The organism is Pelorhabdus rhamnosifermentans (genome assembly GCF_018835585.1).
Taxonomy (GTDB): domain Bacteria; phylum Bacillota; class Negativicutes; order UMGS1260; family UMGS1260; genus Pelorhabdus; species Pelorhabdus rhamnosifermentans.
The window spans coordinates 1-57,671 of record NZ_JAHGVE010000023.1 but is presented as its reverse complement, the minus strand read 5'-3'; the positions used below and the strand labels follow the sequence as shown (position 1 = coordinate 57,671).

General features: G+C 41.9%; 52 protein-coding genes, 2 pseudogenes and 3 riboswitches (1 of these 57 running past the window's edge). Of the genes and pseudogenes, 7 read left to right on the top strand and 47 right to left on the bottom strand.

The annotated features are described in order from the left end of the window. The 5 genes from fdhF to Ga0466249_RS20515 form a co-directional block, all read right to left on the bottom strand. Window positions 1-1,434, bottom strand: partial view of a formate dehydrogenase subunit alpha gene (fdhF, locus tag Ga0466249_RS20535; protein ID WP_215831364.1) — the 5' portion only. Its footprint begins 696 nt before the window's first position; the window shows 1,434 of its 2,130 coding nt (coding positions 1-1,434); it begins with the start codon at window positions 1,432-1,434; its stop codon lies beyond the left edge, outside the window. A gap of 25 nt (window positions 1,435-1,459) precedes the next feature. Further along, window positions 1,460-2,038: a 4Fe-4S dicluster domain-containing protein gene (locus Ga0466249_RS20530; protein ID WP_215831363.1), complete on the bottom strand. Its 579-nt coding sequence runs from the start codon at window positions 2,036-2,038 to the stop codon at window positions 1,460-1,462. 67 nt (window positions 2,039-2,105) lie between these two features. Then, the gene (gene fdhD / locus Ga0466249_RS20525; RefSeq protein ID WP_215831362.1) at window positions 2,106-2,909 is read right to left on the bottom strand and encodes a formate dehydrogenase accessory sulfurtransferase FdhD; all 804 of its coding nucleotides are present in this window, start codon (window positions 2,907-2,909) and stop codon (window positions 2,106-2,108) included. A 108-nt stretch (window positions 2,910-3,017) separates the two neighbouring features. Then, window positions 3,018-4,424, bottom strand: a complete 1,407-nt coding sequence (locus Ga0466249_RS20520; RefSeq protein WP_281422684.1) for a [FeFe] hydrogenase, group A — start codon at window positions 4,422-4,424, stop codon at window positions 3,018-3,020. A 38-nt stretch (window positions 4,425-4,462) separates the two neighbouring features. After that, on the bottom strand, window positions 4,463-5,050 hold the full coding sequence (locus tag Ga0466249_RS20515) for a 4Fe-4S dicluster domain-containing protein (protein ID WP_215831361.1): 588 nt from the start codon (window positions 5,048-5,050) through the stop codon (window positions 4,463-4,465). A 175-nt stretch (window positions 5,051-5,225) separates the two neighbouring features. Here Ga0466249_RS20515 and Ga0466249_RS27300 point away from each other — a divergent pair, with 175 nt between their 5' ends. Continuing rightward, window positions 5,226-5,462 (top strand): hypothetical protein, encoded by a 237-nt coding sequence (locus Ga0466249_RS27300; protein ID WP_215831360.1) that lies wholly within the window; start codon window positions 5,226-5,228, stop codon window positions 5,460-5,462. A 44-nt stretch (window positions 5,463-5,506) separates the two neighbouring features. Here Ga0466249_RS27300 and Ga0466249_RS20505 read toward each other — a convergent pair whose 3' ends face one another. From Ga0466249_RS20505 to Ga0466249_RS20420, 18 genes are all read right to left on the bottom strand, one after another. Beyond that, window positions 5,507-6,358: a bifunctional 5,10-methylenetetrahydrofolate dehydrogenase/5,10-methenyltetrahydrofolate cyclohydrolase gene (locus Ga0466249_RS20505; RefSeq protein ID WP_215831359.1), complete on the bottom strand. Its 852-nt coding sequence runs from the start codon at window positions 6,356-6,358 to the stop codon at window positions 5,507-5,509. Window positions 6,359-6,420: 62 nt separating this feature from the next. After that, window positions 6,421-7,047: a cyclodeaminase/cyclohydrolase family protein gene (locus Ga0466249_RS20500; protein WP_215831358.1), complete on the bottom strand. Its 627-nt coding sequence runs from the start codon at window positions 7,045-7,047 to the stop codon at window positions 6,421-6,423. Between the two features lie 67 nt (window positions 7,048-7,114). Then, on the bottom strand, window positions 7,115-8,224 hold the full coding sequence (locus Ga0466249_RS20495) for a uroporphyrinogen decarboxylase family protein (protein WP_215831357.1): 1,110 nt from the start codon (window positions 8,222-8,224) through the stop codon (window positions 7,115-7,117). Window positions 8,225-8,370: 146 nt separating this feature from the next. Continuing rightward, on the bottom strand, window positions 8,371-8,991 hold the full coding sequence (locus tag Ga0466249_RS20490) for a cobalamin B12-binding domain-containing protein (RefSeq protein ID WP_215831356.1): 621 nt from the start codon (window positions 8,989-8,991) through the stop codon (window positions 8,371-8,373). Window positions 8,992-9,207: 216 nt separating this feature from the next. Further along, entirely contained in the window at window positions 9,208-10,884 is a 1,677-nt protein-coding gene (locus tag Ga0466249_RS20485; RefSeq protein WP_215831355.1) for a formate--tetrahydrofolate ligase, read from the bottom strand. A 148-nt stretch (window positions 10,885-11,032) separates the two neighbouring features. Then, window positions 11,033-11,866, bottom strand: a complete 834-nt coding sequence (locus Ga0466249_RS20480; protein ID WP_215831354.1) for an FAD/NAD(P)-binding protein — start codon at window positions 11,864-11,866, stop codon at window positions 11,033-11,035. Continuing rightward, the gene (locus Ga0466249_RS20475) at window positions 11,867-12,862 is read right to left on the bottom strand and encodes a 4Fe-4S dicluster domain-containing protein (RefSeq protein WP_215831353.1); all 996 of its coding nucleotides are present in this window, start codon (window positions 12,860-12,862) and stop codon (window positions 11,867-11,869) included. Further along, window positions 12,859-13,713: an anaerobic carbon-monoxide dehydrogenase catalytic subunit gene (locus tag Ga0466249_RS20470; protein WP_215831352.1), complete on the bottom strand. Its 855-nt coding sequence runs from the start codon at window positions 13,711-13,713 to the stop codon at window positions 12,859-12,861. Before Ga0466249_RS20470 ends, Ga0466249_RS20475 begins: the two co-directional genes overlap by 4 nt. Beyond that, window positions 13,703-14,173 carry a hydrogenase iron-sulfur subunit gene (locus Ga0466249_RS20465; protein ID WP_215831351.1) on the bottom strand — a complete coding sequence of 157 codons (471 nt, stop codon included), beginning with the start codon at window positions 14,171-14,173 and terminating at the stop codon, window positions 13,703-13,705. Before Ga0466249_RS20465 ends, Ga0466249_RS20470 begins: the two co-directional genes overlap by 11 nt. Window positions 14,174-14,214: 41 nt before the next feature. Then, window positions 14,215-18,684 (bottom strand): FAD-dependent oxidoreductase, encoded by a 4,470-nt coding sequence (locus tag Ga0466249_RS20460; protein WP_215831350.1) that lies wholly within the window; start codon window positions 18,682-18,684, stop codon window positions 14,215-14,217. A 73-nt stretch (window positions 18,685-18,757) separates the two neighbouring features. Then, on the bottom strand, window positions 18,758-19,162 hold the full coding sequence (locus tag Ga0466249_RS20455) for a 4Fe-4S dicluster domain-containing protein (protein ID WP_215831349.1): 405 nt from the start codon (window positions 19,160-19,162) through the stop codon (window positions 18,758-18,760). Between the two features lie 58 nt (window positions 19,163-19,220). Next, window positions 19,221-20,135: a methylenetetrahydrofolate reductase gene (locus Ga0466249_RS20450; RefSeq protein ID WP_215831348.1), complete on the bottom strand. Its 915-nt coding sequence runs from the start codon at window positions 20,133-20,135 to the stop codon at window positions 19,221-19,223. Window positions 20,136-20,165: 30 nt separating this feature from the next. Then, on the bottom strand, window positions 20,166-20,834 hold the full coding sequence (locus Ga0466249_RS20445) for a methylenetetrahydrofolate reductase C-terminal domain-containing protein (RefSeq protein ID WP_215831347.1): 669 nt from the start codon (window positions 20,832-20,834) through the stop codon (window positions 20,166-20,168). Window positions 20,835-20,870: 36 nt separating this feature from the next. Next, window positions 20,871-22,277 (bottom strand): hydrogenase iron-sulfur subunit, encoded by a 1,407-nt coding sequence (locus Ga0466249_RS20440; RefSeq protein ID WP_215831346.1) that lies wholly within the window; start codon window positions 22,275-22,277, stop codon window positions 20,871-20,873. 58 nt (window positions 22,278-22,335) lie between these two features. Further along, complete coding sequence (locus Ga0466249_RS20435; RefSeq protein WP_215831345.1) at window positions 22,336-23,340, bottom strand: FAD-binding protein; 1,005 nt, start codon at window positions 23,338-23,340, stop codon at window positions 22,336-22,338. Window positions 23,341-24,041: 701 nt separating this feature from the next. Next, window positions 24,042-24,770: a GntR family transcriptional regulator gene (locus Ga0466249_RS20430; RefSeq protein ID WP_215831344.1), complete on the bottom strand. Its 729-nt coding sequence runs from the start codon at window positions 24,768-24,770 to the stop codon at window positions 24,042-24,044. Window positions 24,771-25,216: 446 nt separating this feature from the next. Further along, window positions 25,217-25,792 (bottom strand): DUF2284 domain-containing protein, encoded by a 576-nt coding sequence (locus tag Ga0466249_RS20425; protein ID WP_215831343.1) that lies wholly within the window; start codon window positions 25,790-25,792, stop codon window positions 25,217-25,219. A gap of 104 nt (window positions 25,793-25,896) precedes the next feature. After that, window positions 25,897-27,741: an ASKHA domain-containing protein gene (locus Ga0466249_RS20420; RefSeq protein WP_215831342.1), complete on the bottom strand. Its 1,845-nt coding sequence runs from the start codon at window positions 27,739-27,741 to the stop codon at window positions 25,897-25,899. A 316-nt stretch (window positions 27,742-28,057) separates the two neighbouring features. Here Ga0466249_RS20420 and Ga0466249_RS20415 point away from each other — a divergent pair, with 316 nt between their 5' ends. Together Ga0466249_RS20415 and Ga0466249_RS20410 are read left to right on the top strand one after the other, a co-directional pair. Continuing rightward, window positions 28,058-28,933, top strand: coding sequence for an SDR family oxidoreductase (locus Ga0466249_RS20415; RefSeq protein ID WP_215831341.1), 876 nt, complete (start codon window positions 28,058-28,060; stop codon window positions 28,931-28,933). A 236-nt stretch (window positions 28,934-29,169) separates the two neighbouring features. Then, window positions 29,170-29,367, top strand: coding sequence for a hypothetical protein (locus tag Ga0466249_RS20410; protein WP_215831340.1), 198 nt, complete (start codon window positions 29,170-29,172; stop codon window positions 29,365-29,367). Between the two features lie 83 nt (window positions 29,368-29,450). Here the strand turns inward: Ga0466249_RS20410 and Ga0466249_RS20405 are convergent, their stop codons facing one another. The 10 genes from Ga0466249_RS20405 to bioD all read right to left on the bottom strand — a co-directional run bounded on the left by Ga0466249_RS20405 (window position 29,451) and on the right by bioD (window position 40,342). Then, window positions 29,451-30,590, bottom strand: a complete 1,140-nt coding sequence (locus Ga0466249_RS20405; protein ID WP_215831339.1) for a serine hydrolase — start codon at window positions 30,588-30,590, stop codon at window positions 29,451-29,453. A 165-nt stretch (window positions 30,591-30,755) separates the two neighbouring features. Beyond that, entirely contained in the window at window positions 30,756-32,558 is a 1,803-nt protein-coding gene (locus Ga0466249_RS20400) for a BlaR1 family beta-lactam sensor/signal transducer (protein ID WP_215831338.1), read from the bottom strand. A 13-nt stretch (window positions 32,559-32,571) separates the two neighbouring features. Then, window positions 32,572-32,946 (bottom strand): BlaI/MecI/CopY family transcriptional regulator, encoded by a 375-nt coding sequence (locus Ga0466249_RS20395; protein WP_215831337.1) that lies wholly within the window; start codon window positions 32,944-32,946, stop codon window positions 32,572-32,574. A gap of 121 nt (window positions 32,947-33,067) precedes the next feature. Continuing rightward, entirely contained in the window at window positions 33,068-35,098 is a 2,031-nt protein-coding gene (locus Ga0466249_RS20390; protein WP_215831336.1) for a methyl-accepting chemotaxis protein, read from the bottom strand. Window positions 35,099-35,175: 77 nt separating this feature from the next. Continuing rightward, window positions 35,176-35,261, bottom strand: a riboswitch (cyclic di-GMP riboswitch). Window positions 35,262-35,539: 278 nt separating this feature from the next. Beyond that, window positions 35,540-36,157: a thiamine phosphate synthase gene (thiE, locus tag Ga0466249_RS20385; protein WP_215831335.1), complete on the bottom strand. Its 618-nt coding sequence runs from the start codon at window positions 36,155-36,157 to the stop codon at window positions 35,540-35,542. Beyond that, complete coding sequence (gene thiM, locus Ga0466249_RS20380) at window positions 36,138-36,962, bottom strand: hydroxyethylthiazole kinase (protein ID WP_215831334.1); 825 nt, start codon at window positions 36,960-36,962, stop codon at window positions 36,138-36,140. The genes thiE and thiM overlap by 20 nt, the downstream gene beginning before the upstream one ends. Window positions 36,963-36,988: 26 nt before the next feature. Beyond that, complete coding sequence (locus tag Ga0466249_RS20375) at window positions 36,989-37,282, bottom strand: hypothetical protein (RefSeq protein ID WP_215831333.1); 294 nt, start codon at window positions 37,280-37,282, stop codon at window positions 36,989-36,991. Between the two features lie 67 nt (window positions 37,283-37,349). Beyond that, window positions 37,350-38,183, bottom strand: a complete 834-nt coding sequence (locus Ga0466249_RS20370; RefSeq protein ID WP_215831332.1) for an MBL fold metallo-hydrolase — start codon at window positions 38,181-38,183, stop codon at window positions 37,350-37,352. A gap of 128 nt (window positions 38,184-38,311) precedes the next feature. After that, entirely contained in the window at window positions 38,312-39,652 is a 1,341-nt protein-coding gene (gene bioA / locus Ga0466249_RS20365; protein ID WP_215831331.1) for an adenosylmethionine--8-amino-7-oxononanoate transaminase, read from the bottom strand. A 3-nt stretch (window positions 39,653-39,655) separates the two neighbouring features. Next, window positions 39,656-40,342 (bottom strand): dethiobiotin synthase, encoded by a 687-nt coding sequence (bioD, locus tag Ga0466249_RS20360; protein ID WP_215831330.1) that lies wholly within the window; start codon window positions 40,340-40,342, stop codon window positions 39,656-39,658. 286 nt (window positions 40,343-40,628) lie between these two features. Between bioD and Ga0466249_RS20355 the strand changes: the two genes are divergently transcribed. From Ga0466249_RS20355 to Ga0466249_RS20340, 4 genes are all read left to right on the top strand, one after another. Next, complete coding sequence (locus tag Ga0466249_RS20355) at window positions 40,629-41,120, top strand: hypothetical protein (protein ID WP_215831329.1); 492 nt, start codon at window positions 40,629-40,631, stop codon at window positions 41,118-41,120. Then, the gene (locus Ga0466249_RS20350; protein ID WP_215831328.1) at window positions 41,104-41,889 is read left to right on the top strand and encodes a 6-carboxyhexanoate--CoA ligase; all 786 of its coding nucleotides are present in this window, start codon (window positions 41,104-41,106) and stop codon (window positions 41,887-41,889) included. Before Ga0466249_RS20355 ends, Ga0466249_RS20350 begins: the two co-directional genes overlap by 17 nt. After that, the gene (gene bioF / locus Ga0466249_RS20345; RefSeq protein ID WP_215831327.1) at window positions 41,877-43,052 is read left to right on the top strand and encodes an 8-amino-7-oxononanoate synthase; all 1,176 of its coding nucleotides are present in this window, start codon (window positions 41,877-41,879) and stop codon (window positions 43,050-43,052) included. Before Ga0466249_RS20350 ends, bioF begins: the two co-directional genes overlap by 13 nt. Window positions 43,053-43,219: 167 nt before the next feature. Next, complete coding sequence (locus tag Ga0466249_RS20340; protein WP_215831326.1) at window positions 43,220-44,182, top strand: AEC family transporter; 963 nt, start codon at window positions 43,220-43,222, stop codon at window positions 44,180-44,182. A 77-nt stretch (window positions 44,183-44,259) separates the two neighbouring features. Here the strand turns inward: Ga0466249_RS20340 and Ga0466249_RS20335 are convergent, their stop codons facing one another. The 14 genes and pseudogenes from Ga0466249_RS20335 to gcvT all read right to left on the bottom strand — a co-directional run bounded on the left by Ga0466249_RS20335 (window position 44,260) and on the right by gcvT (window position 57,001). Continuing rightward, window positions 44,260-44,862, bottom strand: coding sequence for a hypothetical protein (locus Ga0466249_RS20335; protein ID WP_215831325.1), 603 nt, complete (start codon window positions 44,860-44,862; stop codon window positions 44,260-44,262). After that, a complete protein-coding gene (locus tag Ga0466249_RS20330) occupies window positions 44,849-45,088 on the bottom strand; it encodes a helix-turn-helix transcriptional regulator (RefSeq protein WP_215831324.1) in 240 nt (79 codons plus the stop codon). Before Ga0466249_RS20330 ends, Ga0466249_RS20335 begins: the two co-directional genes overlap by 14 nt. Before the next feature lie 147 nt (window positions 45,089-45,235). Further along, the gene (locus Ga0466249_RS20325; RefSeq protein WP_215831323.1) at window positions 45,236-46,393 is read right to left on the bottom strand and encodes an iron-containing alcohol dehydrogenase family protein; all 1,158 of its coding nucleotides are present in this window, start codon (window positions 46,391-46,393) and stop codon (window positions 45,236-45,238) included. Between the two features lie 45 nt (window positions 46,394-46,438). Further along, window positions 46,439-47,395: pseudogene (locus tag Ga0466249_RS20320) on the bottom strand (ABC transporter substrate-binding protein); the annotation flags it as partial. 43 nt (window positions 47,396-47,438) lie between these two features. Next, window positions 47,439-47,486, bottom strand: a pseudogene (locus tag Ga0466249_RS27865) (helix-turn-helix domain-containing protein); the annotation flags it as partial. After that, window positions 47,487-48,419 (bottom strand): helix-turn-helix domain-containing protein, encoded by a 933-nt coding sequence (locus Ga0466249_RS20315; RefSeq protein WP_215831322.1) that lies wholly within the window; start codon window positions 48,417-48,419, stop codon window positions 47,487-47,489. A gap of 227 nt (window positions 48,420-48,646) precedes the next feature. Next, window positions 48,647-50,056: a dihydrolipoyl dehydrogenase gene (lpdA, locus tag Ga0466249_RS20310; RefSeq protein ID WP_215831321.1), complete on the bottom strand. Its 1,410-nt coding sequence runs from the start codon at window positions 50,054-50,056 to the stop codon at window positions 48,647-48,649. Between the two features lie 19 nt (window positions 50,057-50,075). Then, complete coding sequence (gene lipM / locus Ga0466249_RS20305) at window positions 50,076-50,906, bottom strand: octanoyltransferase LipM (protein ID WP_215831320.1); 831 nt, start codon at window positions 50,904-50,906, stop codon at window positions 50,076-50,078. Then, a complete protein-coding gene (gene lipS2, locus Ga0466249_RS20300) occupies window positions 50,887-51,858 on the bottom strand; it encodes a LipS2 family lipoyl synthase (protein WP_246588926.1) in 972 nt (323 codons plus the stop codon). The genes lipM and lipS2 overlap by 20 nt, the downstream gene beginning before the upstream one ends. Then, window positions 51,858-52,721: a LipS1 family lipoyl synthase gene (lipS1, locus tag Ga0466249_RS20295; protein WP_215831318.1), complete on the bottom strand. Its 864-nt coding sequence runs from the start codon at window positions 52,719-52,721 to the stop codon at window positions 51,858-51,860. Before lipS1 ends, lipS2 begins: the two co-directional genes overlap by 1 nt. Continuing rightward, entirely contained in the window at window positions 52,709-54,160 is a 1,452-nt protein-coding gene (gene gcvPB / locus Ga0466249_RS20290) for an aminomethyl-transferring glycine dehydrogenase subunit GcvPB (protein WP_215831317.1), read from the bottom strand. Before gcvPB ends, lipS1 begins: the two co-directional genes overlap by 13 nt. Continuing rightward, a complete protein-coding gene (gcvPA, locus tag Ga0466249_RS20285; RefSeq protein WP_215831316.1) occupies window positions 54,157-55,503 on the bottom strand; it encodes an aminomethyl-transferring glycine dehydrogenase subunit GcvPA in 1,347 nt (448 codons plus the stop codon). The genes gcvPB and gcvPA overlap by 4 nt, the downstream gene beginning before the upstream one ends. After that, complete coding sequence (gene gcvH / locus Ga0466249_RS20280) at window positions 55,503-55,898, bottom strand: glycine cleavage system protein GcvH (protein WP_215831315.1); 396 nt, start codon at window positions 55,896-55,898, stop codon at window positions 55,503-55,505. Before gcvH ends, gcvPA begins: the two co-directional genes overlap by 1 nt. A gap of 2 nt (window positions 55,899-55,900) precedes the next feature. Continuing rightward, the gene (gcvT, locus tag Ga0466249_RS20275; RefSeq protein WP_215831314.1) at window positions 55,901-57,001 is read right to left on the bottom strand and encodes a glycine cleavage system aminomethyltransferase GcvT; all 1,101 of its coding nucleotides are present in this window, start codon (window positions 56,999-57,001) and stop codon (window positions 55,901-55,903) included. 160 nt (window positions 57,002-57,161) lie between these two features. After that, window positions 57,162-57,249, bottom strand: a riboswitch (glycine riboswitch). A 184-nt stretch (window positions 57,250-57,433) separates the two neighbouring features. Continuing rightward, window positions 57,434-57,518, bottom strand: a riboswitch (glycine riboswitch). Window positions 57,519-57,671: the final 153 nt, after the last annotated feature.

Sequence of the window (57,671 nt, the reverse complement as noted above, 5' to 3'; positions counted from 1 at the left end):
CCAGTCAGTTTTGACATCGCCCTTGGGTTCTACTGCTTTGCGGAATTGCTGAAAACCGCGGTCAGCGGTAGAATACACTCCCTCATGCTCCCCCCAGGAAGTAGCCGGCAATATTACATCGGCGTGCAATGCAGTTTTATTCATAAAGATATCTTGAACTATAACCAGTTCCAGTTTGTCCAGAGCATGGCGCAGGTGAGCTACGTCTGGATCGCTTTGTGCCGGATCTTCTCCCATAATATAATAGGCTTTTATTTTTCCGGCATCTACCAACTCTGGTACTTGCGTTATATCATACCCTACATTGGCCGAAAGGGTTTCCACCTTCCAGGCTTTCTGGAATTTTTCTCTGGCTTGTGCATCTGTCACCGATTGATAACCAGGGAATAGATTGGGAAGCACCCCCATATCACAGGTACCCTGAACATTGTTTTGTCCTCGAACCGGGCCTACGCCGACATTGGGTCGACCATAATTGCCTGTCAGCAATGCTAGTCCAGACAGTCCCTTGACCACATCTACCGCTTGCCCAAACTGTGTTACACCCATACCCCAAAGAATGAAAGCACTCGGAGCAGCGGCGTACATGCGCATGGCCTCACGGACTTTCATCGCGGGGACACCGGTAATTTTCTCGGCATACTCAGGGGTGTACTTAGATACTAACACCTTATATTCCTCAAATCCTTCAGTATAATTGGCCACATAATGTTTATTGTACAGTCCTTCCATAATCAGAACATTCGCACATGCGTTTACCAGGGCCATATTGGTGCCATTGTTGATGGGCAACCACAAATCGGCAATTCGCGCCGCCTCGGTATATCGAGGATCGGTAACAATAATTCTGGCACCTTTTTCCTTGGCCTTGATAATCCGTCGGGCTACTACCGGATGTGATTCGGCTGCATTATAACCGAAAATAAATAGGCACTTGCTGTCTTCTATTTCCGGTATTGAATTGGACATGGCGCCATTGCCTAAAGTATAGGCAAGACCAGCCACTGATGGCGCATGGCAGAGGCGGGCACAATGATCAATATTATTCGTGCCCAGTACCGCTCTGGTGAATTTTTGCAACACGTAGTTGGCTTCGTTTCCCGGTCCACGAGCCGATCCGGCCACCATAATTGCATCCGGACCGTACTTATCCTTAATCGCCTGAAGTCGGTTCGCAGTAAAATGAATGGCTTCTTTCCACGAAACTGCCACGAATTCGCCCGACTTTTTTAGTAATGGCTTGGTTAAGCGCTTAGTTAGCCGCCGCGTATCATTTAGAAAATCCCATCCATAATAACCCTTTAAACATAGAGTCCCTTCATTCGTACGGCCATCAGCCGGTTCTGCACTGATAATCGCATGGTTTTCCACAATTAAATTAAGTTTACAGCCACCGCCGCAATATGGGCAAACCGTCAGTACTTTTTCAACCATCTTTATACCTCCCTGCCCCGATTGATTATTGTTTGAAAGAAATACGCGACAGTTCCTCGGCGCAAGCCAGCCTTCTTTTTTTGACATGTTTGGACATAGCCGTGCCTTCGATCGGCTTGAATGCCTGCATCGGGCAAACACCAGCACAAGCGGGACCTTCCTGCCGGTTAATACACAAATCGCATTTCAAAGCCACAATTCTTTCTTTTTCGCGTGCACCATTGCCATCAACAATTTTGAGGCCAGTTTGCTGAATTTTTTCGCCTTTTAAAACCTGTGGAACAAGCTCTATCACACCAAAGGGGCACGCTATTATGCAGTTTTTGCAGCCAATACACACTTCGGTATTTATTTGGATGGTATGATCCTTGTTTATAATCGCTTGAGATGGACAAACATTGGCGCAAGGTGCATCCTCACAATGATGACACTGGACCGGAACACTGACAGTGGCAGTCTTAACCACCCGCAGCCGCGGAGTAAAATCCCGGTCCAGCGAACCCGTTATCAGCGCGTCTGCCGGTGAGTGCGCCAACACGCAGGCAATTTCACAAGTACGACAACCAATGCATTTGTTCGGGTCTGCAACGATAAATTTGTTCATCAAAAATCGCTCCCTCATCATTCTGTAGTGCAAGATACGAGTCTAATGGAAAAATTTCCATCCCCTGTCAATCGTCCACAAGCACCCGTTCTGTATGCGTATAGACATGAAACCAGTCCCCTTTTGCTATGCAAATGAGGGTTATGCCCAATTTCAAAGCCATATCTATTGCTAGTGAAGTCGGAACTGACCGGGCTACCACCACTGGTACGCCCATCTTGCTTACTTTAAGAATGATTTCAGACGAAACACGACCGCTAAACACAATTATTTTGTCGGCAGGGCTTACCCCACATTCAAGACATTTGCCATACAGTTTATCAAACACATTATGCCGACCAATATCTTCAGCAAAGTACATCAGCGTTCCGTCGTCAGCAAGAGCTCCGCTGTGCACGCCATATGTGACCCTATGTGTTTCTGAAGCTTGCTCCAGCATGCGAACATAGCTGTTGATGTCTTGGACTCGGACACGAAGCTTACTTTCGATCAATTTGGATACACGCGCATCGTTTGCAAAATAAAACTCAGCCCGCCCCCGCCCGCAGCAAGCCGTTAGACAGCGTTTTAAATACATTTGCCCGGCATTGTGCGGTACTTTTTCTGCTTCGACCCAAATCAAACCACGTTCGCTATCCACCGTAAACTGAGTCAAATCCTGAATGCTGGCAATCATTCCTTCGGAAATCAGAAAGCCTAAAACTAAGTAGCGCTGATCTACTGGTGAGCACAGCATTGTCACCAATTCTTTGCCGTTCAAAAATAACGTCAACGGCTTTTCCTCAGACACCATATCTCGAACCGGAACCAATCTTTCATTCATCGCTTTTAGCGCAGGATAAGCTTGTACGCCGAATATTGTCGTCTGCATTTTAACACCCTCTATGATCGTATTTCGAATCCTGCTAAATTATTCTGGCGGACAACCAACTCCATGTCCGTGCCAAGGAAGCCCTCCACACAAACCAGCTCCTAACACTTATTTTCTCGACGTATATTGGGTATGTAACAAATGATGTGATTCATGTCCCAGCGGTTCTCCCAAAAAAAACTTATAAAGCTTTTGAACATCCGGATTATTATGAGATTCTCGTATTCGCAAATTTTCATCATGAGCATATGTATTCGCCGCTCTGCCAACATAAGCGCCGGGCCTGTCGGATGGCAGGAGAACCTTTGGTTGGCCGCCTCCGCTCACACAGCCAGCTGGACAACACATAACTTCCATAAACTGAAAATCAGCCTTACCTGCCTTAATTTGCTCCATAACCGTCTTCGCATTCTTAAGACCTGATACAACGACAACTTTCAATGTCCAGTTACCAACTTTTACACTGGCCTTACGTATCCCCGCGCCGCCACGGACAGAACGGATGCTGATCTCCGGTATCGATTCCCTGGTAATCAATTTATAACTGGTACGCAGCGCGGCCTCCATAACCCCACCAGACACACCGAAGAGGCTGGCCGCTCCGGTGTAAGTCCCCAGCGGTTTGTCGAATTCTTCCTCCGGTAAATGGAGAAAGTCGATTTCGGCATCTTTAATTAATTGCGCCAGTTCTCGCGTTGTAATGACCACGTCTACATCGCGATAACCACTATCATCCATTTCCGGTCGACCACATTCGAATTTTTTGCAAGTGCAGGGCATAACTGAAATGCTAAAAACCCGCTCCGCCTCTACCCTATCGACTTTCGTGCCATAAGTCTTGAATATCGCACCGGCCATTTGTTGCGGTGACTTGCAACTCGAAAGATGGGGAATTAATTCCGGATAGGTCTGCTCGACATACTTCACCCAGGCGGGACAGCAGGAAGTGAACATCGGCAACGTGCCACCAGCAGTCACTCGCTGAATGAGTTCGGAACCTTCTTCCATAATCGTCAGATCAGCGGCAAAATTTGTGTCGTAAACCCTGTTACAACCAAGTTTTCTTAACGCCGCCGCTATTTTCCCAGGTACTAGGCTACCCCAAGGTAGACCGAATTCTTCCGCAATTGCTACCCGAACGGCAGGAGCGCACTGTACCATTGTGAACAGTTGAGAATCAGCCAGAGCAGCTTTGACTTTTAGCGCATCGCCGCAGTTGTATGATGCGAATAACGGTTCTTTCACTGACGAAAGCAGCCCGCGTTCCGCAATTTTTTGTTCACGTGGCGCGATATCCTCGTCAAAGATAGAAGCATAGGCACTGCAAATTTGAACGCACTGACCACAGGCAACGCAGCGTTCTTGACAAATTGTCTGTGGCTGTCCTTTTTGACCTTTAATGGCATCGACTGGGCAAATTGCTACGCAGCGCTGACACCCTGTACACAGTTCCTGATCAATATGAATAATGCGAGCGACATCTGCCGTAGTCATACGGACAATATCTTCATCCATGCTAAGTCCTCCTGTTGTCATGAATCTGATCTCGTTCATTATTCAACAAATTTCTTTACATAGTTCAGCAAATTAACCGCCGCATCCACATTACGTTGTTTCTTTTCCTGTTTGGGTACGATCATTTCCAATGCTTTTTCCGGACATGCCGTGACACAGGCTGGACTAGTGCTCCTACCTGCGCACAAGTCGCATTTACTGGCCACAACCCGTTCTTTTTCCACAAAGCCTTCTGCAGTTTTCACCTTCAGCGTGCTTTGACTGACCATCTCGCCGTCTCTATACACCGGAACAATATCTATTGCTCCGAAAGGACAAACCATCAGACAAGTTTTACAGCCAATACAATCGGTTTCATCAATCACAATTCTGTCATTGATTTGGGTAATCGCCGCCACAGGGCATACTTGGGCACAAGGCGCATTTTCACACTGGCGGCATTGGACGGGCATCGTCACTGCCAGTGTCTTGACCAGATATAATTTGGCAATCAACGGAGTGTCGATCATCCCCGCAGTAACAAACTCCTTATCAGTGTGAGCCACGGAACAAGCCACTTCACAAACCTTACAGCCAATACACTTATTGGGATCGGCCACGACAAATGCATTCAGGTTAGTACTCATTATAGTTGCCTTCTTTCATTGAACAGCGGCATTCTGTACTCGCCCGCATTATGATCATGTGTTCTGATTCTGACTGTGGACACTTTGCTTAGGGTTTTATTTCATTTTTCTTTACTTTTAAATACAATCCATGCTAAATTATAGGTAAATTTATACATTTTAGGGAGATGGGAAAGTGGCATTATTACTAGAAGGTGCTCTAACAATGTTGTTGGAAAAAACTCAATTAGAAGATAAAAATCGTATTCATCTTGAAGAATGTTATCAGCGTGTTTTTGCTGAACCGATGGGATTTCAGGGAAATGGTATGTTATCAGGCATGCTATCTGCCAACGCCTTGCTTGATATTCCAGCAAACAGTGATCGTTTGTTGATCGGAGCAGAAGTAGATGTCAGGTTGTTGGTTAATTAATAACATGTATGCTTTCACTCTATTTTCAGCCTCTCGTAATTGTTTTACAATAACCCAGCGCTTGCTCCTCTAATTACATGCTTTGCAAGAACAGATGATGTTACAGTTCCAACACCGCCAGGTACAGGAGTTATATAAGATACATTGTTTACTGCACCTTCATAATCTACATCGCCGCACAGTTTCCCTACCTGATCCATGTTGATGCCTACATCAATAACAATACCTCCCTGTGATATAAAATCGGCAGTTATCATTTTTGCTTTTCCCGCCGCAGCAATGAGAATTTCTGCCTCTCTACACAGTTCTTTTAGATTACGCGTTCTAGTATGACAGATTGTAACCGTAGCATTTTTCTTTAAAAGCATCATGGCCAAAGGTTTTCCTACAACCAAGCTTCTCCCGATCACAACGACTTTTTTTCCTTCTACAGATATTTTATAATATTCCAGCAGTTCCATAACTGCTGTGGGCGTACAAGGCGCAAAACCACTTTCATCGCCCGAAAAAACCTTAGCAACATTTATTGGATTTAAGCAGTCAATGTCTTTTTCTGGACTTATTATATGCTTAATTATTCTCTCATCAATCTGTTTAGGTAATGGCCGAAACAGTAGTATTCCATGAATGGCTTTATCCGCATTTATTTTGCTAATTTCATGAATAAGCTCAGCCTGCGCTATTGTTTCAGGATATTCAAAAACTTTACAGTTAATGCCAACACTTTCCGCCCGTTTAATTGCACCTTTTTCATAGGCCAGATCAGGAGGCTTAACTCCAAGCCGAATAATACCGAGTCCGGGGATAACCCCTTTATTTTTAAGCTCCCCAACCTCAATGATCATTTTTTCTTTCATTGCGTTTATGACCTCAGAGCCTTTCATAATAACCGTCATTTATTTTCCTCCCGCTGCAGTAAATTTAGATTATTAATTTAAATCCTGATTTATCGCAAGCACTATTTAAGACTCTTCAATACTTTTTCATACACTGCGTCAGCGCGTTTTCCGGATGCTTCAAGCATTTTTTCAACACCTGCATTTATCTCTTCTGCATAAATTCTGTCCTTCATCAGCTTGGTATTGATAAACACATTTAAGCTTGCTCCCATTAAAGCTGATTTACAGAAAAGTACCCCCACACCTACATCACTTAGCGCTATTTTGGTCCCCTTTTCTGCCAGTTCTTCCTGAAGAATAATGGCCTCCACTGCTGTTTCCATAATTTTTATCGGCACGCTACAAGCAAGTTTTAAGCAGTCTTCCATTCGCTTATTCTTATATAGCCTTTCTTCATCGTTGTTGTTAGGTAGTCCATATGCTTTTGAAAGAGGTTCAAAAACTTCCGCATCCTTTTCAACTAAATCCATTAGTGTTTTCTGGATATCATCAGCTTTACTCAGTAAATTCTTAATATCAGCTTGCACGTCGTCATACTTCTTCTTACCTAGTGTAAGATTGGCGACCATGCTTCCGAGGGCCATGCCAATAACGCCAACATAAGCAGAAGCCCCACCTCCACCAGGTACTGGCGCTGACGAAGCCAGTACCTCAATAAAATTCGTACAATTTTTCTCCATTAACATGTATTTAATGCCCTCCTACACACCTCTGTGTTTATCTGTCACCAATATCGGTTTCCTAATTTTGAAATTACATATTTCCCGTAACTGCAGCAATCATCGCTTTTACATTTTCCACTTTGGCATTAGGTGGTATCGAGCAACCAGAAGATAGAATAAAACCCGTACCCATATCCTTAATTAATCTAGTGCAGTAATCATAAACTTCATCAGGAGTTCCAAGCGCCAGTTTTTGAGCTGGTACATCACCTTTGATGCACATATGTCCGCCCAGAACTTCTTTCACTTTATAGATATCAGTACTGCTATCGGTTTCAAATACGCATTTTCCTTTAGGAAGCGAGCGGAAAAACTCAAGATCCCGTCCCCAATTTGAGTCGATATGAATATCAGCTGCCGCTCCCTCTTCAATAATTACTTCTATTGATCCCTTTAAGTATTTCCAAACAAACCGTTCCCAAAGTTTCGGTGAGAAAAACTCACTAGCTCCCCGAGCTGGAGAAAGAAACACTACAGAAGCCTTCGTTGCCCGTATTTGTTGTCGCAACGATTCATTATTTTCTTCTTGAATTACATCAAGAACTGCTTCCACCTTATCAGGCATTTTAAATAAATCTCTCATAAACTTGGGCATCGAACGCCCGCCACTGAGATATTCATTCACTGTAATTGCTACCACCGGACTATATACCAAATAACCGGCGTCTTCGAAATTTTTAACCAATTGGGGAACTTCAGTTAGTTCTTTCATAGCTTCGTCTAGCGGATAACTTAATCTGTTTACAAGATAGTCTTGTAAGAAAGGCTCCCATCCTTTATTGATAATAGTGTCATAATCATCTATAGTCATTACTTCACGCTCATCAAGCTGCCAGAGAGCATCATCAGGCAGTTCACGTCCAGGCAATTTCGCTTTTGCACAAAACATGATGGGGAATAAAGTCCCGGCGCCAAAGGCAGCATTTATCCCAGTAAAGTCACCCAATCTTTTTGCTGACTCCAACATAACCGCATTAGAGGCTTTCAGATTTTTACAGAAATCAGCCATTTTTACACCGACATGCTTGGCGCAAAAAGCATCCATCATCAGTATCAACGGGGTCCGGTCAGTTTTTTCCAAGGCAATCGCTTTATTAACCCGTGTCTTACGTTCTAAAAGCAGTTCTTGTGTTGTTTTCATGATATCACTCCTTTAATAATCACGATACCATCCATCAACGGGTGGCTTGATGTCAGCCCGATAAGAACGTTATGATAGCATTGGAGGGCTATTTAATCTCCAGGGCTTTCGCTTTCTCTTGCCAGAGTTATATTCTGATTATTTATTCAGACAGCTTTTTTGGACATCTCTACTGCGTCATAAGCATTTTTACAATATCCATCGGCTGCACACCATCTTGCCACACTTTCATCTACTGGTCCACCACCAACTAAAACGGTAGCTGATGCACCGGAAGCTTTAATTGCAGCAACCGTGTCTTTCATTGCGTCAAATGCAGTAGTTAAAAGGCAAAACAGACCAACTACTTGTGGTTTGCTCTTTTCAATTTCTGCCAAAAAAGTTTCAATCGGTACGTCTACCCCTACATCAACCACTTTAAAGCCGTTACAGCTTAATATAGTGGAAACGATATTTTTACCAATATCATGGATATCATCTTTTACTGTGCCTAATATTACTGTACCAATTTTTTTGTCGTTCCCACTATCAGCAAGTGCTGACCCCAAAAGATTAGCAGCATTGGAAAAAACCTCAGCTGACATGATAAGCTCCGACAGATAATAGTCGCCAGCCTCATATAATTTTCCTACTCCTTCCATTCCTTCCTGTAGCTGGGCAAGAATTTCTATTGCTGGTACCCCTTCAGTAATTTGGGCTTTAACACCATCTATTACTAAGTCTTCGTCCAAGTCGTTTACCGCTTTTGCAATATCAATCTTACTCATACTATCTCCTCCCTTGTCTTTTAATAAGTATTTTTATTACTTAATTAATACTACTTACACTTTACACAATAGAAAACTGACTTGCTATAATTATCATTGGTACAGTGCGATAGTATTAACGTTAAATTCCTTATGCACTACCTCATCATGACTAACGGCATATTGGATAATATATACCAGTTATTTCCGTAAGGGTAAAATTTGAATTATTCATGCTTAGAAAAGTCCAGAAATTTTTCCCTTGGAATCGACATCAATTTTTTCAGCTGATGGAACCTTTGGCAACCCCGGCATTGTCATAATATCGCCTGTATACACTACTACAAAACCGGCGCCGGCGGAAACTTTAATATTTTTAACTGCAACTCTAAAGCCTTTGGGCGCGCCTAATTTCTTCGGATCATCCGAAAAGGAATACTGGGTCTTAGCCATACATATTGGCAAATTTTCAAAACCAAGGCTTTGCAAATCAGCCAGTCCCTTTAGTGCGGCAGGCGCGAAATCAGCACCGTCTCCTCCATAAATTTCTTTTACTACCGTCTCAATTTTCTCTTTTATTGTCATGCTATCTTCATATAAACAATGAAACTTGTTTTCCCCCTGCTCAACTAGCCTTACAACTTCTTTAGCCAATTCTTCGCCGCCTGCGGAACCTTTTCCCCAGACTTCGGAAAGTGCCACATGGACTCCTAATTTTTTACATTGAATCTCAATAAGTTTTAATTCCGCTTCCGTATCATTCGGGAACCTGTTTATGGCAACAACAGCAGGAAGCCCAAATTTCACCGTCATGTTTTCAACATGCTTCAGGAGGTTTGGCAGTCCTTTCTCAAGAGCTTCCAGATTTTCTATCTCCAAATCCGCTTTCTGGACACCGCCATGCATCTTTAATGCTCTAACAGTTGCGACGACGATAACGGCCGATGGTTTTATACCAGCTATACGACACTTGATGTCAAGGAACTTTTCTGCGCCAAGATCTGCGCCGAATCCTGCTTCCGTAACAACATAATCGGCCAGTTTAAGAGCCAGTTTTGTTGCCATGATACTATTGCAGCCATGAGCAATATTAGCAAACGGACCACCATGAATAAACGCCGGGGTATGTTCTAAAGTTTGTACAAGATTTGGTTTCAGTGCATCTTTAAGTAGCGCCGCCATGGCTCCTTCAGCCTTTAACTGTCCTGCGGTAATTGGCTTGTCATCCCTTGTAAAAGCAACGATGACATTTTTTAGTTTTTCTTTAAGATGATCAAGGTCTCTGGCCAAGCATAATATGGCCATTATTTCAGATGCGACTGTAATTTCAAAACCGTCCTCGCGCGGCAATCCGTTGGCTTTTCCATTAAGTCCATCTACTACATATCTTAACTGTCTGTCATTCATATCCAGACATCTTTTCCAAATAATTCGGCGTACATCAATATTCAGTGCATTTCCTTGGAATATATGGTTATCTAACATGGCAGCTAAAAGATTATTGGCTGAAGTGATCGCATGAAAATCACCTGTAAAATGAAGGTTGATATCCTCCATGGGTACTACCTGGGCATAGCCGCCACCCGCTGCCCCCCCTTTAATACCAAATACCGGGCCTAAGGAAGGTTCTCTTAAAGCAATAACGGTTTTTTTGCCGATTTTTTTCAAAGCGTCGCCTACGCCAACTGAAGTAGTGGTTTTTCCTTCTCCAGCCGGAGTTGGCGTTATGGCTGTTACCAGAATTAGCTTGCCGTCCGGCTTATTTTTCATTTTTTCAAGCAAATTGTAATCTACCTTCGCTTTATAATTTCCGTATAATTCCAAATAATCTTTTTCAATACCAATACTCGCTGCAACTTCGCCGATTGGTTTTATTTGCGTACTCTGCGCAATTTCAATATTACTTTTAAACATAAAGTCTTTCCTCCTCATTTTATCAGATCAAGGATCGCAAAAAAAATGAAGTAAGTCTTTTAGCCTCCTTTCATTATTGAATTGCTGAAATCTTCCGATTTTTTATTGTCCCTGTAAAGATAGCAAAGCCAGTAAATGATTCCCAATACTAGTACTCATTAGGCATACTCGAGAGTTGATCCAACCTATATACGGGACCATCAACACAGACATAACTGTGCCCAATATTACATTTACCACATTTACCTACGCCACAGGTCATTCGCATTTCCAGCGTCGTCAGTATTTTACTTTTGGGCATTCCAAGCTCAATAAGTTTGTTTGATACCGCTTTAATCATCACTGGAGGTCCACAGAAAACGCCGTAGGTGTTCTGGTAATCAATATCCAAATCGGCAACAAGATTATGGGGAAAACCTACTAGACCATCCCAACCGTTTTCAGCCCGATCAATGGTCAGTAATACTTTCGTATCTTTTACCTTCCGCCACTTCGCAAAGTCTCTCCTATACGAGAAATCCTGGGTACTCCTGGCGGCGATCAGCATTTGAATATCACAATACTTGTTACGGTTCTCATCATCCAACATGGTTAAAATGAGCGGACGGAGCGGCGACAAACCTAATCCGCCGGCAATAATTAATATTTTACTTTTTTCCAGTTCTTTCAGGGGGAAATGATTACCAAAAGGTCCTCTTATCCAGACTGTAGACCCCACCGCCATACTGTGAAGAGCATCGGTCAAATGTCCCACCCTTTTTATTGTCAATTCAATAAATTCCTTATTTTTAGGTGAAGAAGCAAACCCAAACGGAGCTTCGCCGATTCCCGGTATCGAAAGTTCTACAAACTGGCCGGGTAAAAAATTCATTTCTTCCCCGGTAGCAAACTTAATTCGAAAGGTTTTAATGTCAAGATCAGATGTTGTTTCCTGAATAATATCCACAATTTCAGCCTTCTGGGGTGTATATGGACTATTCATTTAATTTTCTCCCTTTACGTTAAGAATGTTATTGATCTCTTTTACCACGGAATGAATATTCATTCCGACCGGACAGCTTCTAATACACCGGCCACACCCAGTACAGGCGGTATAGCCGAAATTCTGCTTAACATAAAGATATTTATGCAAGACTCTCTGGCGGTATCTGTCTTGCTTCGATTCTCGGGGATTATGTCCGGAGGCGTGCAATGTAAACCGTGGATACATGCAACTGTCCCAACATTTGTATCTTGTTACGGCGCCCTTTTTTTCTACTACATCCTTAAATTCAAAGCAATGGCAGGTTGGACAGATATAGGTACATATTCCGCAGCCTAAACACTTTTCCGTAAGCCGCTCCCAGTCTATCTTATTGAATAAATCATTTTCTTCAGCGTTTATTTCTAACAAACCTTGCTGAATTTCTTTTACTCTTTCGCCGTCATTGATAATTTCTAAGCAAAAACCATCCAAAAGTTTCTGCCCTTTTTGGCTGAAAATCTCTGCGGCATAATAATTACCCCTATCAGTAAGAAATACATCGCAATCTTTTGATAACGCCTTATCCACAGTTCTTTCATCACAAAAACACGCGGATTTTTCCTCCGTACAACCCAAACCAACCAGAATCGTTTTCTCCAGTCTATTTGCAAAACCCGTATCTATATATTTTCCTGTAGTAAATACTGCTGACATTATTTTAATCGCTTCCAGGTCACAAGGCTTGATTCCCAATAGAACAGTCTGTGGTACTTCCTCACTGGGAGTTAGACCTCCCTCACTTGTAAAACGCAATATTTTTTCAACCTGAGGAAAGAGATATTCCTTGGGTGATTTATAAGCGATGTCATTGGATAATTCAATCTCAGCGGCCTCTTTTACTACTGCGAAATCCAATATACCTTGATTTCTTACCGGAGCAACAAGTAAATAGCTTTCTTTAATTTTGTCAAGAATTTCTACTAATTTCAGTTTCGGAATTGCTATAGTGCTCACTGGACTTCACTTCCACTCATTGCGGCTTCACTATCGTTTGGATTAAATACTGCCAGTGCAGGCGTTTCTTCAGGATCAATCCCAGCTTCATAGGCATATAATTCCTTCGTGAATTTAGTAATTTCTTTAATCAGATAACGGATATTAACACCCGAGGGGCATACTCTTTCACAGGCACCGCACTCAACACATCTTCCGGCAAGATGCATGGCACGGCCGAGATGAAAAATCATTTTCGCGCCTTCACTTATTTCTCCTGGCAACCAGTTCGGTACATTCATATCTACAAAGCAAGATTTACAATAACAGCCATAGCAGACCTGGCGGCAAGAGTAGCAGAGAATGCATTTTTTCATTTCGTCCTGAAACTTCTTAAGATTGTCCTCAATTGCGACTGTATTACTCGCCTCTTCACTGTCGGGTAAAGTTATTTCAGCGTTATACTTTACAAGGACATCATAGATTGGGGGTATTCTCATCTTACAAGCTTCACAACCGCAAGACGCAGTCGCATCGTTATTTTTCATTCCCGGACATTCGACGCCAATAATGTAAAGTTCATCCCGCTTTATTTGTTGCTCAACTAGATACATAACAATCGCGCGCGCATCGCAGGTTTTCGCGACGATCCCAACTTTCCCCCGCTTTTCCAAGAGGTACTTAGCAAGATTTGGTGTACACTGGGAATCCCATTTCAACTTTTCCGCGTCTTCCGCTGTTCTCATAAACAGTGGCGTGGTAATTCCCTCAACTTCACTTTGAGCAAAACCGATAATTACTTTAGTGCCTTCTTCTTTAAATAATTTTTTACAGATCTTAATTATCTCATTTTTTTGCGTTTCAAAACTCATTTATTTCACTCCTAATGATCCTATTAGGGCCGAGTTTTTTAACATGATCCGTTACTTCGTTTACAATCGTGGCAAATCGTTGTCCCTCCGAAGCAGAAATCCAGGTGAAATAAATCCGCTTCGGCTCAATTCCTGCTGTGATCAACAATTTCTTAAGAACTGTAAAACGCCTTCTGGCAAACAGATTTCCTGAAATATAATGGCAGTCGCCAGGATGACAGCCAGACACCATTACGCCGTCCGCACCTTCAATCAACGCCTTGATAATGTATAACGGGTTCATCCGACCTGAACAAGGCACCCTGATTACTCTAATATTAGGCGGATATTGCAATCTGCTTGTTCCAGCAAGGTCGGCCCCCGCATAGCTGCACCAATTGCAAAGGAAAGTAATGATTGTAGGCTCCCAAGTTTCAACTTTTATTTTTCCGGCACTTTCAATAACCGTCTGATTCGCCATAAATTTTACTCCTTTTTTTACTCCTTAATCCAACCTCAGTTCTACTTCCTGAGCAGATATTCAATTTCATTGATAATCTGCCTGTCTGAAAAACCACTCACATCAATAGCACCGCACCGGCAAATCGCCGAACAAGTTCCGCATCCTTTGCAAAGTACCGGGTTGATTTTCGACTTTTTAACAAGTTCACCATTTCTCAGCTTTACAGCTTCGATAGTGATTGCTTTATAAGCACATACTTTCTCACAGGTTCCGCATCCCGTACAAAGCGGTTCATCAACTTTCGCTATTGTCCCGTCTGTTTCCAGCATATCTTTGGATATTACAGTTGCTGCCCGCGCCGCGGCAGCCTTTCCCTGAACTATACTTTCCCTCAGGTTTTTAGGAGCATGGGCCAAACCGCAAAGATAGACTCCTTCCGTTGCAAAATCAACAGGTTTCAGCTTGGCATGAGCTTCCATGAAGAACCCATCCTGATTCATCGGTACTTTTAACATTTGGGCGAGTTTTTTATTGGCATCGACTTCGGGAATAATAGCGCTGCTTAATATTAAAGCATCCGCTTCCAAAGTAATTTGTGCTTGCTGTATCGGCTCTATTACTTGGACAACAAGCTTTCCCTTGCTCTCAAATACCTGGGGCTTATATTCAGGTTCATAGTGAATAAACCTTACCCCGGCATTTCTGGCCGCCTTATAATTCATCTCATGCAAGCCATAGGCCCGTACGTCCCGGTACAGAATAGTTACATTTATGTCTTGAGCCATTTCTTTAAGCTTAATCGCATTCTTAATTGCCTGATTACAACAAACTCTGCTGCAATAAGGCCTTTTATCATCCCGGGAACCCACACATTGAATCATAACTACGCTCTTAAGCGCTTTTAGTGATGCTTTCTCGCCTTGATCAACTTCTTTGAAGACTTCTTCAAGCTCCATCTGCGTGATCACTTTCTTGTTAACGCCGTATAAATATTCGTCTGGCTGGCGCTCTACCGCTCCTGTTGCAACGACGACAACCCCGTGGTTGATTTCCCTATCGATCCCTTCGCTTGTTAAAACGGTGCTATAATTGCCAACATAGCCATCGATATCCTTAATTTCTGTATTTAACTTTACTTCGATCAGCGTGTTATTTATTACCTCATGGATAAAATCCTGAAGATAATCTCCGACCCACCTTCCTGCTGGCGTTGTATCCATTCTGGCGGCATTCCCGCCTAATTTAGACGACTTTTCCACCAGACAGACTTTATAGCCCATTCCGGCTATTTCAAGAGCCGCCGTTATACCAGCCATTCCTCCGCCAATGACCAAGGCTGATTTATTTACGTTAATTTTCTGTTTTGTCAATTGTTTCGCGAAAATGACCTTGCCTACTGCCATTTTCACTAAATCTTTGGCCTTCGCAGTTGCATCCTCACGCTGATCCATATGAACCCATGAGCACTGGTCTCTAATATTGGCCATTGTAAACAAATAAGGATTTAAGCCTGCTTTGGAAAGCACGCTTTGGAAAAGCGGTTCATGAGTCCGTGGAGTACAAGATGCCACAACAACCCGATTTAAATTGAATTCCTTGATTTTTTCAACGATAACCTTTTGAGCATCGACCGAGCAAGTATATAAATTTTGGCCGGCATAGGCTACAAAAGGAAGCGTTTCAGCATATTCTACAACGTTGTCTACATTTAAATATCCACCGATATTGATACCGCAGTGACAAATAAATACCCCGATCCGGATGGCTTCTTTGGAAACATCCCGGAAAACCGGTTCTTCTGGTTCCAAAAAGAACTTGTTATAATCCTTTTGTTTCACCTCACATCGCCCGGCAATCTTGGCAGCTTCGGAAGCGGCTGCGCTTGCTTCCACCACCGTTTCAGGAATATCCTTAGGCCCTGCTGCCGCGCCGCACGCCAACATCCCGTGCTTGGAAGTGTTAGGCGTTTTCATTTCATTGACCCAAATAAAGCCGAATTTATCGGTCTTGATAGCGTTTTTTGCCAATAAGGACTGAATTTCCTGTTTGGGGCTTAACCCGACCGATAAGACAATCATGTCATATTCTGCTGTTACAGCCCCGCCGCTCTCTTCACAATATTTTAGAATAAGCTTTCCTGTATCATCATCGCGTAATACGCCACCGACCCTGCTTCGAATAAATTTTATGCCGTATTTATTTTTAGCTGAGTTAATATACTTATCAAAGTCTTTGCCATAGGCTCTCATATCCATATAGTAAATATCGATATCTTCAACTGAAGGCAAATGTTCTTTGGTAATCTGCGCTTCCTTTACCGCATACATACAGCATACTGCAGAGCAATAATCGCTGTCACATTGACTGTCCCGTGAGCCAACACACTGTATAAAAGCAATACGCTTTGGGACTTTGTGATCAGACGGCCTTTGCACATGTCCCTGAAAAGGTCCTGACGCCGATAGAATTCGCTCATATTCCATACTTGTTACTACATCTTCATAGCGGGTATAACCCAATTCTACCGGAATTTTATTTGAAACATCAAAACCATTCGCCCAAATGACCGAACTTACCGCTAATTCAATAATTTCTTCGGTTTGCTCATGGCAAACCGCTTTTGACTGACAAGCTTTTTCACAGGCTCTACATTCACAACAAATGGAGCAATCAACACAGCGTAAGGCTTCTTTTACTGCCTGTTCCTCCGTGTAGCCTAATTCCACCTCATCAAAAGTGGTTACTCTTTTGTTCATATCAAGCAAAGGCATACTAGCACGGACTTGTTTATTGAGCCGGGCGAAATTGACTTTCTCAATAGGTGTTTCGGGGAGCAAGAAAGGTTCAATCGGAATACTTTCGCCTTCCAAAAAATTATAGATGCTTTTTGCCGCTTTATTACCTGCAGCTACCGCTTCAATCATGGAAGCCGGGCCGGTAACTGCATCGCCGCCAGCAAAAATATCCTTTGCATTCGTACGCATCGTTGAAGCATCACAAATAATTCGGCCCTTTTGATCAAAACAGGAAATACCCGCAGCAACAATTAATTCCGTTTCCACAGTCTGTCCGATGGCAGTAATAATTGTATCCGCTGCAATAAGATACTCTGAACCCGGTATCTTTTCCGGGTGTCTTCGCCCGCTGGTATCAAGCTGCCCAAGACGATTTTTTTCACACTTCAAAAATACCGCATTTTTTTCATCCCGAAGTAACTCAACAGGCGCCGTAAGGAATTTAAACTTAACGCCTTCAGCCTTAGCATGTTCGACTTCCCATACGCTGGCAGGCAATTCCTGTTCCGTCCTTCGATATAAGACTGTAACATCACATCCCAGACGTATGGCGGACCGCGCCGCATCCATCGCCACATTTCCCCCGCCGATAACGAATACCTTCCTGCCTAACTTGATTGACTGCCCAAGATTAAGCTTCCGTAAAAATTCCACGCTGGATACAACCGCCGGCGAGTCTTCGCCTGGAATATTTAACCTCATATTCTTATGGGCTCCAATACCCAGGAAAAATGCCTGATAGCCTTGTTTTCTCAGATCTTCAAAGGTTAAATCCTCAGATATCGGCGTATTGCACTTAATTTCAACTCCCAAATTTTTAATAATCTGTATCTCTCTGGTAAGTATCTTCTTATTTAGCCGATAATCAGGAATACCAACTTTTAACATGCCGCCAGGCTGTGAAAGTGCTTCAAATATTGTAACAGAGTAGCCCATTAACGCCAGTTGATAAGCACAGTTCAATCCGGTCGGACCTGAACCGATGATCGCAACTTTTTTGTCTTTCCTGTTTTCGTTCACTTCAAGCTTCGGCATGATTTCCTGCTGAATCTCGTAATCTGCGGCAAAACGTTTTAATGAAGCGATGGATAGTGAATCATCCACATATTGTCTGTTGCAATGATTCTCACAAGGGTGAAAACAAACTCTTCCCAATACTCCCGCGAAAGGAGTGGTCCGCCGCACTACTTCAAGTGCTTCTTCATTTCTGCCTTGTCCAATCAGTGTCACATAGCCGTGGGCATCGATATGGGCCGGACAAGCATATTTACACGGAGAAGTACCCTTTTTATCAATGACTACTTTGTTTGGTACTGCCTGCGCAAAAGGCTTATAAATGGCATGTCGCTTGCCGATACCCATATCGAACTCACTTTTTGCTTCGATCGGACATACCAAAGTACAGTCATTACACCCCTTACAGGAATCTTCATCAATATAGCGCGGCTTTTGTTTAATTATGGCTGTAAAATTGGGTGCCTCCCCCTTGATTTCCAGCAATTCGCTCCACGTGAAAGTTTTAATCAGGGGGTGATTATAACATGCCGTAACTTTCGGAGCCAAAATGCAAGCTGAACAATCATTTGTGGGAAATGTCTTATCAAGTTGAGCCATTCTGCCACCAATACTTGGCGTACTTTCAACTATAAAAACCGGTACCCCCATCTCTGCCAGATCGGATGATGCCTGAATTCCGGCAATACCTCCTCCTAATACAAGAACAGGTTTTTTCATATTGACCTCCAGTTAAAGATCATTTCTTTGCGCCGGACCCAAATAGCTGTCGTTATCGCCCCAGCGCGGCAGGTCACCCTAGCGTTATTTTACGTATTCTTTCAATTCTCATATTTTTGAGATCCGTATCAATTTTTTCAATTTTTTCCGGTAATTCTTTGTCAGCAAACCCTTCTTCAATCATTATCTGCCTGAGTACTCTGACGATATCGGCAAATCTTACGTCCTGTGGGCAGTGGGCCACACAAGTATGACACTGCTGGCATTGCCAAATTTCTGGGGAAGATAATACTTCCTCTTTCATACCCAGTAAAATTTTACTCATGATCTCCCTAGGATTATAAGCACTGTCTAAACTACTTACCGGGCACCCAGCCGTACAGGTTCCACATAAAAAACAATTTTTAACTCTTTCACCACCTGGTTTTGATGCGATCAGATTTTTAAAATCGGCATCAAGGGAATTGACCTCCCGCATAATAACACCTCATTCTCAATAAAATTACCTATTTCAATTTTTACAGTTCCTTGTTCAGTTATAGTAACGGACGCGGCAGGAATCCCGCCTTCTCTACTATCGCAGGTACAATACTTTCCCACCCGACTGCCATGATGTGAATTCCACTAACGCCATCGATTTTTTTTATCTCACTGATCAACTCCAGTGCTATTTTAAATCCTTCGGCTTCCTTCGATGAAGCAGCCTCCATTCTCTCGACAAACAGATCTGGAACGCTCATACCTGCAACCTTTTTCGTCATTTCTAACGATTTCAGAGATTTATTTACCAATACTCCCGCCAGAATGTAAGTCTTCTTATGAAGTTCGGCTTCCCTGACTCTTTCCATCCACTTTTTAAATCTTTCCATATCATAGATAGCCTGGGTCTGGATAAATTGAGCACCGGCGTTTATCTTCTTCTGAAGTCTGATAAATTGCAGTTCTTCCGGGTCGGCAAATGGATTTGCTGTAGCCCCAAGAAAGAATTCAGCAGGTTTTTTGGTGGAATTACCGGCAATCAGTACCTTCTCATCTTTCATTTTTTTTAATGCCTGGATCATTTGTATGGAGTCGATGTCATATACATTTTTGGATTGGGGATGATTTCCGAAAGATTGATGATCTCCTGACAAGCACAACAAATTTCTTAGCCCTAATGCATAGGCTCCTAATAGATCACTTTGTATCGCCAGTCTATTCCTGTCTCTGCAAGTCATTTGTACTACCGGTTCCACCCCTTCCTGTAAAGCTAAACAGGAAGCCGCTATACTGGACATTCTTACAATAGCCGTCTGATTGTCCGTAACATTAGCCGCATCAATAAATCCTTTTAGATTTCTAGCTTTTTTTGCTACGAAATCAGCATCTGCGCTTGCTGGCGGCCCTATTTCAGCAGTTACCGAAAATTTTCCCGCTTCTAGGATCTTCTGTAGCTTACTTTTTTCCACCATTCCAATTACCCCCACACTATTTAGTTAGCCCTAAATAATGACGTCCTCTCTGACGATTTTCCGTGGTCCGCCGTCACGACTGTTGCTCCAGTCCTTGGGTTCGATTATTTCATTGAGCTTATCAAGTCTGCCCAATTCTTTCAGCTTGTTATAAATCAGCTGCCATCCACAGTCAGTATCAGAATTAATCTCACATTTTCCTTCGGAAGAACCACCACATGGTCCGTTGAACAGGCTCTTGGAACAGCGTGTTACCGGACAAATACCACCGGTCTTTTCAAGTACACATTCGCCACAACCCTGGCACATTTCCGTCCAGATTCCAATCTCTCGTGTTACACCAATAAATTTTGTATTCACAGCGGGTAGTACAAGTTTACTGCTAAATCTTTCCGCCATAAATTGAATACCGGCGCCACAGGCCATAGATAAAACAACTTCCGACTTGTCAACTGCCGCAGCAATTTCATCCAAAAACTCCCTATCGCATTGCCGCTTCGGTGTCACAACAGTTATTTCCAAATTGGAATTATTCTTTTTACCTGCCAATTCCAATAAAGACGCCAGATTCAATGCTTCTGTTTCGCCACCTGCCATACAGACGGTTACACAGGTTCCACAGCCTGCTATTAAGACTTTCTTATAGCCGTCCAGCCATTTTATTATTTCTTCAAAAGGTTTTTGCTCTGCAATGATCAAAGTAACAATCCCCTTCTATAAATAAAATAGTCAATCTCAAACCATGCTACTTATATAATCGAAAACGACCTGTGGCATGGCATTAGACAACTTTACAACCTCAATATTTGCCGTGTCCATTCCGGCAGCATCGAGCATTCCCTTTACTCTTTCTACCTGCTTAACGGCTCGTTGATTTCCCTCAAAATGTTGGCACGCTTCATCAATGCATACCGCAACTAAAACTTTTGTATAATCTTGTAAAGCAGATAAAATCATTGCAGCGCTTAAATCCCCGCCACAAACGATCGCTGTGATATCAATGCTTTCAAAATCGTTCAAAAGCTGGTTATATAGCTTTCGAATAGCAATTTCACCGGAGTTCTCACAGCAAAATATCTTGAGCTTTCCTGTCTTATTACTACTACTTTTTTCCACTTTATCATTCTTTATAATACTGATTGCGCCTGCCGGGCAAACCGAAACACAGATGCCACAAGCATAACAATTATTTTGTAGATTTTTCATTGCTGAAATCTCATTGTCTAAAACCATCGCAGCGTGTGGACAGACTCTGTAACAGGTATAACAGACAGTACACTTTGTCGGATCCACTTGCGCATAGGGATGATTTGTTAAATGATTAAAGTCATTTTTCACATTCGATACGATACTCTTAATGCGAAGCGCCAGCTCTTCGCCCTGAAATTCATTGTCAGCATAACTAAAAACATGGATTCCCTTCCTGTTCGTATAATCCGGGAAAAGGAAACTTCTGTTGTTGTCAATAACTCCGCCTTGAACACTTTTTAGCTTTAGTACGCTGGCGGCCTTATCAATACTCTCATTGATCATTATCTTATCTGAGGAAATTAAAGCGCTTGTATTTAATGTCAAGTCTTCATAGCCATCAGAGATCTGTAAAGTGAACATATCTGCTTCCCAATTATATTCTGCTGAAAATTTGTTGTACTTGACAAAGACAACCCCGGCAATTCTTGCCTGGCTATATAAGTTTTCCAGCCCTTTTTCCGCTGTTCTCACAAAGCGGGTTAAATAAATTACAGTTCTTCTTTTTCCTGCTATTTTCAGGGCTTTGGCAATTGCAATTCTGGTCATGAATGCCGGAGATTCTGTTGGATAATCCATTAAAAATACAATCGGCATGTTCTTTTTTTCACAAAGTCGATTGTAATTCGCTTCTAACAATGAAATAGTAGGGAGTGGAGTCTGTCCTTCCTGATTTTCTCCATAGGACTTACTGGTTTTTGCCTGTTCGGCAAAGACAATACAGCTTACTTCCAAAGTACCCTGTAATGTACAAATTGAAAAAGCCCCAACTTCGCCATGTAAGGCTACCACTTCATTGACATTCTCTATCAAAATCGGTGTATACCCTTCTGCCAGAAACTGGTCATATAAAAGTTTATTAACACCACTTTTACCCACAATTGCAATGTTCATATAATCCTCCATAAACTTTGTTCGTTAGATTGTAAACGGAATTTCAATGGTATTTTACTTAGGTAGTCACTGCCGCAACGATTTCTCTTGCCGTCTGTAAAGCATCCGCATAAGATTCTTCAATCTTCTTTGGTCCTGATGCGCAACCGGTGATATAGATTCCTGTTGTATCGCCACTTGCTATATATTTTAAAAATCCGGCTCCATCCAAACCCAAATTACAGATTTCCGCAATCATATCGGCATCGCTTGACGGATGTATTCCCTCAGATAACACGATAAAATCAAATTTCTCCTCAATAATTCCCTTAAAGCCCGGTCTTTCATATATAATAGTTCCAGGACTGTTGGGTTTAAACCGCACGGGTCGACATCTAATAAATTCAATACCCAGTTTTGACAAGCTTTCGAAATATTCCCCCTTTTCAACTTGCTGTAAGTCCATGTAAAAAAATACAATTCGGACTTCCGGATAATAGTTTTTCAATACCTTAGCAACTTTTGTTGAATAATTACAGCATACTCTCGAACAATAGGCTGCTTTCTGTTTTATATCTCTTGAGCCATAGCACTGTATAAAGGCAACGCTGTGAGGAGCTTGTTTAAATAGACCGTCCCTGCTCCGATTGGCACAGAGTTGATCCATCTGTTTGCCAGTAAATACATTATTGAAATCTCCTGATTCAAAGCTTCCAGTCAATTTTGCATCAACCTGATCAAATCCTATCGAAACAATAACTGCTGCAATATCACAAACCCTTTCTATGCCTTTCTCGCTTTTAAGAACAGCTTTATAACTGCCTTTGGTCCCAAGAATGTCTTTTATTTGCGAATTATTTAAAATTGTTATATTCTCATGCTCCTCTACCCGTTTCCATAACTCACCGACAAGACAAAGCCCACAATGATTGCAGCGATCTGTAGCTAAACAACCGTAATATCGGACAGCCCCCCCTATTGCAGCGGACTTTTCCACAATAATAACCTCTCTGTTGTTTTCTGCTAACTCAATCGCTGCGGTACATCCCGCCAAACCACCGCCAATTACTAAAACAGAACCCATCTTTTCACCTCCCAGATAATCGTTTAATTCTGTGATTACTCCATGAAAAGGATAAATAAATTACATCAGTTCCCAAGGCTGCGAATATATTGTTATTACTTTTCAATGCGGTATTTTATTGAATTTTCTGTGCTTTTTCAGGGCAAACGTATTTAGTTTTCTAGATCAACCCCCGAAATAGAAATGAGCACTCATAATCGTTTAAAACTACATACGCCAATTTAGCGATCTCCGGCAAAATCGTTACGGGTCGATCACCTGTGGGAAATAAGAAGATTAGCATAGTGAGAATCACTAGCCAAAACAATTGCCTTCATGGCACGAGTATTTACTTTTTAATGCTGGCTGTTTTCTATAAGAATATCTGATTACGATTATAATCTAGATGTATATACATTAATATTTAATAAAAAAACTTCTAACTAATCATTTCCATTATTATACAACCATATATATAAGTTGTTCTTTAATTATTTTTGAATTCCTGCTAAGATATATATTATTTTTTGAATTTTTTTTAACATTTGCTGATAAATCATTAATATTCTAGAGAAAAGCAAAAAAGTACCCTTTCTCAATATTGATTTCTCGAATTATTTTAGCGGATAGACTGCTAGGAGTCTATCCGCTATTTTTAACCTATCTCCTTGATCGCCAGCAGTTCATTTCACAGACTCTGGCCAGCTATAACTACCGGTCCCTCAGAAATGAGGATAGGATGTCGCCTTAAGTTGAAACCGGTCTTTATTACAAACCATATGCGATATTCCGAGGGGCTTGTCATCCTTGGAATAAATCACCTGCTTGATCATCAGGGCCGGGACATTTGGTTCAATCTGCAACAATTCGGCCTGGTCGGGAGTTATGACATCGACTGTGATTATCATTTCATTTCGTACTGGCACAGTCTCTTGATGCTTAGCTACTACTTCCGGAAAATCGGCGTATTCCAGTTGGACCTCAAGTAGTGGCGTACCTCGCAAATAGGACAGGTATTTGTTTTCAATAGCCACTGGAATATCGTTCTTATACAAAATACGCTTCAACAGGATGACTTTAGCGTTGGGCGCAAGCCCCAGTTCTTGAACATAGCGATTATTATTGTCGCGAACAAATTTAACTTCCAGTAACTTATACCGATATTGTTCTGAACGATCAGCCGTACTGGGTAAATCGATCAGGAATTGGTTCAACCTGGGGGGGTGAACAAAAGTCCCCTTTCCCTTTATGGTTTCGATCAATCCGGCTTCGGCTAATAAAGACAGTCCGTGTCGTACAGTCATCCGACTGATACCGTAGAGTTCACCAAGTTGTTCTTCAGTCGAAATCATATCCCCGTCTTTTAGCTTACCTATTTCAATTTGGCGCTTAATATCGTCAGCAAGTTGATAATACGCGGGAATAAAATTTCGCCTATTAATTTTTGTCATCAAACCACCTCAGGAAATACTAGATTGGCTAAAAATCATTTCTTTTTTAAATCGGGTTTAGCAGCCAAATCGACAACATAGTCAATCTCGTTCGCAATACGCCAGCACCGCTCTAATTTATGCTGCGACAAAAACGCATAAATTAGAGCGGTGTTTAGAGCATTCCCGCAAACCCGGTCTATTCCCTCGTAAAACTGGGCAACAAAACAATGGCTACCGTGCTCTTTCTACTTAGCTACATTTCATTGCTAATTACCATTTTTTACATATGTCTTCTATATTTCGCTTAGTGGTGCCAGAATTACCTCGTATATACAACTATATTATAGCTGTTATCTGTTTTCCTGCAATACTCAATTTTAAAAAAGTCAGGGTATTTTCACTAAAAAGTACAATTATAGCCGTTAGCAACTACAATTGTATTGTACTGACGTTAGATAAAAGAATCAATCTTTGGTGTATTCTGGACCTATATTAAATAAAATAAGACCGACGTATGAAACCGTATTTTTTCCATTGTAATAGGGAATTCCACAAGCCTTTTCCATATTAATGACATCAATTCCATAGGCTTCAACTGAAGCAAAGGCTTGATCGGGAAATCTGCACTTTTCCTTGTCTAAATAAGCACATCTTGGACAACCCGCACATGATCCGGCATTTAGTGCGAGAATATCTTGTAGATTGTGCTTATGTTTTACATTGTCCAGAATTCCCCGGAATACTCCATCACAGATTTTTTTCGCGGCCATCATGCCTTTCCAATCAAAAGTTTTCGCCAACTGATAGACCGTCTGAAACAACAGACCTTGTTTAAATTGGCAAGCCCTAGCCTTTAATTCATCAAAAGAACCAACTGCAGGAGGGCACACCCAGTTGGTATTATATTTTCCACAGGTATTCTGTTCACAAGCTTTTCGGAAATCTTCGACGAATCGAATAGCAGATACCTCGATAATTGCGGCATGATCTGCCTTTAAAGCTAAAGCGTCCTGAATTAACGCATCAAAATCAAATGTCATACTCTTTTCCTCCAACTTCAGACATACCAAACACTATTCCTCCTATTAAAGATCGTGCTTAATCGAAAGTACAATCCTACCGTAAACAGAGTCAGTCATAGTCATCAACTCATTTCAGGAAATACTAGATTGGCTAAAAATTGTTTTTGAAAATCGGGCTCAGCCGCCAACTCGACATAGTCGATCTCATTCGCAATATGCCAACACCTTTTTAGTTTACGCTGCGATAAAAGCGTATGGATCGCTCCCGTTCCGGCGGCATTCCCTACAGACCGAACCTGCTCTCGCGTAAAACCAGGCAACAGACCAATGGTTATAGCGCTTTCGACATCAATATAATTACCAAAAGCCCCGGCCAGGAAAACTGGCATTTCGCCAATCGGTAAAGACTTGCCTATGAGCACCTGAATACCTGTACAGATGGCCGATTTTACAAGCTGAATTTGCCGGATGTCGGCCTGAGTAACCGAGATATCAGCGTCAGTGGCACTATTTCTCCCTTCGACCAGAACAAACTCCCACTGAGCTCCCTTCTTTATTAGCCGCTGGGCCAAATTCGGCGGCAGTACTTCGGTAATTTGCCAATTAAACCGACCACTGGTGGTAATGATTTTCTTTTTAAGTAGTTGGGCGATAGCCTTGATGATGCCCGAACCGCAAATTCCAACCGGCTTGTGGCCGCCAATTGTCTTAACCTGAACATCTGCGTCAATGACCACGTCTTCAATCGCCCCGACAGTGGCTCGCATTCCGTCACGAATATGTGCGCCCTCAAAAGCAGGCCCGACAGCGGTAGAACAGGTGAATATCTTTTCTCGATTTCCAAGAACAATTTCACCATTTGTTCCTAAATCTACTATTAATAAGGGATCAGATGAAATATCCTGGCCAACGGCAAGAATAGCCGCTGTGGTGTCAGCTCCAATAAAACTGGTGATATTCGGCAGCAAAACTACTTTGGCATTAGGGTTGATATCCAGCTCAATTTTCTTCGAAGCAAAAGGCGAAATCGTCTTGAATGCGGCGACATATGGCTGACGAATCAGGCTCAATGGTGATATAGACAGCAATAAGTGCATCATCGTCGAATTACCAGCGATGGTAGCGGCATAAATCTGGTGCCTATCAACTTTGGCTGCAGCACAAAGCTCTCCGATTATCCGGTCTAAACACTGCCTGATAGCTCTGGTTTGTGCCGCGAGGCCAGTGTCAGTCTTGGCAGCATTAATTCGGGAAATGACATCCGCGCCAAAAGCAGCTTGCGGATTTGTTTCTGAAAAAGTAGCAACAACCTTGTAAGCGTTAATATCAACCAGCATCCCTACAACGGTTGTCGTCCCGATATCAAAAGCCAGGCCAAACAAGGAACTTGTAGTATTACCTGCTTCAACTGCAATAATCTCATTACCTATCATGATAACCGTCATTTGCTCAGGAGTCCTATCCATCACCTGACCAAACTGTTGCAATAAACAGATATTGTCTAAACCACCAATTGAAGTTGGCAGCGAATGACCGAACAACTCTTGTAGCGAACAGGGGTCTGATACTGTAGGATATACTGGAATCACAATAATCTTTTTCACTAACGGTGGACCATCCGCTGCGAATACTGTCGCCACAGTTCCTTTAGCGCTTACTTGAATCTGTTTTACTCTGACAATAAGGTTACTGGCAGGATAAATTCGGCAAGCCAGATGGGTATTATTTTGCAGCGGTTTTGCGGGTAACCCGTCCGGACCGTTGACTTGCCCATCAAGCACTAGAATTTTGCATTTACCACAAGACCCTCTGCCACCACAGTTAGCTTCTAAAAAAATGCCCTTGCTGGTTAATGCCTCAAGCACAGTTTGACAAGCAGAACAATATAAAGGTTGGTTAATGCCTTCGACAAACAGCCTATAAGTAGTATTTAACACTTCGTTGGTAACTGCCCCATGTTTTTGCATACGTTCTCTATTTCTCCTCATGGGATATTATATTTGATGCATTCCCGCGAAAACCCTATTAAACATGAATATACCAAAACCGAAATATTTAATATATACATCTATACTATAATTACTACCTCGTTTCCTGCAATATTCGAAATTTTTTAACAATCATGGTTTGTTCACTTATCTATATAGTAATGGCAAGGGAAGTCTTATCCCCTATACGCAAAGGTTAAGAGTCAATGAGCTGTCTATATCTTTCATGTTTTATTAAACTAAGCTAGGGGTATATTAAAAACAATATAAATTCTCACTACAAAGGAGTATAAAAATGGATAATAACAGTCAACAGACAAATAAATTTTCTTTCCCGCCCCAACACCAGAATCAGCAACCAGGTATTGAAACAACCATGAACCCCCGTCCGATTTCCATTAATCCAAGTTACATACCTAGCGGTAAATTAAGACAAAAGGTAGCGTTAATCAGCGGCGGCGACAGCGGAATTGGACGAGCTGTTTCCTTATTGTTCGCCCAGGAAGGGGCTGATATCGGCATCATCTACCTCAATGAGCATGATGATGCCAATATTACTAAAGGTGATATCGAAAAACTAGGCCGACGTTGCCTTCTCATTGCTGGCGATGTTGGAAATGAACAATTTTGCCAACAAGCAGTAAATCAAGTGATTAAAGAACTGGGTCATCTTGACATTCTCATCAACAATGCCGCTGAGCAGCATGTCCAAACAACGCTTGAGAATATTTCTGCTGAACAGTTGGAACGGACATTCCGCACCAATATTTTTTCCTGCTTTTATCTCACCAAAGCCTCATTACCTCATTTAAAAAGTGGGAGCACCATCATCAATACAGCATCAATTACCGCATATGAAGGAAACAAGCTTTTGATGGACTACGCTGCCAGTAAGGGTGCTATCGTTACCTTTACCCGTTCACTGTCACAATCACTTGTTGGAACGGGTATCCGTGTCAACGGAGTTGCTCCTGGGCCAATATGGACACCACTTATACCAGCCTCATTCAATGAACAGCATGTAGTCAAATTTGGGCAAGATACACCCATGCAACGCGCCGGGCAACCATCCGAAGTTGCACCGTCCTATCTTTTTTTAGCTTCACAAGATTCGTCATATATGTCAGGACAAATTATGCATGTCAACGGAGGGACCATTGTGAATGGTTAGCGTCAAAACTTTTGAAGCTCAATAACTATGCCACAATGTGACCAAAAGTAAACATAAAATTCCTACTACTTAGGTAGGCATTTTAGCAATATCTGAGCTTCTTTCCTTTTGCTCATATTCAAATTCATGACGTTGGCATACCTCTTTATTACTATGCTGATAAGGTACTGCCCATCCGCTATTGTAAATAAAATATGGATTTAATGCATATACTACTATGGAACGGGAGATGAAATATGGAAAAAATAAAAAATGACTTAAAGAGTTATACTCTTAGTACAGAGGAAGTTGAAACATTATTACAAGCTGATTATGGAGATAAAATAATACCAGTTAATCATGCAAAGTTACAGAAACAACAAAGGGATAGACAACGCCTAGCTGCTATGCAAGATAGGTTTAAAGCTAGAAATACTGAAAATGTAAAAGATTAGAAAATGTAAAAGAACTGTTTACCCGCTCTCAGGTAAACAGTTCTTTCTATGTTTCGATTGCAGTATTTGATAATTTTTGCACCTTAATCTTTTTCAGGTTGCTTTTTTAGTCCAACAATAATTCTGCCAGCATTTACAATAGCACCATTTGGAATATATTTGTTCATTAAAATGACTACGCCAAGCTGCTCACTAGGTATAACAGCAATATAACTTCGAAATCCTGAAGTTGCACCCGTTTTATCTAGCAAAACATCTGCATGGTATCGTTGTTTATCTTTAGGTAGCCAATTTACAGGTAGTGGTTCCAAGTTCATATTTTCCGGTTCATGTTGCAAATTTTCATCTTGCAACGAATGTACCTGCCAAGCTAAACCTTGTTGCATACTGCCAACGCTAACACGTGGCGTTTGGGTATTTCGCATCGCTTTTTTTATATTCTCCGGTGTATTAGGCAAGCCGATTGCCGCTGACACAAACTTAGTCATGTCATAAATCGTAGCTTTAAGCCCCCAGGCACCTGGAAAAGGTCCTTGGGCGTGCAGGTAGTGAACTGCCGCTTTACCATCACCCGTATAACCTTGCGCAAAATCGTCCTGATATTTCTCAGAAATTTCCAACCCTAACGGGGTCATTGCTAACAGAGATAGGATATTTTCTCTAATTAAATCATTTATTGACTTATTATTTTGATTCTCTAATGCTATGGCTGCTAGGCCACAGCCAACATTCGAATACTGCCATTGACTACCTATTTGTTTTTCCGACTGCCATGCCGATAAATTATTTATAGTCATGTTCAACGGAAATCCGGCTGTGTGCGTAAGCAGATTAGTGAAGGAGATTTGTGATAACGTTTTATTTGCTGCAAATTGCGGACAATATTTAATTAATTTATCATCTAATTTTAGACTGCCACTATCATCAGCTTCAGCACACAGCAAAGCTGTAAACAATTTAGTAACTGAACCAACTTCAAAAATAGTATTTTCCGTAACAGCCTTACCGCTTGTAACGTCAGCAGTGCCAAAAAAATAAGTATAAGTCTGATTTCCATCTACCACAGCAATAGCTGCACCAGGAATACCATATTGTTGCATCAATTGTTTAGCCACAGTATGTACGATTTCTTTATAAAGCTCCTCCTTGTCTTTTGCATTAGTCACACTTACCATGGAAATGAAACATGTCAATGTGATTAGCAGCATAATTATTCTTTTCATAAAATTCTACGTCCTCCTTTTGCCACAACCATTTAATATAGATTACAAATGTAGTCTATATTAAATATTACATTCGTAATCTATAATTGTCAATAGACAAAAACTTATAATAAGGAAGAAAAAACGTGAGGCAATTATCCTCACGTTTTTTGCTCATTTATGATTCTATAAAATATTTTTATCTTTAAGAATGGATAACGTTATATTTCTGGCATTAGCCCCGTCTGCTCGCTCTTTTCCTTGAATATTCGTGGCGAAAATATAGACTTTACCTTCGCTTTCCACATATCCCACAAACCATCCGTTGATGCTATTACCGTTCACAATTCCAGTGCCAGTCTTCCCATATAAAATTACTTTGTCCTGTTCGGACAATTTGATTACTTTTTTGACGATGTCAATGTTTCTTCGAGCAAAGGGCATTTCATAAGTATATAGATTTTTGAGCATTTCTACCTGTTCTATTGGGGAGATTTTCAATGAAGATTCAACCCAGAAATCATGAATGTCACCGGAAAGATCATCGTTGCCATATCCAATTTGTTTTAAATAGTCCTCAATTCTAGTTTTGCCCACAATTGAATCGACTTTCTGAAAATACCAGTTTACAGAATAGATAATTGCGGAAGATAGTGTCTGATCCCTATTCCAGCGTTCAATTGGGTAAACAGTTCCGTCCCATTCTAACTGAGTATTTTCATCCGTCAAAACTCCGTTCTCAAGACCGACTAAAGCACTGATAATCTTATACGTTGAATTCGGAGAGACACGTTTTTTACTGTTGGCGTCATTATATACCTGATAGTGGTTTTTTTCCATGTCAAGTAAAACGAAAGTTCCGTCGTATCCCTGGAAATAGTTGCTCAAATCTTCATAGGCAGTACCTTGATTTAATTGCGATGATTTTCCTGTTTGAGCTGCACCGGATGTTTCCTGCGCATTAGTCAGCACAAAACACCCCATAAGTAAAAACAGCAGTACTCCCCAGATAACCCCCGCTGCAGTCTCTTTCTTATACGAGGCAATCATTACCATCCTTTTCTTGATGTGGGAGCTACCGTTTGCCAACCCGGCTATCGTGTAATCATAAGCAGAAGATGAGTATTTTTCCAGAAAAGAGATAATCGCAGCACCATAGCTTTTATATTCATCGGGTTTTAGAGTGGAAAGAACATAGGCATCACAGGCTAATTCCCGATCCTGTCGCATCTGATAAAAGGCATACCAGATAAAGGGGTTAAACCAGTGGAGAATTTGCAAAAAAGATATAATCCAATTGATGTAAAGATCTCTACGTTGAAGATGGGCCAATTCATGCAACAGAATGAAACGTAATTCCGTCCGGCTTAAATGACCGATAATGCCTGTCGGAAGTACTATATGCGGCCGGATTGCTCCCATAACCATCGGACTTCGAATTACTGGTGATTCAATGAGTACGGGATTATCCTTGATGTTCATTGTGTGCTTACACTCCTCAAGCAAGTTGATAACGCAGCTATCATTTGCTCTGAGGCTTTTCTTTATAATACATTTCTGCTTGATCGTCAAATGAATCGTGTAAACAGTTAGACTTATTACCCCAATTAACCAAACAAAAAATACAATGACATCTCTAAAGTTAAGGAAATTCCTGGTTACCGATAAGGAATAATCATCAGTAATATTCACTATCATCGACGACTTTTTCTCTGTATTCTGGTCTGTCTTCTCATTATCCTGAGTTTTAAAGTAATCCCCGGCCAAGTTCTGGATGGTTAGATGACTAAAAATGTTGAACACGCTTAAAGAGCTTTCAGGCGCATAAGGAATTAATAATTTCAAAATCAACAAAAACCATATTAAGTACTGCCAATTAGCACTCATCCTGTTTGCAAACACCCAGCGAACGACTATGATCAACCCTATAAGAATGCTTCCCATGAGCGAAGAGTATAGCAGCCAGGAAATAAAGGAATACAGTTCCATGAAGAGCTCTCCCTTATTTTTTCTTTTGATCTAGAATACGCTTTAATTCCTCTATCTCTTCTCTTGATAATTCTTTTTCTTCCAGAAAATTAGCAAACATCACATTTAAGGCACCAGAAAATACCTTTTCTAAAAAAGACTGACTTTCCGCTTTTACACACTCATCCTCTGCGACGAGAGGGTAATAAACGTATGTCCGGCCATCCTTATTAAACGCAATGGCCTGTTTCTTGACCAGTCGCCCAAGCAGCGTTTTAATTGTCTTTGGTTTCCACGACATAACGCCATCAAATTTCTTAATAACTTCATTAGCGGTAATGGGTGCGCTAGACCATAATATTTTCATGACTTGCCATTCCGTATCAGAGATTTGTGGTAATTTTTTCATGAATTTCACTTCCTAGGATTACAAATGTAGTATATAATTACTATAGCTTTCTCTGACCCTGCTTGTCAATAAAAATAGTCCTTATCCATTTTTGTGGACAAGGACTATTTTCTATCAGCACTTAAATACTAAATTTGCGAATTGCTTCTTGCAACTCTATGGCAAGATTCGCTAAACTTTGGCTAGATGAAGCAATTTCTTCCATAGCTGCTGATTGTTCCTCAGTAGCCGCCGATACGGTTTGTGCTTCTCCCGCTGCTTTTTTACTTAACCGATCAATTTTTTCTACTGTTTTTACAATTTTCTCACTTGCTGTTGCCAATTCATTAATAGCTGCAGAATTTTCCTTAACCTGCTCAGATACTTGCGCTACGAGCGTCACAATTTCCTGGAAGGCCTGACCAGCGAAATTGACCACTTCTGCTCCACGTTTGACTTCCCGAGTTCCGGCATCCATAGATGCAACCGCTTTATCCGTCTCTCCCTGTATCCCACCGATCAGAGATGAAATCTGTTCTGTGGCGGCTTGTGACTGCTCAGCTAATTTGCGGACTTCTTCAGCCACGACGGCAAAACCTTTGCCTTGTTCACCGGCACGTGCCGCTTCGATAGCAGCATTTAACGCTAACAAGTTCGTCTGTCCGGCAATTCCGGAAATCGTAGCTACAATTTGACCAATTTCTTTTGATTTTTCGCCAAGTTCCGCTACGACCTTCGCCGAAGTATTCACGGTTTCTTCAATTTGTGCCATCTGGTTTACTGCTTCATTAACAGATTCACTGCCTTGACCAGCTTTATCAGCAGCTTGCTCCGAACGATCGGCTACCTGACTGCTTGTTGCCGCAACATGCTGAATATGAGCAGTCATTTTTTCCACTACACTAGCAGTTTCATTGGCAACCACCAATTGTTCGCTAGCTCCGGCCGCAACTTCTGTAATCGAAGCGGCGACTTGATTAACAGCCTGAGACGATTGATCTGAACTTGCTGTCAATTCTTCGCTTGATGCCGCCAAATGTTCTGATTGAGCACTCATTTTTGCCACAAGATCTCGTAAATTTCTCTGCATAGCCCGAAACCCTTGTGCCAATTGGCCTATTTCATCCACTGATGTAATATGCATTTTTCTTTCACGCAAATCGCCTTGTGCTAAAAGCAAGCACTCATCGCGCAGTCGAGTAATCGGAGCTGCAAAACGTTTTGCCAAAATCACAATGGATCCTGCCGCCAACAGTAAACATACCAAGGAAATTCCTAGCATCAGCCATGCTAAATGACTCGTGGCACGCGTAGCTTCCTGCTGCGGTGCCGCTACCATCATGACCCAGCGCTGTCCGCCAGGTAAATTGATTGGAGTAGCTACGGCAACTCTTGCTATACCATCAACGAATGTATAGTTGCCTTTCACTTGTTTGCCTGTCTGACTCGTCTTAATTAATTGAATTAGTTGATCATCCAATTCCGTTTGTTGCAAATTCAACTCAGAATTGATTTTTTTATCAATTAAATTTAACTTTCCGACAAGTTCAGGCTGCTTGGGATGAGCAATGATCATACCAGAGGCATCGGAAATCTGGCCATAACCTGTCTCAAGAAATTTTAGATCCCCTATCATATTCGTGAGCCGTTCCAATGAAACCGTGCCGATAGTTACACCTGTCATTTGTCCATTGTTCATCACAGGTACAGCTAACATCACGGACAGTTTCCCTGTTGATTTTGACAGAAGAGGATTAGATACAACGGCCTTTTTGGTGGATACAGCTTGTTTAAAATAATCCCGATCCCCATAATTCGCCATAGTTCCTTCACTAGTCACGCCCATACCATCAGGAGCAATAAAAATGAGTGCGTCAAATCCATTATTAGCTTGTTTTACCTCTTGTAGAACTTGCATAATTTGAGCTTTATCACTGCCTATACGTAAAGCAGGATGATTTGCCACGCCATCTAGGCGAGCCAGCAAAACTTCGATATCATCTTGCACCCGATTGGCATAGTCCGTTCCTACAGCCATAGCCGTTTCATTGACACTGGCAGTTAATGATTGCTTGGAAAAATAATAGCTACTCAGTGATAATAGTCCCAAGAACACCAAAAATAACGGAACTAAAATCATTAATAACTTAATTTGAATACTTTTGATTTTCACGCTCAACATACTCCTTTAAATTAACATGATCAAAAAAAAACAAGCACTCGGCCTGCCTTCCACAACAATACTTTTTCGTTGGTAGCCTGGCAGTCATAGGCATGTTGCCTTTAGACCCATTGCTTTGCGTCCCTATTTTTCAATAAGTTTGCTCAATATAAAATGAATCTTGTTAACTGATGACACCTCGCACTTCTTTGTTCACCTCTTCTCCAAATAATAATGCAACACATAATATTTAAAATACTTGTATAAAACACAAAAAAAATACACAAGGTATTTTAAGGTATAATACAACAAAGAACTTAAAATCCCCTGCAAAATGGATAAAATACTTAAATATACTAAACAACTGCAATTTTATAATCTCTATAAGTAAATTGCAGGTCTAAACAATACGAAACCGCTATTTATCTAGAATTAGAAAAATAGCGGTATATTTCATTGGCGAAGTTTTCTTGCAGACCCATAGGGATCACGAGCGGCAACAATAGCGGATACCACTGCGGCACCATCTACTCCTGTTGCCATTACCTTACTAATATTGTTCTCATTAATCCCGCCAATAGCCACAACAGGAATATTTACTTGTCTCTTTATTTCTTGTAACATTTGCAAACTTACATTACTTGCATCATCTTTTGTTGTCGTAGGAAATACTGCTCCTACTCCCAAGTAATCTGCACCGCCCGCTTGAGCCGTTAAAGCCTGCTTGAGCGTAGCTGCAGATACACCAATTATTTTATTAGGTCCAAGTAACCTTCTTGCCACCGACAAAGGCATATCATCCTGCCCGATATGAAGGCCGTCGGCATCGATAGCTAAAGCAATATCAGTTCGATCATTCACTATAAAAGAAACACCATATTTTGCAGTAATACCTTTTAACAATAAAGCACATTGAAAGAATTCTCGCGTGGATAAACTCTTTTCCCGAATTTGCACTATCGTAACGCCGCCTAAAATAGCTTGTTCCACTGTTGCCACAATATCTTTCCCGTACAACAAATCTCTATCTGTTACTAAATATAACGAATAGTTAATGGGACTTTTGCTCATAAATAACGCGACCCCCTTTTCGTATGTCTTCTTCAGTCATGGACCAAACAGCATCAAACAATCGGACTCTGAAGATCCCAATACCTTCTCCTGACTGCAAGGACTTTTTTGCTAACTCCCCGGCCAAGCCCATGACCGTCACGCCGGCGGCCGCCCCAATAAATGGATCGGGTGCTATCCCGCAAAAGCAGGCAATCAAAGAAGTCGCCATACATCCTGTACCTGTTACCTGCGATAAGATCACATGACCATTATCAATGCGACAAATTCTATCTCCTTGCGCAATAATATCTCGCTTACCTGTGATAGCGATTACACAATCAAGTTTTTGAGCTAGCTGTTGCGCCACCTTTTCGCTATCCTCTTCACCAGAAACCGAATCAACACCTTTGATATCAGCATCCATACCTGCTAAAATCTTGATCTCTGACATATTGCCCCGAATGACTGTAGGACAAACTTCTTCGATAATTCGTTTGGCCGTAGTTGTGCGTAATTTTGTAGCTCCCACTCCTACTGGATCAAAAACAATGGGAATCCTTTTTTCTCGCGCCCTTTTACCTGCAACTATCATTGACTCAATATTGCGGGCATTTAGAGTCCCTATATTAATAACCAAGGAAGAAGCAAAAGAAACCATTTCTTCCACCTCGCCAATATCATCAGCCATAACAGGAGATGCACCGATTGCCAAGGTCATGTTAGCACAATCATTGACTGTCACATAATTTGTAATATGATGCACTAACGGTTTTTTCTCTTTAATTTCTAAGAGTAGATTCACTATTTCTGGCAATATTTCCATTTCCTATGCCTCCAAGTATTTTTATTCTAGTGAAATCTCGATAAGATAGTTTTTCTTTTGTCCATATCACTCATTTTGCTGCCATTAAAGAATTGCCTACAGACAAAGAGTGTCTCCACGGGATTCATCCCTTCTTCATAGCCCTGTTGCTCAAACTCATGCCAAATGCCTTCTTGCATTTTTTGCGAAAGTCTCTGCAGTTTGCCAAACTCAGCAAGCACATTTTTTAGTTCATCACTATCCATTAAGGCCATAATCTTTTTACCTTTTTCCAAACCAATGATAAAAAGAAAAGCCGCTACCTTTTGCAGTGCATTCAACCGAAGTACCTCCCTTATAAGTGTTCAAATCCCTTACCAGTATTTTTTCGATTAGCAACCTCATGCATTAATATTCCAATACTAATCCTACACCAATCTCTTTAACATTCATAGCTTGAGCTAAACTTATTTTTGAATATAAATCAGTACAATGGCAGGCATAAATAGCGTGAGGCTGGCATTTTGCAAGATATTCAACGGTATTACTTAATTTATCTTGGGAGGGATTTAACAGGTGAAAACCGCCAATAACATCATAGACTCTTTCCTCATGACATATCTTTTTAGCATATTCAATCATATTGCAAATTCCCGCATGAGAACATCCTGTGATGATAATCAATCCCTGATTAGACCGATACACCAGTGCAGAATCATCCAGTACAAAGTCATCTTCCCAAATGCCATCCCGCAGTGTTTTACCTATTGGGGTTCTTGCCTCAAACGCATTAGTTCTTTCGATTTCGCCCAAAAACAGGAGTCTATCAGTAAGCCATAGAGACTGTTTCCCAAGCTCTAATGAAAACGACTTCTTTAATTGATTGCTAGAAAACATGGACCCCACATCAAGCCCGTCCACATTCTTATCTAAAAATGCATCTGGATGAGCTATGACGGTAGGTTTTTTACATCGATGCCCTTCAGCTATTGCCTCAGAATATAGTTTAACTAATTCGTTGAGTCCCCATGTGTGATCATTGTGCCCGTGTGAAATAACTACCCCATCTAACGTTAATAAATCAATACCCATTTTAATGGCATTTCTCAGGAATATACCCGAATATCCTGTATCAAATAAGTATTTTCTATCATCACACTCAATGAAATACGATACACCGGGCTCGCCCTGAAAATATCTATCAATCAGCGTATGATTATCAACTAAAACGGTTAGTTTCATATTTACCCTCCCTGTTTCATCCTTTATCTACCTTAAAACAATTACCCCAAAAATGCAAAAAATCCTGCAAAATGTCTTGAAGAGCTTTTTGCAGGATTTTTTGTTAAATATTATATGATTAGCATGAATCAGCCTAAAATTTCCTGAATGGAGTCCGCACATACTTGTACCACAAAATCCATATCTGTACGGCTAATCGTCAATGGAGGATTAAAATACAGCACATCTCCTATCGGTCTGAGGACAACGCCTTTGTCCAGAGCCTTTTTATAAATCTGGTAGCCTATTCTGCGTTTTCCATCAAAGGAGCGCTTCGTTTCTTTGTCTTCTACCAACTCAATGGCATTAATGAGGCCAATCGAGCGGATATCGCCAACATACTTATAGTCCTTTAACTTCTCACAGATCAACTGAGTAAAATACACGGCGTTTTGATTGGCCTTCGTTAAAATGCCTTCTTCCTGCATAATGGCCAAAACTTCAACAGCCGCTGAGCAAGCCAAGGGATTACCACTATAAGTATGGCTATGCATAAACGCTTTATGCGTACCGTAATCTGCATAAAATGCATCATACATCGTTTGGGTCGTTACGACCAATGCCATTGGCAAATAGCCGCCTGTCAGCCCTTTGGAAAGACACATGATGTCAGGTGAAATTTCTGCATAGTCACAGGCAAACATTTTGCCTGTTCGGCCAAAACCCATGGCAATTTCATCGTCAATTAGATGAACGTTATGCTGATTACAAGCTTGGCGAAGTTTTTTGAGATAAATGGGCGGATAGATTTTCATGCCTGCTGCCCCCTGTACAAGCGGTTCAACCAAAAAGGCACAAGTCTCATGTCCATATTGCGCAAAACATTTCTCAGCTGCCTCAAAGCACTCAGCATTGCAGCTTTCACGTTGCTTGCCATAGGGGCATCGATAACAATCCGGCCCGTCCACATGAATCATATCAAGCAGCATCGGCTTAAAAATCTCGGAATACAAATCAACACCACCCACAGACAAAGCACCTACCGTTTCACCATGATACGCATTGGTCAGGGACATAAACTTTTTTTTCTGCCTATTGCCTGTCTGATAATGATACTGAAAACTCATTTTCATAGCGGCTTCAACTGCTGAAGACCCGTTATCGGTAAAAGAAAATTTAGTAAGTCCCGCAGGGAGAACCTGCACCAACCGATCGCACAGAGTAATAGCGGGAACATGAGAAAAATTAGCGAATATAACATGTTCCAATTTGTCGATCTGTTTTTTCACAGCTGTGTTAATACGTTCGTTACAGTGTCCCAATAGATTACACCACCAAGAACTGACAACATCAACATAACGCTTGCCATGAATATCATACAGATACATTCCTTTGGCATGATCAATAATAATGGGGGGAAGTTCTTCGTAATCTTTCATTTGTGAGCATGGATGCCAGATATGTTCTAAATCCAATTCAATTAAATTCATTGGTTAGACCTCCTTATAACATTCACACAGAATTTTTGCATCTAGTGTGAGATTTTCATCGTTATTGGCGACGCAGGTAATGACGGGCAGACCTGTTAATCGTTCGATGGATTTTTTATTGTCTCTATGTAAAAAATTACCATTATCATACTTGTTTAAGATAATGCCTTTTACTAGAATTTCTTTGCTTCTGGCATAGTCTATGGTTAATACAACGCTATTAATTGTGCCAAGTTCGGCAGAAGCCACAACAATTATATCCAGTTTCAAAAGCTTAATAATGTCGATCAACATCAGCTCTTTTTCATCTAACCGCAAGGGGCAAATAATACCACCGCTGCCTTCAACCGTGATATAGTCATATTGCTGTTTAGCCTTAGCAAAATCAGCAAGTATGACGTCTGTTTCAATTGGCTGTTTCTCTATTTGCGCTGCAAGATGAGGGGACACAGCTGTTTTGTAAATATATGAAACCATATCCTGCGGACGAACAGCAAGTCCTGCCGTATCAGCAACAACTTTACAGTCACCAGGTATAAGTTCTCCGTCCACCACATCTGCACCGCTGAGGGCCGCTTTATAGTAACCCGCATTCATTCCGCTTTGACGCAATAATTTTACAATTAAGCTCGTAACATAAGTTTTGCCGACATCCGTTCCAGTTGCTGTGATAAATATTCCTTTACTCATAACATTTCCACCTCGTAATGTAAGTTTTTCGATTACATTTTGCATAATACCCACGGTAGTATGAATTCATTATAATGGAAAAAGTCATAATTGTAAACCACGTAACTTTAATAAGTTAACAATTGACTTTTAGAATAAATTGCATTATAATGCAATTTAATAAAATTATGCAAGCAGACTCTTGAATACCCAGTTTAATCTAATTAGAGATATCTGCTTTTATTAAGTAAACCAGAAATTAAAATTCGGTTTACAATTAATCGGATAATATGGAAAGGGGTTTGTTATGACACCACGGAATATGACAGTAACTGGATTGCTAGCGGCACTTATCGCAATTTCCGGTTCCTTAAAAATGCCAGGGATTATTCCCGGTACAGAATTCCAACTGTCTGCGCCGTTGGCTGTAGCGATTTGTGCTGTTTATGGTTTTCGCCGCTATTTTGTGGCCGGAATTTTGGCCAGTATTGTAACATTGCTGTTAGGAACGCAAACGCTCTTAAATACAGCAATCGCCCTACTATTTCGTGTAACGATTGGCTTGGTTTTAGTTGTCTGTGGGACTGCTTGGCCAGTTGTCGTTATCGCCGGTCCGATTGCTTCATTTCTGGCTAGATTGAGCTTAATGGGAATTATGGGGCAAGCGGCGTGGGCCGTAATAGCTGCCGCAATTCCAGGAATGATTTACACAGCTTTTACAGCTTGGCCACTAACTTTGATGATAAGGCGGATTCGCCGGGAAACAGAAAGGATGAGAGAACATGTTGTACAGCGTTAAAATGCGTTCGGCCCAAGGAGGAGCTCACGAGCAAGGCGGCCGGCATATTTCCGGTGCCGAACGGATGGTGCCAACAGAGTCAATCGAACAAGTAGCCCTCTCCATGATTGAACGAGCATTTCATCATAGCCGAGGTTGCGCTGATTTTATTAATTTAAAAATTGAAGAAGTCTCAGAACAAAATTTTGTATATGTAAATCAACTGCCCATTGACACCGTTGTAACGCAAGATGTGCCTCAGGGCCGTAAATTGGCGAAAGAAACCTTGATTGCAGCTGGAGTAACAGAAAAAGCGGCTCAGTCGGGACTAGACCAATTGACAAATCTGACTGACAGTATGCGCGGTGCTATGCTAATCTCGGCAGCAGATGGGCAACGCCTGGACCCTTTTACTCAGCGGGGTGTTCGTGTCAGCAGCATGGATATTGCCGATAGTAAACATTATGAGTCTCTGCTTATCCAGTTGGGATTGACGGACGTGCATGTGCGTGAAGCAGTGGTTTTGGCTTCAAAGGTCCAGTCGGCGCCTGGCGTAATTGCTGAGTTATGTTGGTCTGACGACCTCAATTATACGACAGGCTATGTAGCCAATCATTTAGGATATTTTCGTTTTCCTCATTTGAAACAACCGGACAGTCCCGTTGGTGGTCGGGCCTTTTTTGTTGAACCGGACATAGATTTAGAAAAGCTCATCAATTATTTGGAAAATACTCCTGTACTGGTAGTACCGCAAAATTTTGCGGAAAAAGAGGAACCATGCAAAAGCTGAAGCAAATGGAACAGGAATTAGGCGTTATGGAACAGAAAAATTTGCTGCGACAACTTCAAACGATGGAGCCAGTAAATCCATCTCACGTTCTTATAGACGGCCAGGAATATCTGTTAATGGCATCAAATAACTATCTTGGCTTGACTCATCATCCTTTCGTCAAGGCGGCTGCTGCCTCTGCCGCAGAACAGTATGGCACGGGATCCGGTGGTGCCAGGTTGACAAGTGGCAATCATTCTGGCTATGAGGCACTAGAAACAGAACTTGCCCAATTAAAGCAAACCGAGGCGGCGCTAGTATTTAATACAGGCTATATGGCCAATGTCGGTACAATTAGCGCTTTGGCAAATGCAAATGATGTAATTTTCAGCGATGAACTTAATCACGCCAGCATTATTGACGGGTGCCGTTTGTCCAAAGCGCGAACCATTGTTTTTCACCATAGTGATATGGCACATCTTGATAAGCTGCTCAAAAATACACCGTGCAATGGGCAGCGTTTGATTGTGACAGACGGTGTATTTAGCATGGACGGCGATATTGCTCGATTGGACGAAATCGTCATGCTAGGGGAGAAATACGACAGTCTCATCATGGTTGACGATGCTCATGCCACTGGAGTCATTGGCCCAGGTGGCCGCGGAACAGCGGCCTATTATGGCGTCAGCGACAAGGTACAGATTGAAATCGGTACCTTAAGCAAATCGTTGGCAGCTGAGGGCGGTTTTGTCGCTGGCAGTCACTTGCTTATTCACTATCTGATGAATCGGGCTAGAAGCTTTATTTTTTCTACTGCTTTATCCGCTGCAACAATTGCGGCGGCAAGAGCGGCATTACAGGTATTAATAGCTGAACCTAAACGAGTTGAAATACTTAATACCAAGGCAACTATGTTAAAAAAAGAGTTGCTAGCGGCAGGACTACCTGTGTTAGCGAGTGAGACACCGATTATTCCCCTGCTGATCGGCGATGCGGCGCAGACGTTAGCGTTTTCCAGGACTCTTTATGATGCCGGACTCATTGTGTCGGCGATTCGTCCACCGACAGTTCCGGCAGGAAGCAGTCGTCTACGACTTACCGTAACAGCAGCCCATTCTTCGAGAGATCTCGCCAAGGCTAGTGGCATCATTATTCATGCAGCTAAAAAGGCAGGGCTTATCTGACGGAATTGAAGACAAACAGCTCCTATCCATTATATGGGTAGGAGCTGTTTGTTGTCGTTAGTATTACCGATCAGGATTTAAGATGGTTGGCTATAATGAAACGTACCGTGTTGACTAGTATGATACTATAAGAATGTAAAATTCATTACGGAGAGGAAAGATCAATTTTGGCTATTTTCTTTCATATACTAGGTCATAATATTATCCCCATATTTACACTAATTGTCTTAGGTTTTATCTTAAGCAAAAAATTTGATTTAGATATATTCAGCCTTAGTAAATTAAATTTTTACCTACTCGTACCAGCCTTTATCTTTGTTAATTTATATACAACGGCAATTAGTCTTGATATGATTAAGGTTCTTTTTTGTGCAATATTTATTCTTGTTAGCAATGATATAATTGGAAGAATTATCGCTAAAATTCGGAACTATGATGTAGGACTGACAAATGCTTTTAAAAATTCGATCATGTTTAATAATTCCGGCAATATCGGACTATCTCTTGCAGTGCTGGTTTTTTCTAGTGCGCCTTTTGTAGTTGATGGTAAAACACCTTATTTAACTGAAGCGATTACCGCACAAATCATCATACTTGTATTTCAAAATATAACAACAAATACGCTGGGATTCTATAATGCCGGAAAAGCCAACTTAAAAGCCAAAGATTCAATTATAAAAGTACTTTCGATGCCTTCCATTTATGCCATTCCTGCGGCATTTATTTTGAAAAGTATTGACTTCGATTTTACAGAAACGATCATATGGCCTGCTTTAGAATATCTAAAAAACGCACTCGTGCCTATTGTCTTAATAACATTAGGAGTTCAACTTTCCAAAACTAAATTTGATTTAAAAAATACGGATGTTCATATTTCAGCGTTTACAAGACTAATTATCGGTCCGATACTTGCGACACTTTATATACATATTTTGGGTTTCACAGGTATTGTCGCTCAAACAGTGTTTATAGCCTATTCTGTACCAACTGCTGTAAATACTGCATTAATTGCAGTTGAATGTGATAGTTGTCAGGATTTTGCATCTCAGGCTGTCATGGTATCTACCCTCTTTAGTGCTGTGACACTTACATTATCTATCTATGTAGCCAGAGTTATGTTTCCTATTTAAAAAACTTTAGTAGTTTTGCTAAAAACAGGAACTTGTCCATTAGTCGACAAATTCCCGTTTTTTTATATTTTGCCTACTCATTTTATTGCGTGGTGCATCGAGTAATTATACGATATAATTTGCCAACCGATTAATCCTAAGATTACTGTAGAGCTAGAAATATGTAGGCCCGTATAAGATACTATGTCTTCTTTCTCCACCTCTTCTTGAGAATTTTTATGCTGTGAGCTTTCTTCTAATAAATTAAAAGTTAACCCCAACGTCAGTACTCTATTTTTTCCATCTACAGCTTGTTCTGGCGGTACATGATAAACAGAAACCTGAAAACACGAAAGACAGAATAAAAAGATCAAAATGGCAATCGTAGTCAACATAGTGTTTTTAGCCGCCTGCCCCGTCAATATCACTTCGCGTTCGTCTCGTTCTTTGAGAAAAGTCATTTTCGTTAATACCTTTTCCCTAAATACTTCGGATACCATTAGCCGAAAACTTAAATAAGTAGAAACAATCATCCATGACCCAAATATGTAACATCCTCCGAAATCATACCATACCTTTGCATAGCCGTTACTCTGTGCAGCCGTTTCTAAACCAAACGCAAAAAGGGAAATAAAATAAACCATAAGTATTGGCAGTTCATATAAAAATACTTTTAATAAAATCGAATCATATTTTTTCATTGTTTTCCTCCTCCACTGAAAAAATAGCCTGGATATCTGTTTTAAAATACCTTGCAATACGAAAGGCCAGCTCTAAAGACGGATTATATCCCCCCTTCTCAATCGCAACAATGGTAGCACGTGTTACGCCAATTTCTTTGGCAAGCTGTTCTTGTGTTATTCTGTGTTCGGCTCGAAAAACGTGTAAGCGATTAATAATTTCTAGTTGTGCTACTGATTTAGTCATACCTTGCTCCCATCGAATAAGTTTTCACGCTATAAATGTACATCAAAATAAACTATATGTCAAGTTTATTTTACATATGGTTTATAACGTAAAAAAACCACGAAATCCGTGGTTTCATAAATATTATAGACTTATATCCCCAGCATCCTACAGGGCTTGTCTCACAATGCGTTCCAAATCGGCCTTTGTTAATTTTCGCGGGCTATTGGGCAACAATCGATACGCCAGTGCATCGGGTACAATCATTGAAATAACCTGCTCGTCCAGTCCAATTTCACGCAGATCATGAGGAATATCAATATCTTGTTTTAATTTCACAACTGCCACTACTGCTTTTCGGGCCGCTTTACGCAAAGGAATAGCTGCTACATTTTCTCCAAGGGCCTCAGCAATATTGCTAAATTTTTCATAATTTGCAACTAAACAAGCCTCCATCACATAAGGTAACATAATCCCATTGGCCACTCCATGAACAATGCCAAACTTTGCTCCTAAAGAATGGGCTAAACCATGGACTGCACCCAGGCCAACATTGGTAAAAACTGCCCCAGCCATCAAACTGGCTAAAGCCATCTGACTGCGTGCTTCAAGCTGATTCCCATTAGCATAAGCAGGACGCAAGTATTTCCCAATCAATTTGATAGCATGCAAGGCCAGAGCGTCACTAAGCGGCTCAGCGCTATTAGCAATATAAGCTTCAATGGCATGAGTCAAAGCATCAATACCAGTAGCAGCAGTAACTTCCCGTGGCATTGAAACATGCAATTTAGGATCGACGATCGCTAGACTCGGCATCATCAAGGCATGGGCTACGCCAATTTTTTCTTTGCTTTTCTTATCAGAGGTGACAGCACCAGCTGTCACCTCACTGCCTGTTCCTGCCGTTGTCGGGATGCAGATCAGCGTAATGCTTGGTTGCCGAATTGAACGTCTTTTACGCATATAATCTTCAATAAATCCCCCATTGTTCGCTACCATCGCAATGGATTTCGCTGCGTCCATCGGACTGCCACCACCAAAAGCCAGAATCAGATCAGCGCCAAACTTTTGGACTTCTATAACGCCACGATCTACTGTCTCGATACTAGGATCAGCCTCGATTTCAGAATAAAGCTGAACTTCTATGCCGGCCTGTTCCAGCGAATCAAGAATTATTGGTAAAAAGGGGGATTTTTTCGTCGCAGTCTTACCTGATACAAGAAAAGCCTTACGGGCTTTTCTTTTTTGGCACTCTTCTCCTATTTGCCGAATTATATCATTGCCAAATAACACTTCCGTAGGAAATCGAAATGAAAAGTCATTCATCCTACCCACCCTTTCTTGTCTATCCTACTATTTTTTATTCTCTAATCAAGGATTAATCGTGGTTTTATATACCTGCTTGCCGTCTTTGAGCTCCATAACAATGGCACTCTTAACAGGGTTATGATATTTATCAAGTGTAATCGAACCCGTTACAAGCTGCAAGTCTTTTGTTTGAGCCAAAGCATCTTTGATTTTTACAGGGTCAAAGCTATTGGCCCGTTTAATCGCATCAATGGCCATGCAAGCCGCATCATAACCAAGGACAGCCGGAGCATCAGGCACTTGATTATATTCTTTTTGATAGGCCTCAACAAATTTATCAATTTGTGGTGTATGGTTATCAGGGGCATAGTGATTAGAGAAAAATGTATTATTCAAGGCTGCAGCGCCAGCCATTTCTACCAACTTCGGTGAATCCCAAGCATCGCCACCAATAATTGGGACGGTAATGCCCAATTCACGCGCCTGCTTTACAATTTTAGCTACATCTTCATAATAACCGGGAACAAACAAAACGTCGGGGTTAGTAATTTTTATTTTAGTTAATATGGCTTTGTAGTCTTGATCCTTTTGCAAATAGGCTTCTTTTGCTACAATATTTCCACCATTTTTTACAAAGTGTTCTTCAAAATATTGTGCCAACCCTTTAGAATAATCTGCACTATTATCAATATAGATGGCAGCAGTTTTGGCCTTTAATGTTTTAGAAGCAAAATCAGCCATCACATTTCCCTGAAAGGGATCAATGAAACAAACTCGAAAAGCAAAGTCATTCACCTTTTCCCCATCAGCCGTTACTTTAGGATTGGTGGCAAAGGGAGTAATAAAAGGAATTTTATTTTGAGCCGCAATCGGTGCCGCAGCAATGGAGTTGGTGCTTCCACCCGTACCAAGAACTAAGATTACTTTATCCTGGTTAATTAATTTAGTCATAGCATTGGCTGATTCTGATGGTTCAGAGCGATTATCAGCAATAACAAAAGAAATTTGTTTACCAAGAACTAAGGATCATTTAAATTTTTACCAGTCACATCTTCTATTTTTTTTAACGATAATCTAAGGTATTGCGATGCACAAACAATCGCTTAGCTGTTTAGACTACATTGCCGTTTTCTTCAAAGTAAACAAATAAGCTAGAGACTAAATCCATTTTGTATCGCGTGTCATATTCATGAAGCGGCTCAATGATTTCCTCATAATAGCTGCGCAATTTTTCAAGTGGAATATCAAACAGTAGTTTGTAAATTCCTAATTGCTCATAGACATAAACGGGTCGGGAGTTGCGCTTAAAGTTGGCCAGACGCAATGCTTTATGAGCCTGCAGGTAACTTTGCCGCACATCGCACAACTCTTCAACCCGCTTGCCTAAACCGGCAGCGACAGATAAGTCTGGAAATTTGGTATTCAATGCTTCTACTACAGCAGCCAGAATAACCACATTTTGCCTTGCTTCTACCGTCTTTTTCCCAGACGGCATTAATAGAACAAGAGTATCCATCCAGGCCATAGACAAACAGTTTTTTCCGCGCCGCACCAAAACCATTCGAACCTGCTGTTTTAGCTGCATTTTTAAAACAATCATGCCTTGTTCCTCTGTTATCCCCTGCTTTTGCCTATATTCAGGCAATCCGCGCAGACTCACGATCGCTACCTGCTGCATTGAGGATAAATCATAATTAAAGGCCAGTGCCCGCTGAATTAAACTTTCTGCATCCTCAACCGGCTTTAAGAGCAATTGTTCCATAAAATCACTAATAGAACGTTCTTCTAAATGTTTCATCACAATACAACTGCATATTTCCTGCGTAACCTCAACTAACTTGACTTTCCAGGGTAATTCAAAAACCGGAAAACAAGCTAAATCAGCCAACTCAATTACTTCTTCTGGTATTGTTTCAATATAGGGACCCAAATTAATAATCAGTCCAGCTAAATTTTGAACCATCCGGTCTAAACCTGTTTTTCCTGCAACAGGCTTGCTTTTCGCCAAAGAACGGAGCTTTAGAATTTCCTGATAACTAACCATCGGACATTCCCCCTTGTATTAGTTAGGCACCTCGCGCAAACTGCTCCAGATATACAAAAAAAGACTGCCAATTTAACACCGGCAGTCACCATCGACACCCAAACGAAATACAATTTCTTATAGAATAGCAGAATTTAAAAGAACGTCAATAAATTCACTTCTTGAGCTTATCGCAAAACTCAAAGCCAACAGGCTAAATTCTATCGATCTTTCGCCGCTTGGACCCACTATGATTCGTGGGAGCATCTTCTTTTGACTTGGTGGACACTTTCGCCATATATCCCAAGGGCACATTCCATTACTGCTTCCGACAGACTGGGGTGCGGATGAATGGTATGGCCAATCTCTTTTACCGACAATTTGTTTTGAATGGCCAGAGCCCCTTCCATAATCAAATCACTGGCATGGGGCCCAAAAATATGCATCCCTAAAACATGGCCGGTTATCTTATCTGCAATGATTTTAACCAACCCGTCTGTTTCCCCCAGAGAAACAGCTTTTCCATTGGCTGCAAAATTAAATTTATCAATCTGAATTTCTTTTCCTGCTTCTAGCGCTTCCCGCTCAGTCAATCCAACCACAGCACATTCAGGTGTTGTATAGATACACCCCGGCATCGCTTTATAATCAATCGTTACGTTACCGCCAACGGCATTCTCGGCTGCAACGCCCCCCGCAGCCGAAGCGGCATGAGCCCACATAACTTGCCCTGTCACATCTCCAATGGCATAAATACCTGCTACCGAGGTTTCCATTTTATTATTTACCTTAATCCCTTTATAGTTATATTCAATTCCAACTTCGTCGAGTCCCAAACCTTCAACTACGGGAGAGCGGCCACTAGCCAGCAGAACTTTTTCCGCTGCAATTTCTTGGGAATCGGTTCCCTTGGTAATAGTCACAACGACTTCGCAGCCGTCTTCGCGCAGACTCATAACACGACTGTTAGTCAAAAACTTTATGCCCTGCTTACGATAAACCAAAGCCATTCGTTTAACAATCTCCTCGTCGATATTCGGCAATATTCTTGGCTGCATTTCCACTACCGTAACCTCACAGCCAAAAGATTGAAAAATAGCTGCTAATTCGATTCCAACAGCTCCGGCTCCGATAACGACCAGACTCTTAGGTACTTCTGTCATAGCCAATAATTGATTACTATCAATCACCCTGTCAAGATCAGCACCCGGTATGGGCACAGACATCGGTGCTGATCCAGTAGCCAAAATAATTTTTCGGGCACTATACTGTTTCTCAGCGTCATTATTACTGACGCTTATTTGGTTAGACGCCATCAGTTTCGCTGTTCCGCTCCTAATATCTATCTTATTACTTTTAATGAGCTGAAAAATCCCCTTTTTTATTTGCTCTACAACCTGCTTCATTCGTCCTGCTACTCGATTAAAGTCAAAGCCAATATGATCGGCCTGAAGGCCGAACTCTTGTAAAGACTGCAAGTCACGCCATTTTTCCGCACTCTTTAGTAGTGTTTTCGTCGGAATACAGCCACGGTTCAGGCAGACTCCGCCCAATTCTTCTTTTTCGATTAACAAGACCTTGGCCCCTAATTGAGCCGCTCGAATGGCGGCAACATATCCTCCCGGGCCACCGCCAACAACAGCCACATCATAATCCATATCTATACCCCTTTTTTGGTTAACGTTTATAATTCCAGGCCGGATTCCCATATTTTTTTTCGACTAACTGCTGACTAACTAACCGCTCTTCAGCTGTTAAATCTCCTCTTTGATTATCAACACCAATGGTAGAACAGAACGCCGCCAACATAGCAGCGCGCATTTCTTCTCCTGTTACTTTGCGCTCTAAAATTTCTCTAATCGAAATAACGTGATTGGAGAGTACACTGACCATTTTGCTGCGCTTTAGAGAAGAAGAAAATTTCAATACAGCGGCTAACTTTTCAGGCGAAAAATCAAGTAAAATCGATCCATGCTGCAAAATGACGCCATGCTTGCGGACTTGAGCGCTTCCGACCAATTTTCGTCCTTCATAAATAATCTCATAGCCCGATGGGGAATCAAAACAGGCTGCTGACGATACCTGTTCTTTGCGATTGGTTTTTGCATAGGCACTGCGCGGTATGCTCATCTGCGCAGAAACACCCAGCTTATCTAGTCCTGCCAGCACTACATTGCTGAAATAGCGATAAGAAGCGGTAATTGTCGATGGAATACACGGAACATCTTCCCGAATCACAATGCTATAGGTCAGTTCCGCATCATGCAGTACAGCCCGGCCGCCTGTTAATCGTCTGACCACATCAATCCCCTGCTTGCGACACGCCTCCAAATCAATAGCCTCTCGAGCTTGCTGAAAATATCCCAGACTCACCGCCGATGGATTCCAGCCGTAGAACCTTAATGTAGGCGGAACGTCGCTCCGGCTATGAGCCAGCAGAATGGCTTCATCGATAGCCATGTTGGCAGCAGCACCTGCTCTGCCTGTATCAAGGATACGCCAAAGCATTGCTCCCACCTCCGATTTGACTCTCCCTCAAGGCTTGCAGACTTTCCTGCCTTGTAAGAGGCCGCGGATAATTATAGAGAATTCCGCCGGGCCGTTCATTATAATAGGGGCGGTTACAATCAAGACAACCTGTGGTTTCAAAGGCTTTCCCATCAGCAAAAAAAGTTCGCCAATTAGGAAGGATAAAATCTGTGATGATTCCATCGACACAATAAATCGCGCGGCGATTCACTCCTTGGCACAACAAATGACGGGCCATTTGTATCCGCCGATACTGCCCAATCGCGGGAGGATTTTTTTCAGCAAAAATCGTTCCCTGCACAGGGGTAAATGCAAACAAACCAACAGTAATATTCCGGTCCACACAGGCGGCTATTTGATCGACCATCTCTTCTTCTGTTTCGCCAAGACCAACAATCAAATGAGTCGTCACACTTCCAGGTAAAGCCTTCGCACACTCTGTTAGCAGCAACCATTGTTTTTCCCAATCTCCGCCTTTTACTTGACCGTAAAGTTCAGGAGTGGCAGCATCCAGGGCAATGCAAATTCGTTCCGCGCCTGTCGCTAAGAGAGTCTTAGCCTGTGCTAGACTATCAATATGACTGGACACGCAGATAGGCTTGCGCCCCTCTTGATTCAACTTTTTCAACGAATCAATCGTATTCTCCCAGCTCTCTTTAGTATCTACAACTTGCAAGCAGATTCTTTTTAAATCACGACGCTCCACAGCCTCGACAATATCCGGCACAATATCATCCGCCGCAAAAGCAGGCCAAGTTACCCTTGATAACAGGTTCTCATTTGCACTACTGTTAGAGGCTTGTGTACAAAAAGCGCAGTGATTGCGGCATTTTTCTCCTAACATAATATAGGCCGTAGTAGAAGACACATCGCTTTTGATTCTTTTTTTCCCAATTGCACAAGCAGTACCAGCTGATAGTTTCCATGTCATCACAGCACACAACACTCCTCGCTCTTTTTAATGGTTAAACAAAGCTGATCTGCTAATCGCACTGCTTCAGATACGGGGTTTACGATACCATTGATACCCGAACGAATCGCCCATAAGTCCAACTTCTGACGATAACTGCCGCCCGGCCTCATACAACCAAGCAACAGGGGACTATCGGGAAAATCTTTTCTTGCTTCTACCAGTAGTTCCACTACGGCTTCAATTGCCGGCGGTTGACAGTTTTCGAAGCGCGTGTTTCTAGTCGGTGTAAACACAATAAATGTGATACCTGAGACTCCTAGCTCTTTTAACTCATTAAGCGCCCGATACTCTCCTTTTATCTCACCGCCGTGAAGACCAATGCAAAGATGCGGGATGACAGCACAAACTTTCCTGAGCTTTTGATAGCAACAAATATAGTCCTCAACAGTACGAGCGAGGCCAAAAACTTCTCGAATCGTTTCGTCAGCCCCAACAAAATCGAACGACACTCTATCGGCTACCTTAGCAATGCGGAAAATATCATCATCATCAACTAACCCTACGTGCATATTGCACTTTCGGCCCTGTTTCAAAACAGCGATTCGATCGATGTGTGTAGCGATGGGAACCTTTCCTTCGGCCGTGCACCCGCCACTAATTAACAAACTGCGGGCCTTGATCTCCTTGCCATCTTTTATCTCCTGGAGAAATTTCATAGACTTTAAATAGTGTCCACCGCAATGAGCGCAATTTAGCTCGCAGATACTACCAGTTACACTGACAGGCATAGTTTCATGGGGATAAGAAAAAAGGATATCAGAAGGAAAATTTTGTTTCCTGATTCGCCAGCCTTGCTGAGCTAAAAGCTCTAAGCTTGCCATTTTACTACTGGCTTTCGCGCTGCCTGCACCTCATCCAGCCTGCCGACTACCGTATTGTGCGGCGCATGCTGGATTTTTGCTGCGTCCGTCTGAGCTTCCTGGGCTATATCGCGCAGTGCGTGAATAAAACCATCCAACGTTTCTTTGCTTTCTGTTTCTGTCGGCTCAATCATCATGGCTTCTTCCACAATCAAGGGAAAATAAATGGTAGGCGGATGATAGCCATAGTCAAGCAACCGTTTGGCAATATCAAGCGTCTTAATGCCAAATTGTTTCTGTTTTTTAGCAGTGATAATACATTCGTGCATGCAAAAACGCTCAAAAGGAATATGATACGATTCTTTCAATTGACTCAAACAGTAATTGGCATTTAAAACAGCATCTTCACTGGCTTGGCGCAATCCGTCTGGGCCCATGGTACGAATATAAGCATAAGCTCTCACAATCACCCCGAAATTCCCATTAAAAGAATGCACTCTGCCTATAGATAGCGGCCGTTCCTCATCCCAGTCGTACTTCGAGCCGTCAAACGTTACAATTGGAGCAGGCAAAAACGGGATTAATTCGTTTTTTACCCCGACCGGCCCAGAACCAGGACCGCCGCCCCCGTGCGGAGTCGCAAAGGTTTTGTGAAGATTGAGATGCACTACGTCAAATCCCATATCGCCCGGTCGTATCAGCCCCATAACGGCATTCATATTCGCACCATCATAGTAAAGAAGGCCGCCAGCATCATGAACGATAGCTGCAATCTCCTGAATATGACTTTCAAACAATCCTAACGTATTGGGATTCGTAAGCATCAGTGCCGCCGTATCAGATCCAACTGCCGCCTTAAGTGCCTCCAGATTGACAGAACCATCTTCATTCGATTTAATTTCCATCGTCTCTAAACCACAAACAGCGGCACTGGCCGGATTAGTACCATGGGCCGAATCAGGGATAATCACCTTTGTCCTTTGCTCGCCCCGAAAACGATGATAAGCCCTGATAAGTTTCAGACCTGTCAATTCCCCATGAGCACCAGCCGCAGGCTGCAGCGTAATGGCATCCATTCCGGTAATTTCCGCCAGATAACGCTCCATATTATATAACAAAGCCAAAGCTCCTTGAGTAAGAGGAGCAGGCTGCAACGGATGAAGTTCAGAGAATCCGGGATAATGACAGATATCCTCATTTACTTTAGGATTATATTTCATCGTACACGATCCTAGCGGATAAAAACCGGAATCAACACCGAAATTTCGATTGGACAGTGTCGTATAATGACGCAGCAAATCCTGCTGGCTTAATTCCGGCAGTGCAGCACACTCAGATCTAATCAAGTCAGGCGACACCAGTGCCTTAAGTTCTTGGGCAGGTACATCACATTCAGGTAAGTCCACAGCTAAACGTCCCGGCTTACTCTTTTCAAATAATGTTAACGGCATCGGATTCATAATATCGCCTCCATTTCCTTCACAAAATAATCGATTTCTGCTTTTGTGCGTTTCTCAGTCACACAAAGGAGCATACAATTTTCAAGTTCAGGATAATATTTGCCGAGGTCTAAACCACCCAAAATTCCTTTTGCCAATAGTTTTTCATTGATTTCAGCCACAGATTTTCGAAATTTTACAGTAAACTCTTGAAAGAACGGACCGGAAAAGACCGATTCGCAGCCGGATAAGTTATGTAGCAACTGATAGGCATAATGGGCTTTTTGCAGACATTGCACAGCAACCTCGCGAAACCCCTGTTTGCCAATCGCACTCATATAAACGGCTGCTGTTAAAGCACACAATGCTTCATTCGAGCAAATATTTGACGTCGCTTTACTGCGCCTGATATGCTGTTCGCGGGCTTGTAACGTCAACACAAACCCCCGATTGCCACGATTGTCCGTCGTCTGCCCGACAATCCTTCCCGGCATTTTGCGCATTAATTTCTCTGTTGTTGCAAAAAAACCGAGATAAGGTCCGCCGAATGATAAGGACATGCCTAAACTTTGTCCTTCACCAACCACGATATCGGCCCCCAAAGCTCCGGGATTTTCCAATATTCCCCATGAAATAGGTTCCCCAACAGCAATCAAATATGCACCTTTTGCATGGGCTATTTCTCCTAGGGGGTGTAAATTCTCGATTAAACCAAAAAAATTAGGGGATTGTACGACGACAGCCGCCGTATAATCATCAAGCAATGAAGAAATTGCACTCAGTTCTGTCATTCCATCTTGATAAGGAGCAAACTCAATAGTAATATTTTGGTCTTTAGCATAAGTCAGTAATATTTCCCGATAATGCGGATGAACAGACTGTGCTACGATTACCTTAGTTTTTTTTGCTGCAGCGCACGCCATCAAAACAGCTTCTGCAACTGCCGTACCTCCATCATAGAGGGACGCATTTGCTACCTTCATGCCGGTAATTTCACAAATCATCGACTGATATTCCCAAAGGGCCTGTAAGTAACCTTGTGATATTTCAGGCTGATATTGCGTATAAGCTGTATAAAATTCACTGCGGCCGATAATGTGATCAATCACGCTGGGGATATAATGATCATAGGCACCTGCCCCGAGAAAACAGATGGCATCCTGAATATTGGTGTTGGACTGCGCTAACTGCCGAAGCTGGTTTACTAGTTCCGGTTCAGACAAGGACGAGGGTAAATTCAGAGAACCCTTCAGGCGCAAATCTTCTGGAATGTCGGCAAATAAATCATTGACTGAAGAAACGCCGATTGCCTGAAGCATGGAACGCCGATCGTCTTTTGTATGAGGAAGGTAGCTCCAAGTCATTATTGGTGACCTCCCTCAGCTGCCACTACGCGTTCGTAGTCTTCATTACTTAACAGACTGTCAATCTCGCTGTCATTGGTTAATTCAATCACTGCAATCCAGCCATCATGATAAGGGTCTTGATTCACCCAATCAGGTGCATCTTCCAGCGCCTGATTCACTTTAACAATTTTCCCTGAAACAGGTGCATAAACGTCGGAAACGGCCTTGACTGATTCAATGACAGAAAAAGCTTCGCCTGCTGTTACGACTCGGTCTTCGTCTGGCAGTTCAATAAAAACTACGTCTCCTAACTGTGACTGAGCAAAATCGGTTACCCCGATGGTTGCTAAATTGCCTTCTACTGCAACCCACTCATGATCTTTGGAATATTTCAGTTCTTTTGGAATGTTCATGGTTATTTCCCCTCTCTTTTGTAGAATGGTTTTGCAATAATCTGTGCGGATACATTTTTATCCCTGATTTGAATAGCAATGGCTTGCCCTAACTTGGCATGATCAGACTTGATGAAGGCCAATCCAAGATTCTTGTCAAGTGAAGGAGCATAGGAACCTGTCGTCACTGTTCCGATTTCACGATCCGCTTGTGTAACAGAATAGCCGGCTCTAGCTACGCCGCGATCTACCATTTCAAAGCCCACTATTTTTCTTGCTGTACCATTTAGCTTTTGCTTCCGAAGAACTTCACATCCGATAAAATCACCTTTATCTAATTTGACGAACATCCCGATCCCCGCTTCAATTGGAGAAATGTCGCTTGACAGCTCATGACCGTATAAAGGAAAACATGCTTCAAAGCGCAATGTATCACGACAACCTAAGCCGACAGGCAAAATTCCTTCCGAAGTCCCTGCTTCCAGAATGGAGTTCCAGATAGGTACTGCATCCTCCGGACTACAGTAGATTTCAAAGCCATCTTCGCCCGTGTACCCTGTCCGGGAAAGCAATACTTTTTTACCTGCAACTTCAATATCCGGCCAGAACCAATAATATTTCAATTTGGAAAGCGGAACACTTGTTATTTTTCCCAATATTTGCTGTGACAAAGGCCCTTGTAACGCCAACTGAGCCATTTGAGTTGAAATATTTTCGAGCTTGATATCAAAATCCTGAGTACAACTTTGCATCCATTCAAAATCCTTCTCAATATTGGCAGCATTGATTACTAAGAGATAGTCTTTATCCCGCTTCTTGTAAACCAATAAATCATCGACCGTTCCACCATTTGGATAGCACATGGGAGTATACAGCACCTGATTGTTTGCCAACCTAGATACATCATTCGTCACTAAGTTTTGCAAAAAATTTAGCGAATTGGCTCCTGTCACCCTCACTTCTCCCATGTGTGACACATCAAATAGCCCGGCCCTTTTTCTCACTGCTTGATGTTCTTCTTTAATTCCGGTATATTGCACTGGAAGAAGCCACCCGCCAAATTCCACGATTCGGCCGCCATAACGTAAATGCGTCTCATAAAGCGGCGTTTGTTTTGCTGTCATAAAAGCCACCCCCTGTTTTTGTGAAAAGAGTTACTAAAAGAAAAGGACAGAGAACAAAGGCGTATACGCCCTTGTTCTCTGTCCTTTTACCTGAGAGATTCGCCCACATGGAGCTCCCCATCGGTGACGTTTTCCATTGAAAACGTGCTCTCCAGAGTGCGGTCCGGTTAAGGTCCTTTTACCTGAGAGTTTGAACAAAACTTTGCTCCTTCGGTGCCGCTAGCTGCGGTCTCTCCCTCAATCTTCATCCCTTATGTAATTTTATCCACATTACCTCTGTTAATCACGGGCCTGATAAATATAGTGTATGCTTTAAACAAATAAAAAAAGACAGAAACCAATTTTCATTGGCCTCTGTCTTTTATACCTGAGAGAATACCGAATTTCTCGGTTACCCCGTGGGTGCTACATAGCGTAGTCTTTCCAGAGTTCCATCAGGATACGGTCCTTTTACCTGAGAGTTTTTTACCTTTGCTCCTTCGGTGCCGCGAAACACGGTCTCTCCCTTATCCTTCATACGGAAATTAATATGCTATTATTATTTATTCCATTATATTGTCTTGCCCTTTATTTGTCAACGATAAAAAATATTTCCATGTGTTTAACTTGTGATAATGTCACTATGTAGACTATCGTGAGAAAATGTCACTATGAACAACGAGGTGCATTT

Excerpts from the sequence above, each read along its gene's own strand:
- Ga0466249_RS20530 (WP_215831363.1), bottom strand. The coding sequence starts at position 2,038 with ATGAACAAATTTATCGTTGCAGACCCGAACAAATGCATTGGTTGTCGT.
- fdhD (WP_215831362.1), bottom strand. The coding sequence starts at position 2,909 with ATGCAGACGACAATATTCGGCGTACAAGCTTATCCTGCGCTAAAAGCG.
- Ga0466249_RS20520 (WP_281422684.1), bottom strand. The coding sequence starts at position 4,424 with ATGGATGAAGATATTGTCCGTATGACTACGGCAGATGTCGCTCGCATT.
- Ga0466249_RS20515 (WP_215831361.1), bottom strand. The coding sequence starts at position 5,050 with ATGAGTACTAACCTGAATGCATTTGTCGTGGCCGATCCCAATAAGTGT.
- Ga0466249_RS20505 (WP_215831359.1), bottom strand. The coding sequence starts at position 6,358 with ATGACGGTTATTATGAAAGGCTCTGAGGTCATAAACGCAATGAAAGAA.
- Ga0466249_RS20500 (WP_215831358.1), bottom strand. The coding sequence starts at position 7,047 with ATGTTAATGGAGAAAAATTGTACGAATTTTATTGAGGTACTGGCTTCG.
- Ga0466249_RS20495 (WP_215831357.1), bottom strand. The coding sequence starts at position 8,224 with ATGAAAACAACACAAGAACTGCTTTTAGAACGTAAGACACGGGTTAAT.
- Ga0466249_RS20490 (WP_215831356.1), bottom strand. The coding sequence starts at position 8,991 with ATGAGTAAGATTGATATTGCAAAAGCGGTAAACGACTTGGACGAAGAC.
- Ga0466249_RS20485 (WP_215831355.1), bottom strand. The coding sequence starts at position 10,884 with ATGTTTAAAAGTAATATTGAAATTGCGCAGAGTACGCAAATAAAACCA.
- Ga0466249_RS20480 (WP_215831354.1), bottom strand. The coding sequence starts at position 11,866 with ATGAATAGTCCATATACACCCCAGAAGGCTGAAATTGTGGATATTATT.
- Ga0466249_RS20470 (WP_215831352.1), bottom strand. The coding sequence starts at position 13,713 with ATGAGTTTTGAAACGCAAAAAAATGAGATAATTAAGATCTGTAAAAAA.
- Ga0466249_RS20465 (WP_215831351.1), bottom strand. The coding sequence starts at position 14,173 with ATGGCGAATCAGACGGTTATTGAAAGTGCCGGAAAAATAAAAGTTGAA.
- Ga0466249_RS20460 (WP_215831350.1), bottom strand. The coding sequence starts at position 18,684 with ATGAAAAAACCTGTTCTTGTATTAGGAGGAGGTATTGCCGGAATTCAG.
- Ga0466249_RS20455 (WP_215831349.1), bottom strand. The coding sequence starts at position 19,162 with ATGCGGGAGGTCAATTCCCTTGATGCCGATTTTAAAAATCTGATCGCA.
- Ga0466249_RS20450 (WP_215831348.1), bottom strand. The coding sequence starts at position 20,135 with ATGGTGGAAAAAAGTAAGCTACAGAAGATCCTAGAAGCGGGAAAATTT.
- Ga0466249_RS20440 (WP_215831346.1), bottom strand. The coding sequence starts at position 22,277 with ATGAACATTGCAATTGTGGGTAAAAGTGGTGTTAATAAACTTTTATAT.
- Ga0466249_RS20435 (WP_215831345.1), bottom strand. The coding sequence starts at position 23,340 with ATGGGTTCTGTTTTAGTAATTGGCGGTGGTTTGGCGGGATGTACCGCA.
- Ga0466249_RS20430 (WP_215831344.1), bottom strand. The coding sequence starts at position 24,770 with ATGACAAAAATTAATAGGCGAAATTTTATTCCCGCGTATTATCAACTT.
- Ga0466249_RS20425 (WP_215831343.1), bottom strand. The coding sequence starts at position 25,792 with ATGACATTTGATTTTGATGCGTTAATTCAGGACGCTTTAGCTTTAAAG.
- Ga0466249_RS20420 (WP_215831342.1), bottom strand. The coding sequence starts at position 27,741 with ATGCAAAAACATGGGGCAGTTACCAACGAAGTGTTAAATACTACTTAT.
- Ga0466249_RS20415 (WP_215831341.1), top strand. The coding sequence starts at position 28,058 with ATGGATAATAACAGTCAACAGACAAATAAATTTTCTTTCCCGCCCCAA.
- Ga0466249_RS20410 (WP_215831340.1), top strand. The coding sequence starts at position 29,170 with ATGGAAAAAATAAAAAATGACTTAAAGAGTTATACTCTTAGTACAGAG.
- Ga0466249_RS20405 (WP_215831339.1), bottom strand. The coding sequence starts at position 30,590 with ATGAAAAGAATAATTATGCTGCTAATCACATTGACATGTTTCATTTCC.
- Ga0466249_RS20400 (WP_215831338.1), bottom strand. The coding sequence starts at position 32,558 with ATGGAACTGTATTCCTTTATTTCCTGGCTGCTATACTCTTCGCTCATG.
- Ga0466249_RS20395 (WP_215831337.1), bottom strand. The coding sequence starts at position 32,946 with ATGAAAAAATTACCACAAATCTCTGATACGGAATGGCAAGTCATGAAA.
- thiE (WP_215831335.1), bottom strand. The coding sequence starts at position 36,157 with ATGAGCAAAAGTCCCATTAACTATTCGTTATATTTAGTAACAGATAGA.
- thiM (WP_215831334.1), bottom strand. The coding sequence starts at position 36,962 with ATGGAAATATTGCCAGAAATAGTGAATCTACTCTTAGAAATTAAAGAG.
- Ga0466249_RS20370 (WP_215831332.1), bottom strand. The coding sequence starts at position 38,183 with ATGAAACTAACCGTTTTAGTTGATAATCATACGCTGATTGATAGATAT.
- bioA (WP_215831331.1), bottom strand. The coding sequence starts at position 39,652 with ATGAATTTAATTGAATTGGATTTAGAACATATCTGGCATCCATGCTCA.
- bioD (WP_215831330.1), bottom strand. The coding sequence starts at position 40,342 with ATGAGTAAAGGAATATTTATCACAGCAACTGGAACGGATGTCGGCAAA.
- Ga0466249_RS20355 (WP_215831329.1), top strand. The coding sequence starts at position 40,629 with ATGACACCACGGAATATGACAGTAACTGGATTGCTAGCGGCACTTATC.
- Ga0466249_RS20350 (WP_215831328.1), top strand. The coding sequence starts at position 41,104 with ATGTTGTACAGCGTTAAAATGCGTTCGGCCCAAGGAGGAGCTCACGAG.
- bioF (WP_215831327.1), top strand. The coding sequence starts at position 41,877 with ATGCAAAAGCTGAAGCAAATGGAACAGGAATTAGGCGTTATGGAACAG.
- Ga0466249_RS20335 (WP_215831325.1), bottom strand. The coding sequence starts at position 44,862 with ATGAAAAAATATGATTCGATTTTATTAAAAGTATTTTTATATGAACTG.
- Ga0466249_RS20330 (WP_215831324.1), bottom strand. The coding sequence starts at position 45,088 with ATGACTAAATCAGTAGCACAACTAGAAATTATTAATCGCTTACACGTT.
- Ga0466249_RS20325 (WP_215831323.1), bottom strand. The coding sequence starts at position 46,393 with ATGAATGACTTTTCATTTCGATTTCCTACGGAAGTGTTATTTGGCAAT.
- Ga0466249_RS20315 (WP_215831322.1), bottom strand. The coding sequence starts at position 48,419 with ATGGTTAGTTATCAGGAAATTCTAAAGCTCCGTTCTTTGGCGAAAAGC.
- lpdA (WP_215831321.1), bottom strand. The coding sequence starts at position 50,056 with ATGGATTATGATGTGGCTGTTGTTGGCGGTGGCCCGGGAGGATATGTT.
- lipM (WP_215831320.1), bottom strand. The coding sequence starts at position 50,906 with ATGCTTTGGCGTATCCTTGATACAGGCAGAGCAGGTGCTGCTGCCAAC.
- lipS2 (WP_246588926.1), bottom strand. The coding sequence starts at position 51,858 with ATGACATGGAAACTATCAGCTGGTACTGCTTGTGCAATTGGGAAAAAA.
- lipS1 (WP_215831318.1), bottom strand. The coding sequence starts at position 52,721 with ATGGCAAGCTTAGAGCTTTTAGCTCAGCAAGGCTGGCGAATCAGGAAA.
- gcvPB (WP_215831317.1), bottom strand. The coding sequence starts at position 54,160 with ATGAATCCGATGCCGTTAACATTATTTGAAAAGAGTAAGCCGGGACGT.
- gcvPA (WP_215831316.1), bottom strand. The coding sequence starts at position 55,503 with ATGACTTGGAGCTACCTTCCTCATACAAAAGACGATCGGCGTTCCATG.
- gcvH (WP_215831315.1), bottom strand. The coding sequence starts at position 55,898 with ATGAACATTCCAAAAGAACTGAAATATTCCAAAGATCATGAGTGGGTT.
- gcvT (WP_215831314.1), bottom strand. The coding sequence starts at position 57,001 with ATGACAGCAAAACAAACGCCGCTTTATGAGACGCATTTACGTTATGGC.